The sequence below is a fragment of the Methylobacterium sp. Leaf99 genome, from assembly GCF_001422375.1.
GTDB lineage: Bacteria > Pseudomonadota > Alphaproteobacteria > Rhizobiales > Beijerinckiaceae > Methylobacterium.
Genome location: NZ_LMMU01000009.1, coordinates 221,732 through 265,242 on the forward strand (window position 1 = coordinate 221,732; position 43,511 = coordinate 265,242).

At 71.7% G+C, this 43,511-nt stretch carries 34 protein-coding genes and 2 tRNA genes (1 of these 36 cut by a window edge); 20 read left to right on the forward strand and 16 right to left on the reverse strand.

Annotation, left to right across the window (positions count from 1 at the left end; translation table 11 throughout):
- From ASF28_RS17795 to ASF28_RS17830, 8 genes are all read left to right on the forward strand, one after another.
- Positions 1-640: the 3' portion of a hypothetical protein gene (locus tag ASF28_RS17795; protein WP_056095681.1), read on the forward strand. 524 nt of this gene lie to the left of the window's left edge; only the last 640 of its 1,164 coding nucleotides appear in the window; the start codon falls outside the window, past its left edge; it ends in the stop codon at positions 638-640.
- Positions 641-765: 125 nt separating this feature from the next.
- Positions 766-2,991 (forward strand): phosphoribosylformylglycinamidine synthase subunit PurL, encoded by a 2,226-nt coding sequence (purL, locus tag ASF28_RS17800; RefSeq protein ID WP_056095684.1) that lies wholly within the window; start codon positions 766-768, stop codon positions 2,989-2,991.
- A gap of 46 nt (positions 2,992-3,037) precedes the next feature.
- A complete protein-coding gene (locus tag ASF28_RS17805; protein ID WP_056095688.1) occupies positions 3,038-3,274 on the forward strand; it encodes a BolA family protein in 237 nt (78 codons plus the stop codon).
- A 25-nt stretch (positions 3,275-3,299) separates the two neighbouring features.
- Complete coding sequence (locus tag ASF28_RS17810) at positions 3,300-3,806, forward strand: DUF29 domain-containing protein (RefSeq protein ID WP_056095690.1); 507 nt, start codon at positions 3,300-3,302, stop codon at positions 3,804-3,806.
- A 90-nt stretch (positions 3,807-3,896) separates the two neighbouring features.
- Positions 3,897-4,406: a DUF29 domain-containing protein gene (locus tag ASF28_RS17815; protein WP_056095693.1), complete on the forward strand. Its 510-nt coding sequence runs from the start codon at positions 3,897-3,899 to the stop codon at positions 4,404-4,406.
- 44 nt (positions 4,407-4,450) lie between these two features.
- Entirely contained in the window at positions 4,451-4,795 is a 345-nt protein-coding gene (grxD, locus tag ASF28_RS17820) for a Grx4 family monothiol glutaredoxin (RefSeq protein WP_056095698.1), read from the forward strand.
- Positions 4,796-4,912: 117 nt separating this feature from the next.
- Positions 4,913-5,818 carry an NAD(P)/FAD-dependent oxidoreductase gene (locus tag ASF28_RS17825; protein WP_056095701.1) on the forward strand — a complete coding sequence of 302 codons (906 nt, stop codon included), beginning with the start codon at positions 4,913-4,915 and terminating at the stop codon, positions 5,816-5,818.
- Between the two features lie 311 nt (positions 5,819-6,129).
- The gene (locus tag ASF28_RS17830) at positions 6,130-6,345 is read left to right on the forward strand and encodes a hypothetical protein (protein ID WP_056095704.1); all 216 of its coding nucleotides are present in this window, start codon (positions 6,130-6,132) and stop codon (positions 6,343-6,345) included.
- 127 nt (positions 6,346-6,472) lie between these two features.
- Here ASF28_RS17830 and ASF28_RS17835 read toward each other — a convergent pair whose 3' ends face one another.
- Both ASF28_RS17835 and ASF28_RS17840 read right to left on the reverse strand, forming a co-directional pair.
- Positions 6,473-7,324, reverse strand: coding sequence for a hypothetical protein (locus ASF28_RS17835; RefSeq protein WP_056095707.1), 852 nt, complete (start codon positions 7,322-7,324; stop codon positions 6,473-6,475).
- Positions 7,325-7,441: 117 nt separating this feature from the next.
- Positions 7,442-9,529, reverse strand: a complete 2,088-nt coding sequence (locus ASF28_RS17840; RefSeq protein WP_244475077.1) for a M3 family metallopeptidase — start codon at positions 9,527-9,529, stop codon at positions 7,442-7,444.
- Between the two features lie 168 nt (positions 9,530-9,697).
- Between ASF28_RS17840 and ASF28_RS17845 the strand changes: the two genes are divergently transcribed.
- Positions 9,698-10,591: an extensin-like domain-containing protein gene (locus ASF28_RS17845; protein ID WP_056095710.1), complete on the forward strand. Its 894-nt coding sequence runs from the start codon at positions 9,698-9,700 to the stop codon at positions 10,589-10,591.
- 84 nt (positions 10,592-10,675) lie between these two features.
- Positions 10,676-11,947, forward strand: coding sequence for a L,D-transpeptidase family protein (locus ASF28_RS17850; RefSeq protein WP_082476638.1), 1,272 nt, complete (start codon positions 10,676-10,678; stop codon positions 11,945-11,947).
- On the opposite strand, the gene ASF28_RS17855 is transcribed toward ASF28_RS17850, so the two are convergent.
- From ASF28_RS17855 to ASF28_RS17865, 3 genes are read right to left on the reverse strand one after another with little or no spacing between them, the layout of a single operon-like run.
- On the reverse strand, positions 11,928-12,662 hold the full coding sequence (locus ASF28_RS17855; protein ID WP_056095713.1) for an ABC transporter permease: 735 nt from the start codon (positions 12,660-12,662) through the stop codon (positions 11,928-11,930). The genes ASF28_RS17850 and ASF28_RS17855 overlap by 20 nt on opposite strands.
- Positions 12,659-13,840, reverse strand: coding sequence for an ABC transporter permease (locus ASF28_RS17860; protein WP_244475074.1), 1,182 nt, complete (start codon positions 13,838-13,840; stop codon positions 12,659-12,661). The genes ASF28_RS17855 and ASF28_RS17860 overlap by 4 nt, the downstream gene beginning before the upstream one ends.
- 26 nt (positions 13,841-13,866) lie before the next feature.
- Positions 13,867-14,817, reverse strand: a complete 951-nt coding sequence (locus ASF28_RS17865) for a glycine betaine ABC transporter substrate-binding protein (protein ID WP_056095718.1) — start codon at positions 14,815-14,817, stop codon at positions 13,867-13,869.
- Positions 14,818-15,128: 311 nt separating this feature from the next.
- Between ASF28_RS17865 and ASF28_RS17870 the strand changes: the two genes are divergently transcribed.
- Complete coding sequence (locus tag ASF28_RS17870; RefSeq protein ID WP_056095721.1) at positions 15,129-15,518, forward strand: response regulator; 390 nt, start codon at positions 15,129-15,131, stop codon at positions 15,516-15,518.
- Between the two features lie 3 nt (positions 15,519-15,521).
- Here the strand turns inward: ASF28_RS17870 and ASF28_RS17875 are convergent, their stop codons facing one another.
- On the reverse strand, positions 15,522-15,917 hold the full coding sequence (locus ASF28_RS17875; protein ID WP_056095868.1) for a YraN family protein: 396 nt from the start codon (positions 15,915-15,917) through the stop codon (positions 15,522-15,524).
- On the reverse strand, positions 15,904-16,869 hold the full coding sequence (rsmI, locus tag ASF28_RS17880) for a 16S rRNA (cytidine(1402)-2'-O)-methyltransferase (RefSeq protein WP_056095724.1): 966 nt from the start codon (positions 16,867-16,869) through the stop codon (positions 15,904-15,906). Before rsmI ends, ASF28_RS17875 begins: the two co-directional genes overlap by 14 nt.
- Before the next feature lie 116 nt (positions 16,870-16,985).
- Between rsmI and ASF28_RS17885 the strand changes: the two genes are divergently transcribed.
- Complete coding sequence (locus ASF28_RS17885; RefSeq protein ID WP_056095729.1) at positions 16,986-18,230, forward strand: penicillin-binding protein activator; 1,245 nt, start codon at positions 16,986-16,988, stop codon at positions 18,228-18,230.
- A gap of 1 nt (position 18,231) precedes the next feature.
- Here ASF28_RS17885 and hemW read toward each other — a convergent pair whose 3' ends face one another.
- Positions 18,232-19,410 carry a radical SAM family heme chaperone HemW gene (gene hemW, locus ASF28_RS17890; RefSeq protein ID WP_056095873.1) on the reverse strand — a complete coding sequence of 393 codons (1,179 nt, stop codon included), beginning with the start codon at positions 19,408-19,410 and terminating at the stop codon, positions 18,232-18,234.
- A gap of 284 nt (positions 19,411-19,694) precedes the next feature.
- Here hemW and ASF28_RS17895 point away from each other — a divergent pair, with 284 nt between their 5' ends.
- Entirely contained in the window at positions 19,695-20,828 is a 1,134-nt protein-coding gene (locus tag ASF28_RS17895; RefSeq protein WP_056095732.1) for a DUF2778 domain-containing protein, read from the forward strand.
- A 16-nt stretch (positions 20,829-20,844) separates the two neighbouring features.
- Here the strand turns inward: ASF28_RS17895 and rdgB are convergent, their stop codons facing one another.
- From rdgB to ASF28_RS17910, 3 genes are all read right to left on the reverse strand, one after another.
- Positions 20,845-21,480: an RdgB/HAM1 family non-canonical purine NTP pyrophosphatase gene (gene rdgB, locus ASF28_RS17900; RefSeq protein ID WP_056095734.1), complete on the reverse strand. Its 636-nt coding sequence runs from the start codon at positions 21,478-21,480 to the stop codon at positions 20,845-20,847.
- On the reverse strand, positions 21,477-22,220 hold the full coding sequence (gene rph, locus ASF28_RS17905; protein ID WP_056095736.1) for a ribonuclease PH: 744 nt from the start codon (positions 22,218-22,220) through the stop codon (positions 21,477-21,479). Before rph ends, rdgB begins: the two co-directional genes overlap by 4 nt.
- Positions 22,221-22,331: 111 nt before the next feature.
- The gene (locus ASF28_RS17910; protein WP_056095740.1) at positions 22,332-22,649 is read right to left on the reverse strand and encodes a hypothetical protein; all 318 of its coding nucleotides are present in this window, start codon (positions 22,647-22,649) and stop codon (positions 22,332-22,334) included.
- Between the two features lie 267 nt (positions 22,650-22,916).
- On the opposite strand from ASF28_RS17910, the gene hrcA reads away from it, so the two are divergent.
- On the forward strand, positions 22,917-23,975 hold the full coding sequence (gene hrcA / locus ASF28_RS17915; RefSeq protein ID WP_187273119.1) for a heat-inducible transcriptional repressor HrcA: 1,059 nt from the start codon (positions 22,917-22,919) through the stop codon (positions 23,973-23,975).
- Between the two features lie 58 nt (positions 23,976-24,033).
- On the opposite strand, the gene ASF28_RS17920 is transcribed toward hrcA, so the two are convergent.
- The gene (locus ASF28_RS17920) at positions 24,034-24,939 is read right to left on the reverse strand and encodes a DUF1236 domain-containing protein (RefSeq protein WP_056095746.1); all 906 of its coding nucleotides are present in this window, start codon (positions 24,937-24,939) and stop codon (positions 24,034-24,036) included.
- 346 nt (positions 24,940-25,285) lie between these two features.
- Here ASF28_RS17920 and ASF28_RS17925 point away from each other — a divergent pair, with 346 nt between their 5' ends.
- Positions 25,286-26,623, forward strand: coding sequence for an MFS family transporter (locus ASF28_RS17925; protein ID WP_443189747.1), 1,338 nt, complete (start codon positions 25,286-25,288; stop codon positions 26,621-26,623).
- Positions 26,624-26,639: 16 nt separating this feature from the next.
- On the opposite strand, the gene ASF28_RS17930 is transcribed toward ASF28_RS17925, so the two are convergent.
- On the reverse strand, positions 26,640-28,454 hold the full coding sequence (locus tag ASF28_RS17930; RefSeq protein WP_056095752.1) for a chloride channel protein: 1,815 nt from the start codon (positions 28,452-28,454) through the stop codon (positions 26,640-26,642).
- Between the two features lie 174 nt (positions 28,455-28,628).
- On the opposite strand from ASF28_RS17930, the gene ASF28_RS17935 reads away from it, so the two are divergent.
- Positions 28,629-28,705: transfer RNA gene (locus ASF28_RS17935), tRNA-His, on the forward strand.
- Between the two features lie 212 nt (positions 28,706-28,917).
- On the opposite strand, the gene ASF28_RS17940 is transcribed toward ASF28_RS17935, so the two are convergent.
- From ASF28_RS17940 to ASF28_RS17950, 3 genes are all read right to left on the reverse strand, one after another.
- Positions 28,918-29,712: an ABC transporter permease gene (locus ASF28_RS17940; protein WP_056095755.1), complete on the reverse strand. Its 795-nt coding sequence runs from the start codon at positions 29,710-29,712 to the stop codon at positions 28,918-28,920.
- 82 nt (positions 29,713-29,794) lie between these two features.
- Positions 29,795-30,043, reverse strand: coding sequence for a hypothetical protein (locus ASF28_RS17945; RefSeq protein WP_056095758.1), 249 nt, complete (start codon positions 30,041-30,043; stop codon positions 29,795-29,797).
- Positions 30,044-30,309: 266 nt separating this feature from the next.
- A tRNA-Val gene (locus tag ASF28_RS17950) sits at positions 30,310-30,384 on the reverse strand.
- A gap of 276 nt (positions 30,385-30,660) precedes the next feature.
- On the opposite strand from ASF28_RS17950, the gene ASF28_RS17955 reads away from it, so the two are divergent.
- From ASF28_RS17955 to ASF28_RS17970, 4 genes are all read left to right on the forward strand, one after another.
- Positions 30,661-31,707, forward strand: coding sequence for a hypothetical protein (locus ASF28_RS17955; RefSeq protein WP_056095761.1), 1,047 nt, complete (start codon positions 30,661-30,663; stop codon positions 31,705-31,707).
- A 2-nt stretch (positions 31,708-31,709) separates the two neighbouring features.
- Complete coding sequence (locus ASF28_RS17960) at positions 31,710-33,866, forward strand: glycosyltransferase family 2 protein (RefSeq protein ID WP_056095764.1); 2,157 nt, start codon at positions 31,710-31,712, stop codon at positions 33,864-33,866.
- A gap of 667 nt (positions 33,867-34,533) precedes the next feature.
- A complete protein-coding gene (locus tag ASF28_RS17965; protein ID WP_157085640.1) occupies positions 34,534-41,946 on the forward strand; it encodes a type I polyketide synthase in 7,413 nt (2,470 codons plus the stop codon).
- Positions 41,943-43,319, forward strand: coding sequence for an aminotransferase class I/II-fold pyridoxal phosphate-dependent enzyme (locus ASF28_RS17970; protein WP_056095769.1), 1,377 nt, complete (start codon positions 41,943-41,945; stop codon positions 43,317-43,319). The genes ASF28_RS17965 and ASF28_RS17970 overlap by 4 nt, the downstream gene beginning before the upstream one ends.
- Positions 43,320-43,511: the final 192 nt, after the last annotated feature.

The following is a 43,511-nucleotide window of genomic DNA, read 5'->3' on the forward strand; positions in this document are numbered from 1 at the left end:
CGCCTTCACCCACGACCATGCCGGCGGGACCGATGCGCGGATGCAGGCCCGCCTCGACGCCTTCGCGGACCTGATCCGGGCGGCGGACGGCCGGGCCGGCGAGATCGTGGTCATCGGCCATTCCTCGTCGAGCTTCCTCGGAATCGAAGCCCTCGACCGGGTGCTGACCCGCGATCCCGAATTCGGCCGGCGCGGCACCCCGGTCTCGTTCGTCAGCATTGGCAGCGTGATCCCCTGGATCACCCTCGATCCCCGCGCCGTCGCCGTGCGCGCGGCCCTCGCCCGCGTCGCCGCCTGCGACGCCATCGGCTGGCTCGACGTCCGGGCGAAATGGGACTGGCTCTCCATCCACCGGCGCAATCCCCTGAGCGCGTCGCGGGTCCCGGCGCCGGCGGCGCACCGGCCGGTGGAGATCCAGGTCCGCATCGAGGATCTCATCGAGAAGCGCATCCTCAAGCGGCGCAAGTGGAACCTGTTCCGCATGCACTTCCAGCTGCTCATGTCGAGCCGCGACCCGCACGCCTTCGACTACGTCGCCTTCGTCGCCGGGCCCGAGCCGGTCCACGCCGCGATCCGGCGCTGGCGCGACGGGGCGGAACATCCCAGGGCCCGTGTGACGGCGGAATCCGCCGTTCCGTAGCCCGTACGGAACGGTCGCGGGACGATCGCGTGTTGCCAGGGCGCGCCCTAACCCTCTAGAGCCGTCTCGACCGAGACGGACGCGCAGGTCAGATGACTTTGCAGGATCGTGTCGAGAGGGTTCGCATGTTCCGTAACGATGTTCCGATCACCCCCGAACTCGTGCGCCAGCACGGCCTGACGCCCGACGAGTACGACCGCTTCCGCGGCCTCATCGGGCGCGACCCGACGCTGACCGAACTCGGCATCGTCTCGGCCATGTGGAACGAGCACTGCTCGTACAAGTCCTCGCGAAAACACCTGCGCGGGCTGCCGACCTCGGGCCCGCACGTGATCCAGGGACCGGGCGAGAACGCCGGCGTCATCGACATCGGTGACGGCCTCGCCTGCGTCTTCAAGATGGAGAGCCACAACCACCCGAGCTTCATCGAGCCCTACCAGGGCGCGACCACGGGGGTCGGCGGCATCCTTCGCGACGTGTTCACCATGGGAGCCCGGCCCATCGCGGCGCTCAATGCGCTCCGCTTCGGTTCGCCAGACCATCCGCGCACCCGCCACCTCGTGTCGGGGGTGGTCGCCGGCATCGGCGGCTACGGCAATTCCTTCGGGGTGCCGACGGTGGGCGGCCTCATGGGCTTCCACTCGCGCTACGACAGCAACATCCTCGTCAACGCCATGGCGGTGGGCCTGGCGAAGACCGACGCGATCTTCTACGCGGCGGCCACGGGGGTGGGAAATCCCATCGTCTATCTCGGCTCGAAGACCGGCCGCGACGGCATCCACGGCGCCACCATGGCCTCGGCCGAGTTCGACGACGCCTCGGAGTCGAAGCGCCCCACGGTTCAGGTCGGCGACCCCTTCGCCGAAAAACTGCTGCTGGAGGCCTGCCTCGAGCTCATGGCGTCGGGCGCCGTCATCGCGATCCAGGACATGGGCGCGGCGGGGCTGACCTGCTCGGCCGTCGAGATGGGCGCCAAGGGCGACCTCGGCGTCGAGCTCCACATCGAGAAGGTCCCGGCCCGCGAGGCGGGCATGACCGCCTACGAGATGATGCTGTCGGAGAGCCAGGAGCGCATGCTCATGGTCCTGAAGCCCGGCATGGAGGCGGAAGCGGAGGCGATCTTCGTGAAGTGGGGCCTCGATTTCGCGATCATCGGCCACACCACCGACACGCTGCGCTTCGTGGTCAAGCACGACGGCGTGGTGATGGCCGACCTGCCGATCAAGGAGCTCGGCGACGAGGCGCCCCTCTACGACCGGCCCCACATCGCCAATACCCACCAGCCCGTCATCCTGGCCTCCGACGTGCCCGAGACCCTGGGCAGCGCCGAGGCCCTGAAGAAGCTCGTCGGCTCGCCGGACCTGTCGTCGAAGCGCTGGGTCTACGAGCAGTACGACCACTTCATCGGCAGCAACACCGTGCAGAAGCCCGGCGGGGACGCCGCCATCGTCCGGGTCGAGGACGGCCCCAAGGGCCTCGCCATGACTGCCGACGTGACGCCGCGCTACTGCGAGGCCGATCCCGTCGAGGGCGGGCGGCAGGCCGTGGCGGAAGCCTGGCGCAACATCACGGCGGTGGGGGCGACCCCGCTCGCCATCACCGACAACCTCAACTTCGGCAACCCCGAGAAGCCCGAGGTGATGGGCCAGCTCGTCGGCTGCCTCAAGGGCATCGGCGAGGCCTGCCTGGCCCTGGACTTCCCCGTCGTGTCCGGCAACGTCTCCCTCTACAACGAGACCAACGGCGTCGGAATCCTGCCGACCCCGACCATCGGCGGCGTCGGCGTGCTGGCCGACGTGACCCGCCACGCCACCCTCGCCCTCAAGCGCGAGGGCGACCTCCTGGTGCTCATCGGCGACACCGCCGGCTGGCTCGGCCAGTCCGTCTACCTCGCGGTGATCGCCGGCCGCGAGGAGGGCGCGCCCCCGCCCGTCGATCTCGCCGCCGAGCGCCGCAACGGCGACTTCGTGCGCGGCCTCATCGTCTCCGGTCAGGTCGACACCGTGCACGACCTCTCCGATGGCGGCCTCGCCGTGGCCTTGGCCGAGATGGCCATGGCCGGCGGCATCGGGGCGGCGCTTCCCGAGGTGCCCGCCGGCATGGCGACCCACGCCTACCTGTTCGGTGAGGATCAGGCGCGCTACCTCCTCGCCGTGGACCCCGAGACCGCGCCCGACCTCCTCTACAGCGCCTCGGCGCAGGGCATCGACGCCCTCGTGGTCGGCGTGACCGGGGGCGACACCCTGACCCTGCCCGGCGGCCAGACCATCGCCCTGGCCGAACTGCGCGACGCCCACGAGGGCTGGCTGCCCGCCTACATGGCGAGCCAGCCCGCCGGCGTCCCCGCTTAGAGGCCCGTCCCCGCCCGATCCCGAACACTCACGAGGAACTCACCCCATGCCCATGGACGCGCGCGAGATCGAGGCGATGATCCGGGAGGCCCTGCCCGACGCCCGGATCGAGATCAAGGATCTGGCCGGCGACGGCGACCACTACGCCGCCACCGTCCTGTCCGCCGCCTTCAAGGGCAAGACCCGGGTGGCCCAGCACCAGATGGTCTACGGCGCGCTCCAGGGGCGCATGGGGGGCGTGCTCCACGCCCTTGCGCTCACCACGGGCGTCCCGCAGGATTGAGGGCATCGACTCCCGGGGCGACCCCATGGATCAACCCAGCCTTTACGACGACGACATCGTGATTTGGGCGGAGCGGCAAGCCGCAGCCGTTCGCGACCTCGCGCGCCGGCCCGACCTGTCCAACATGCTCGATTGGGAGAACGTCGCCGAGGAGATCGAGAGTGTGGGCCGGTCGCAGATCAGCGCAGTGGAGCAGAAGCTGCTTCTCGTGCTCATTCACGTCCTGAAGTACATGTCGGCGCCGCGTGCCCAATCCACGCGGTCATGGCGTTCGGAGGTGGTGGCTTTCCATGCCGCAGCCCGGAAGGCCTACACGCCGGCGATGCGGCAGCGGATCGACTGGGCCTGGATGTGGGATGCGGCGCGGACCCAGGCCGATATCTCCCTGCGGATCTACGATGACCGGCTTGTCTCCGGTTTACCGGAACACATGCCGTTCACACCCGACGAGTTGGTCGCCCCGACCTTCACCATGGATTGGGCGCTCGAGCGATTGGCGCAGATCCTCGACACGCCCAAGGATACGCATTAGGCCGATCGACGACGTGTCCTGGCGCCCTCCACGCCCTTGCACTCACGGCGGGCGTCCCTCAGAAACGAGAGACCTCACGGGGCGGACCGCATGGACCAGCCGAGCCTCTACGACGACGACATCGTGACCTGGGCCGAGCAGCAGGCCTCGACCCTTCGCGAACTCGCGCGCCGGCCGGACCTCTCCAACATCCTCGATTGGGAGAACGTCGCCGAGGAGATCGAGAGCGTGGGGCGTTCGCAGATCGGTGCCGTGGAGAGCCTGCTGGCGCAGACTCTGGCGCATTTGCTCAAACGCTTGTCCGCGCCCGATACCCTGTCGGTCGAGCATTGGCGCAAGGAAGCCGGCACCTTCCAGGTCGCCGCGTTCACCCGCTACGAGCGGTCGATGCGCCAACGGCTGGATTGGGACAAGATCTGGGCCGTGGCTCAATCACAGGCGAAACTGGGCCTGACCACCTATGGCGACACTCTGCTTCCCCACCTGCCGGCACGATGCCCCCTGGGGCCGGACGACCTTCTCGTCGCGCCGTTCGATCTGGATGCCGCCCTCCGGGCCATTGCGGACGCGACGGCCTTGAAATCGACGAATCAATCCTGACCTCAACGGTGACGCACGCCGTTCCAAACCAGACGAGGATTTCCATGACCGACGCCAACACCGCCATCCAGACCGAGATCGAATCCCAGGACGTCGTCGTGTTCATGAAGGGCACGCCGCAATTTCCCATGTGCGGCTTCTCGGGTCAGGTCGTGCAGATCCTCAACTACCTCGAAGTGCCGTTCAAGGGCGTGAACGTCCTCGACGACATGGCGATCCGCGACGGCATCAAGGCGTTTTCGAACTGGCCGACGATCCCGCAGATCTACGTGAAGGGCGAGTTCGTCGGCGGCTGCGACATCACCCGCGAGATGTTCCAGTCGGGCGAGCTGCAGCAGTTCCTGTCCGAGAAGGGCATCCCGGTGAAGGCCGCGGCCCCGGCCGCCTGACACGACCCGCCGGATCGCGAACGGAAGAGGGCGCCGCGGGCGCCCTTTTTCGTGCCGCGCAACGGCTGGCCGCTTCGGCCGTTGGTGAGACGGCACCGGGGTGCCGGAGCGGTTCCGATGCATGATGCGATCATCGTCGGCGGCGGACCCGCCGGCCTCAACGCCGCGCTCATCCTCGGGCGCTGCCGCCGTTCGGTCCTCCTCATCGACGCCGGGGAGCCCCGCAACGCCGCGACGCCCCGGACCTGGGGCCTGTTCACCCGCGACGGCACGGCGCCCGCCGACCTGCGGGCCCAGGCCAGGGCCGATCTCGACCGCTATCCGTCGGTGGAATGCCGCACCGCCGAGGTGACGCGGGCCGACCGCGACGGCGACGCCTTCGCGGTGGTCCTCGCCGACGGCGCCACCGCGCGGGGACGCCGGCTGATCCTCGCCACGGGGCTGCGCCAGGACCTGCCCGCCGTCGCGGGCTTCGATACCTACTGGGGACGCGGCGTCCACACCTGTCCGTACTGCGACGGCTACGAGAGCCGCGACCGGCCCCTCGTCGCCTACGGCCATGGCCATGCCGGGGCGGCGCTCGCCCTCGAACTCACCGTCTGGAGCCGCGACGTCACCCTCTGCACCGACGACCGGGCCGACACCCTGTCGGAGCCCGACCGGGCCCGCCTCGCCCGCAACGGCATCGCCGTGGCGGACGGCGCCGTGGTCCGCCTGACGGGGGATGGGACCGCGGCGGAGCGCCTGGTCTTCGCGGACGGGACGGGCCTTCCCTGCCGGGCGCTCTTCCTCACCCCCGGGGGATGCCGCCCGTCGCCCCTCATCGCGCAGCTCGGCTGCGACCTGTCCCCGAAGGGCATCGTGCCGACGGGGGAGTACGAGGCCACCAACGTGCCCGGCCTCTACGTCGCCGGCGACGCCTCGCGGCGGGTCCAGTTCGCCGTAGTCGCGGCGGCCGAAGGGGCGATGGCCGCCTTCGCCATCAACACCGAGCTGCTGAAGGCCGAGTTGGCCCGGCCCTGAGAGCCGGTCCGGCCCGGTGCGACGACGGGGGGCCGGATCGTTCCGACCGAATCAGGCGACTTTTGGGCATCACGGTGGCGCGGTCACGGGGGCGGACCGTGCGTTTCCGTTGCCCGCGGGGCGCGTTTCTCAAGGAAACGATGTATTCAGGTGCGCCGCAGCACGGGAAATAGCGTCGAAACTACGCAGTCGTAAATTAAGCATCAATTATGGCGTGCGCCCGGAACTTTTTCGCGTTATCCCCGGTTTCTGCCAATGACCGGGTCGCGGCTCCCCATGGAGTCCTTAACGGCGCCGGGTCGGTGAACGCCATGCCAGTGTTCGAAGCCAAGAATCTCGATGCGGAGTTCGAGGGCCACGCCTTCCTCGCCGCCATCCTGCACCCCTCGCAGGAGGCCCGGACCCGCGCCCTGACGCATGGCCGCAACCGTGCCGTCCGCGCCTCGATGATGGCCGATCCGATGACCATCGAGCCGCATTACCCCATGCGGCCGGCCGAGGCGGAGATCGAGGCCCAGGCGACCTGAATTCGCTGCGGAGTCGTTTTCGTCCCTCGCAAACGCCCCGGTTTTCCGTTGTCGCGTTGAAGCCGTCCTCCCATGATGGGAAGGCGGCTTTTCGCATGCGCGGACGTGTCAACCGGATCGTGGCGGCCTACCAGGTCTGGGCGGTGATGACGCCCTGCCGGGTCACGACGGCCCAGGACCGACCCCGGCGCTCGATGGTCTCGATGCGGCCGACACCCGGAACCATATCGCCGATCCCGACCTCGACGAGGCGGCGCTTGCGGTCCTCCAGGACAGCGATCCCGTCATAGACCTCGCGAACGGCCCAGTTGTCGCTGGCGGGGGGCTTTGGCGCGGCGTGGGCCTTGTCGGTGATCGCCCCGGTCTCCGTTGGCTCCACCGCCTTGTCCGGCACCGCCTTGGCGGCGACGGGGGCCGGTGCGGGAACGGCGGCGCGCTTCTCGACCTGTGCCGTCAGGGCCGTGAGGCGTGCGGCGTGATCCTTCTCATTCTGTTCGACGCGCTCGCTCAGCGCCGCGAGCTTGGCGGCGAGCGCCTGTTCCGACCGGCCGACACGCTCCATCACGGCGGTGCCGCGGGTGCGGACCTCGCCGCGCACCGCCTCCGTGCCGTCCTGCACCTGCGCCAGGCCCTTGCCGAGCTGGGCCAGGGCCGTGGCGATCCGGTCCGTCTCGGCCCGGGCGGTGCCGAGCTGATGCTGGAGCTGCGCCATGGCGGTGGCGGCGCGGTCCTCGCCCGTGGTACCGAGGCGGGTCGCGCCGGCGCCGAGGCCGGCGCCGACGAGGAGCGCCGCGCCGACGAGGCCGGCGAGACGCGGATCGACGCGGCGCATCCACGGGGTGGGGGTGGCCACGGCCGCGACGACGGGGTTCGGCGCCGCCTTCGTGGCAGACTTCATGGCGGGCTTGGCCCCCGTCACCGCCTGCTTCAGCAGCGCTTCCGGCGAGGTGTCCGCCGCCGTCCCGACCGTGCCCGTCATGACCGATGCTTCCCGAATGATCAGGAAGCATTGGTTAAGCATGCTTGTTTACCAAAGCGTTACCATGGTGGGCGGCCGCTTGTGTCGGCAGCGGCCGCCTGGGCCGCCGGCCCCCGCTCAGGCCGCCAGCCCCCGCTGGCGCAGGAGCGGCTCGATGCTCGGCAGCCGCCCCCGGAAGGCCGTGTAGGCCTCGCCCGGATCGCGCAGGTTGCCGGCGCCGTAGACGAACTTGCGCAGGCGCGCCGCCGTCTCGGGGTGGAAGATGTCGCCGGCCTCGCGGAACGCGTCGAAGGCGTCGGCGTCGAGGACCTCCGACCACAGGTAGCTGTAGTAGCCGGCGGCGTAGCCTTCCCCGGAGAAGATGTGGGCGAAGTGCGGCGAACGGTGCCGCATGGAGATCTCCGCCGGCATGGCGATGCGGGCGAGGGCGTCGGCCTCGAACGCCTGGACGTCGAGGCCGTCCTCGCCGGCGCTCGACAGGTGCAGGGTCATGTCGACGATGGCCGAGGAGGTGTACTCGATGGTGGCGAAGCCCTGGTTGAAGGTGCGGGCCGCGAGCAGACGCTTCAACAGGTCCTCCGGCATCGGCTCGCCCGTGCGGTAATGGCGGGCGTGCCGGCGCAGGACCTCCGGCTGCTCGAGCCAGTGCTCGTAGAGCTGCGAGGGCAGCTCGACGAAGTCGCGGGCCACGGCGGTGCCGGACAGGAGCGGATAGGTCACGTCCGACAGGAGGCCGTGCAGGGCGTGGCCGAACTCGTGGAACAGGGTGCGGGCGTCGTCGAACGACAGCAGAGTCGCCTCGCCGTCCGGCGCTTTGGCGAAGTTCATCACGTTGACGATGACCGGCGTGACGACACCGTTGAGGCGTTCCTGCGAGCGGAAGGCGCTCATCCAGGCGCCGCTGCGCTTCGAGGCGCGGGCGAAGTAATCGCCGAGGAAGACGCCGACCTCGGCGCCGTCGGCGTCGTGGACGGCCCAGGCCCGCACGTCGGGGTGGTAGCGCGGCACGTCGGCGAGTTCCTCGAACCGCAGGCCGAACAGGCGGGTCGCCGTGTCGAAGGCGGCGGCGATGACGCCGTCGAGCGACAGGTACGGCTTGATCTCGCCCTCGTCGAGGTCGTGCTCGGCCCGGCGCAGCTTCTCCGCGTAGTGGCGCCAATCGTGCCGGGCGAGGGCGAACTCGTGCCCCTCGGTTCGGACGATGGCCTGGAGCCGGTCGCGCTCGGCCGCCGCCTGGTGGTGGGCCGGGGTCCAGACGTTGCGCAGCAGGGCCATGGCGTTGTCGGGGGTGCCCGCCATGGTGTCGGAGAGCTTGAGGTGGGCGAAGCTGTCGAAGCCGAGCAGGCGCGCCCGCTCGGCGCGCAGGGCCACGGTCTCGGCGATGAGGCCGCGGTTGTCGGTCTCGCCGCCGTTCTCGCCGCGCTTCGACCAGGCGGCGTAGGCGCGCTCGCGCAGGTCCCGCCGGGTGGAGAACACCAGGAACGGCTCGATCAGCGAGCGCGACAGGGTGATGACGTGGCCGTGCTGGCCGCCCCGCTCCTTGGCGGCGGCGGCGGCGGCGGCGCGCAGGAACGGCGGCAGGCCGGCGAGATCCTCTTCCGCGTCGAGGGGCAGGGCGAAGGCGCCCTCGTCGGCCAGAAGATTCTGGCTGAAGCTGGTGCCGAGTTCGGCGAGCCGCCCGGCGATCTCGGCCATGCGGGCCTTGGCCTCGGGGGGAAGATCGGCGCCCGACAGGCGGAAGCGCGTGCGGTAGCGCTCGAGCACCCGGCGTTCCTCCGGCCCGAGGGCTTCGGCCTCGGCATCCACGGCCGAGATGCGGGCCCACAGGTCGGGGTCGAGATAGATGGCGCTGCCGTGGCGGGCGAGGACGGGCGAGATCGAGCGCTCCACCGCCTGGAGCTCGGGGTTGGTGTGGCTGCCGCTGAGGTTGAAGAACACGCCCGCGACCCGGTCGAGGGCGAGGCCGGCCCGCTCCAGGGCGCCCACGGTGTTGTGGAAGTCCGGGGCCGCCGGGTTTTTCGCGATGGCGGCGATCTCGGCCTTGTGCGCGGCGAGGGTCGCCTCGAAGGCCGGCAGGTAATGGGCGGGTTCGATGCGCTCGAACGGCGGCAGGCCGTGGGGCGTCGCCCAGGCGTGCTCCGCGAACGGCCCGATCGACGCGCCGGTGGGGCTGGAGGCGGGAGCGGGGGTGGTGCCGACGGTCATGGTCATCCTGAGTTCGCGGATCGTGTCCCAGCCGCAAGGTAAGCACCGCTCCGCCCCGGTGCAAAGGCCGTGCCCGACCTTTGCGCCACGGCTGTTGCCCCTTCGCCCTTGCTGCGCGCCCCGGAACCGCGATGCTCCGCGCGACCCCAGGCAGAAAACGGAACCCGGATGCCCCCGCGCTCACTCAACGCCGCATCCCGGCGACTCCATCGCGGGATCGTCGTCTCCGCCCTGTTCGTCCCCCTGCTCGGGGCCGGGCTCGCGGCGCAGGACAGCGCGGTCCCGGTACCGCCGCCGCTGCCGCCGGCTCGGCCCGCGGACCTCGGGGCCGCCCCCGCCCCTCCGGCCGGTCCGACCCTCGACGCGCCGCGTCCGCCCGAGCGGCCGCCGGAGCTGTCCGCGCCGGCGGCGAAACCGGCCGACACCAAGCCCGAGGAGCAAGCGGCCGAGGCGACGCCCCTGCCCCCGGCCCGGCCGCCCGAACTCTCCGGCGAGGCCGCCCTCGCCCTGACGGTGGCGGCGGCCGACGACACCGCCTGCCGGCAGCGCCTGGAGCGCCTCGGCGCCCGGTTCGAACCCCAGCCGGCCCTCGCGGACGGCCAGTGCGGCGCGGCCCGCCCCCTCAAGATCACGTCGCTTTCCGGCGACCTCGCCCTGACGCCCCCCGCCCTCCTGGTCTGCAGGGCCGCCGAGGCCCTGGCGCGCTGGGCCACGGAGGCGCAGGTGCTGGCCGAGCGCGACCTGTCGCAGCCGCTCAAGGGCCTCAGCCTCGGCACCACCTACGTCTGCCGGGGCCAGAACCACGATCCCGATGCCAAGCTGAGCGAGCACGCCTTCGCCAACGGCATCGACGTGATGGGATTCACCTTCGCGAACCGGCCGGCCATCGCCGTGGCGCCCCTGCCCGAGGGGACGCCGGAAGCAGCCTTCCTCGCCCATGCCCGCGCCAGGGCCTGCGGGGTCTTCCGCACGGTGCTCGGGCCCGGCACGGATGCGGCGCACGCCAACCACTTCCACCTCGACGAGCGCGAGCGTCCCGCCGGCCACCGCCTCTGCCAATAATTTTCAAGGCGCGGAACGGCTTAGTCTCCGCCGAGCTTGTTTCCTGTCGAGTGGGCGGCGGCGCCCCGGCCAGGATGCGTGACCATGCTTGGATTGTTGAAGGTGGGCGGCGTGTCCGCGCTGGCCTGGACCTGCCTCGTCGGCGGTGCCCAGGCGGCGCCCGAGAAGGCGGTCCCCGAGAAGGAAACCCCCGGCAAGGAAACCCCCGCCAAGGCGGACGCGGCGCGCCCAGCCGAAGCGCCCGCCCTCACCCGGGACGCCATCGAGGCCGCCACGTTCGTGGATGGCGCGAAGCCGAAGGGCGACGACGGACAGGCCGGCGCGAAGAAGGGTGGCAAGGGGAAGGCCGACGACAAGCGGCCCGACCCCCTCCTCGTGAAGGTGCAGGTGCTTCTCGACCGGGCGCAGTTCTCGCCCGGCGCCATCGATGGACGCGACGGCGAGAACCTGCGCGGCGCCCTCTCGGCCTTCGCCGTCGCCAACGGCCTGCCGGCCGCGACGCGCATGAACGCGAAGCTGTTCGAGACCCTGAAGGCCACGAGCACCGAGCCGGTGGCGGCCGAGTACACCCTGACCGAGGCCGACGTCGCCGGGCCCTACGTCCCGGAAATCCCCGCGAAGATGGAGAAGCAGGCCGATCTGGAGGCCCTGTCCTACACCGATGCACGCGAGATGCTGGCCGAGCGCTTCCACATGACGCCGGCGCTTCTCACCGCCCTCAACCCCGACAAGCCCCTCGACAAGGCCGGCACGGTGATCACCGTGCCGGCGGTGCCGGCCCTGGAGACGGGCAAGCCGAAACCCGAGGACAAGGCGGGCAAGAGCGACAAAGGGGGCAGGACCGGCAAAGCAGCCAAGGAGGACAAGGAGGACAAGGCAGCCAAGGAGGACAAGGCAGCCAAGGAGGACAAGGCGAGCGGGGACGACAAGCCGGCCAAGGACGTCGCCCGCATCACCGTCGACAAGGCGACCCGCCACGTGCGGGCCTTCGACGAGGCCGGCAAGCTCCTGGCGTTCTACCCCGCCTCCATCGGCAGCGCGGAGAAGCCCGCCCCCTCGCGCAAGACCAAGGTCAAGGGCGTCGCCTTCGCGCCGACCTACACCTACAACCCGAAATATGCGTTCAAGGGCGTGAAGACGAAGGAGAAGTTCACGATTCCCCCCGGCCCCAACAACCCCGTGGGCGTGGTGTGGATCGACCTCGCGATCCCCTCCTACGGTATCCACGGCACGCCGGAGCCCGAGAAGGTCGGCAAGACCGAGTCGCACGGCTGCATCCGCCTGACGAACTGGGACGCGCGCAGTCTCGCCCTGCGGGTGGCGCCCGGCACCGAGGTCACGTTCGTGGACGACTGATCCGGGCCAGCGCCGCCAGCCCCAGCATGGCGGCGTCGCCGAGGAAGGCCAGGGCGGCGGTGGCGCAGGCGCCCTGGAGCATCGGCACGGTGTTCTGGTTCTGGAGCCCGGCGACGATGGGCGTGCCGAGCGTGGCGGCGCCGGCCAGGGCCCCGACCGCCGCCGTGGCGATGGACAGCACCAGGGCGGTGCGCAGGGTCTCGACGATCCCGGGCGCGGCCAGGGGCAGTTCGACGGACAGCAGGATCTGCCGGCGGGTCAGGCCCATGGCCTCGGCGGCCTCGCGTGCCTCGCGCGACACCGTCTCCAGGGCGCCGACCGTGCCGCGCAGGACCGGCATCACCCCGTAGGCGACCAGCGCCAGGAGGGTCGGCGGACCGCCGAAGCCCAGCACCGGCAGGGCGAGGGCCACCACCACCACGGGCGGCACCGCCTGGGCGGCGGCGGCGACGCCGTCGATGGCCGGGCGCAGGGCGGCCGCCCCGCGCCGGGTCGCCACGATGCCGAGGCCGATCCCGAGGCCCGCCACCAGGGCGAGGCCGGTGCCGGCGAGGACGAGGTGCTGCAGGGCGAGGGCGAGGAGACGCTCCGCGTCGAGGGCTCGGCGCGGTGCCTCGCCGAGGATTTTTGCGATCCGGGTTGCGACCGCCGGATGGCTCAAGGCCGCCAGGGCGAGGCCGGTGGCGGCGACGGTGACGATGGGGCGGAGGCTCATGCCGGCAGTCCCGCGCGCATCCCATCCTCCACGGCGCTCAAGGTCCGCTCGGCCACGAGCGAGAGGGCGACCACCGGCACGGCGCCGAGCAGGATGAGGTCGGGGGCGAACTGCGCCATGCCGTCGAAGACGATGCGGCCGAGGCCGCCGGCCCCCACGAGGGCGCCGAGGGTGGCGAGCCCGATGCCCTGGACGGCGGCGACCCGCAGGGCCCCGACGAGGAGCGGCGCCCCGAGGGGCAGGCGCAGGCGGGCGAGGATCTGAGCGTCCGTGAGGCCCATGGCTCTGGCCGCGTCGAGGCTGGCGGGGTCGGGCGCGCGGAGCGCCGCCGCCAGCCCCCGCCACAGGGGCAGGAGCAGGTAGGCGGCGACGCCCACCATGGCGGGGGCCGGCCCCAGGGCCGAGAGACCGAGGTCGCGCAACGGGGGCACGGCCCGCAGCAGCCCGCCGGTGAGGGCGACGAGGCCGCCCAGGAGCGCCACCGCCGGCACCACCTGCACCCCGCCGATGGCGATCCCGACCGCGTCCTGGCCGCGCCGCCACAGGGACAGCAGGATCACCGCGGGGACGGCCAGTCCGAGGGCGCCGCCGGCGAGCACGAGGTGCTCGACGAAGGCCGCGTGCACGGCCTCGCGCCGGGCGGCGTACTCGACGGCGAGGGACAGGGCATCGAACAGGCCCGCCCGTCCGGCCGCGACGAGGCCGACGAGGCCGAGCCCCACCACGACGAGGCCGAGGCCCGGCTGGCGGCAGCGCCGGACGGCGAGGCCGAGGGCGGCGCCGAGCAGGGCGGCGGCGAGCCACGCCCCGGCCCCGAGGCCGGCCCGCGCCGCCGGCGGCTGGTCCGCCATCCGCAGGGCGGCGCCGTGGCCGAGCCCCCCGGCGAAGAGGCCGGCGGCGGCGACGGCGAGCGCCAGGGCGGCGGCTCCGGCCCGTCGGCCCGGGGAAACGGCGAGGAGGCCGGCGGCGAGGGCGGAGAGCGCGAGGATCGCCGGCAGGACCGGGCCGAGGGCGGACCCGCCGCTCACCGGCACGCCGGGGACGAGGCGGTTGGCGGCCAGGGTCAGCACGGGCCCGTGGATCAGGGCCGCGGCGAGGGCCGCCAGCCAGGCGAGGGCCGTCAGCCAGGCGAAACTCACGGCCGCCGTCGGGCCTCGCCCTCCCGTATCGGTCCGCATGCCTTCGCCCTCCGCCGCCGGGGCCGTCACAGGAGCCCGCGCTCGGTCAGGTAGGCGCGGGCCACGGTCCCGGCCACGGCGCCCTCCACGGTGATGCGGGCGTTGAGGGCCCGCAGGGTCGCGGCGTCGAGGCCGGCGAAGATGCGGGCCAGCGCCGGCCGGATCTCGGGATGGCGCGTCAGAACCTCGGCCCGAATCACCGGCGCGACCTCGTAGACGATCTGCGCGCCCTTCGGGTCGGCCATCACCACGAGGTCGAGGGCGTCGAGGGCCCCGTCGGTGCCGTAGACCATGCCGGCGTTGACGCCGCTGATGCCCTGCGCCGCCGCCCGCGCCGTCACCGCCGTGTCGCCGCCCGGCAGGCTGATGATCCGGTCGAGGGGCAGCCGGAAGCCGTAGGCCGCCTCGAAGGACGGCAGGGCGGCGGGGCTCTCGACGAATTCCGTCGAGGCGGCGAGGCGGATCTGCCCCCGCCCCACCGCGCCGGCGAAATCCGCCATGGTGGCGAGGTGTTCGCGGCGCGCCAGAGCGCCGTTGACGGCGATGAGCCAGGTGTTGTTGGCCGGCGCCCGATCGAGCCAGACAAGGCCGCGGGCGGCGTCCGCGCGGGCGATGGCGTGGAACGCGCCGTCCGATGTCTTCCAGGCCGGGTCCGTGACCGTATCGGTGAAAAAGGCGCCGTTGCCGGTGTATTCGGGGTAGAGATCGACGGCGCCCGACAGGAGCGCGTCGCGCACGATGAGGGTCGGCCCGAGGCCGAGCTTGCGCACCACCCCGAGCCCCAGGGCCTCCAGGGCGAGGGCGATCATCGCCCCCGTCAGGGCGCCCTCCGTATCGCTCTTCGAGGCGACCACCAGGGGCACGGCCGCCGAGGCGGGAGGGGGACCGGCGAGGCAGGATGCGGCGAGGCCGCCGAGGATGCCGCGCCGGGTTCGGGACGGGATTCGCGCTGCGGGTCGCCCTGCGGATTCGCGCATCAGTTTTCCCACGGGCCGCGATGCGCGCGCGCGCGGACCGCCGCCCGCGGCACGGGAGACGCAAATGTATCACTTCGTAACATCAACGCCCCGTCGGTGGCATCCGGAGGCAGCGAAGCGCTTGACACGCTCGACGGAACGGGCGACGGCTCGCTCAGTCCCGGAACGGTTCCAGCCGTTCCGATATCTCGGCAAGGTTGTCGTGCGCACGGCCAAGGGTGGTCTCCACCTGCACCGAGGTCGATCTCAAGACTCGCCTTTGTAAACGGCGTTCCCGAACCCGGAACGGATCGAAGGGAAGAAGCCCCGGCGTGAGTGCTCAAGTGAACGAAGACCTTCTGAATGGGGCTCGCGTGCTTGTCGTCGAGGACGAGGCGGCGATCTCGATGCTTCTCGAAGACATGCTGCTCGATTTCGGTTGCACGGTGGTCGGGCCCGCAGCCCGCCTCTCGACTGCCCTCGAAATGGCGCAGGCCGAGAATTTCGAGGTGGCCATCCTCGACGTCAACGTCGCGGGCGAGCCGATCTATCCGGTGGCCGAGGCCATCGTGAAGCGCAACCTGCCCATCGTGTTCTCCACGGGGTACGGCGGCGCCGGCATCCGCGAGCCGTTCCGCGATCGCCCGGTGGTGCAGAAGCCGTTCAGCCAGGCCGATCTCAAGCGCACGCTGCTGGCCGCCGTCGCCGCCGCGCGGGCCTGATTCTCACTGCCCGTCCAGGGGAAACGCGTCGGCCACGTGGGCCGGCCAGCGCCCCGGGGCGACCAGCACCGCATCCGCCCGCAGGGTGAGCCCGGCGCAGGCCGGATGGGCCGTGATCCAGGCCCGGACCGCCCGCGAGAACCGGGCGCGCTTGCGCCCGTCGATGGCCGCGAGGGCCGTCGCCAGGGTGGCCCGCGCCTTCACCTCGACGAAGGCGACCGTGCGCCCGCGCCGCATCACCAGGTCGATCTCGCCGCCGGCGGCGCCGTAGCGCCGGGCCAGGGGCCAGTACCCCTTCAGCATCAGCGCCACGAGCGCCCGCGTCTCGCCCGACAGGCCGCGCCCGTGGGTGGCGTGCCGCCGGGCGGCGTCCTTCGGGGGACGCTCAGGCGTCGTCATCGGTCCGCCGGGCAAGCGCCAGGGCGCGGGCATAGACCACCCGGCGCGGCTGGCCGGTCTCGTCGGCCACCAGGGCGGCGGCGTCCTTGATGGAGTGTCGGGCGAGCGCCGCGTTCAGGGCCGCGTCGAGGCCCGCATCGGTCTCGGCCGCGTCGGGCGCGTCGGAGCCGGTGCCGATGATCACCACGATCTCGCCCCTCGGCGCCCCCTCCTCCGCGAAGGTCTCGGCGAGCCAGCCCAAAGTGCCGCGCCGGATGGTCTCGTAGAGCTTGGTCAATTCGCGGGCCACCGCCGCCGGGCGATTTGCGCCCAGGACCTCGGCCGCATCGACGAGCATCTCGGGCAGGCGGTGGGGCGATTCGAACAGCACCAGGGTGCCGGGGACCTGGGCCAGCGCTTCCAGGCGGTTGCGCCGCGCGCCCGCCTTCTGCGGTAGGAAGCCCTCGAAGAAGAACCGGTCGGTGGGCAGGCCGGCGGCGACGATGGCGGTCATCACCGCCGAGGGGCCGGGGATCGGCGTGATCCGGATGCCGGCCTCGATGGCCGCCTGGACGAGCTTGAAGCCGGGGTCCGACACCAGGGGCGTGCCGGCATCCGAGACCAGGGCCAGGGCCTCGCCGGCCTGCATCCGGGCGATCATCCGCTCGCGCACGGCGGCGTTGGAATGCTCGTGATAGGCGACCAGGGGCGTGGTGATCCCGTAATGCATCAGCAGGGTGCGGGTGACGCGGGTGTCCTCGGCCAGCACCGTGTCGGCCGCCGCCAGGGTGGCCAGGGTCCGGAACGACACGTCCTTGAGGTTGCCGATGGGGGTCGCCACCACGTGCAGGCCCGGATCGAGGGGCTCGGCCTCCGCCGCCAGACCGAAGGCCGTGAAGGTGGAGACGGGCTTGAGGCCCGCCACGGGGGCGTCCCGGCGCGGTCGGCCGGGCTTGTCGCTGCGCTGTGTCATGGGGCGACCATGCCATGCCGGCCCCCCGGTGCGGAATGTCCGCGTCCACCGGCACGCACATTTACTTTTCCGGGCCACACTCCCAACCTGGACTTTCGGCGACAGGGGGGCTCGCGATGGCGCGCGCGACGGGGCGACTCACGGGGCTGGTCGGCATGGGCGCCGTCGCCCTGACCCTGGCCGGCTGCATCGGCGGCCCGGATGGCGGTCCGCGCTCGGGCCGCCGGGCACCGCCCGTGGTGGCCGAGGCGCCTCCGGCCGACGGCCTGCCGCCGGGCGAGACCGGCGTTCCGGGGCCGGCCTCGCCCGGCACCCGGATCGGCACCGGCTCCGTCAAGGTCGCCCTGGTGGTGCCGCTGACCGGCCCGGGCGCGACGGTGGGGGCGGCACTCCGCAACGCCGCCGAGCTCGCCATGGAGGATTTCCAGAAGCCAGACCTCCAGATCCTGGTGAAGGACGACCGCGGCACGCCCGACGGCGCCCGCGAGGCGGCGCAGGCGGCCCTGGCCGATGGGGCCGAACTGGTGCTGGGGCCGCTCTTCGCCGCCAACGTCCAGGCGGCCGCCGGGCCGACGCGGGCGGCGGGCAAGCCCGTCATCGCCTTCTCCACGGATGCGGCGGTGGCGGCGCGCGGCGTCTACCTCCTCAGCTTCCTGCCCCAGGCGGAGGTCGACCGCATCGTCGACGAGGCCGTGGCCAAGGGCCGGCGCTCCTTCGCGGCCCTGATCCCGGAGAACAGCTACGGCAACGCCGTCGAGGCGCAGTTCCGCGAGGCGGTGGCGCGAAAGGGCGCCCGCCTCGTCGGCATCGAGCGCTACGCAGCCGGCAATCCCGGCCCGGCGGTGGGGCGGCTCTCCGGCCTGATCACGGGTGGCGGCGCCCAGGCCGATGCCCTGTTCCTGCCCGACACGCCCGACGGCTTGGCCGCCCTCGATCCGGTGCTCGCCAAGGCCGGGTTCTCGCCGACCCGGGTCCGGCCGCTGGGCACCGCCGTGTGGAACGATCCCCGCGCCTTCGCCCTGCCCTCCCTCCAGGGCGGCTGGTTCGCGGCCCCCGACGCGGCGGGTTTTTCGAACTTCTCCCAGCGCTATCAGGCGCGCTTCGGTGCGGTGCCGCCGCGCGTGGCGACGCTCGCCTACGACGCCGTGTCGCTCACGGCGGCGCTCAGCCGGCAGTTCGGCTCGCAGCGCTTCGCCGACACCACGCTCACCAACCCGTCGGGCTTCTCCGGCGTCGACGGCACCTTCCGGTTCCGCCCCGACGGCCCGAGCGACCGGACCCTCGCCGTCTACGAGGTCCGCAGCGGCGCCCCGGCGGTGGTCAGCCCGGCGCCTCGGGTTCTCGGTCCTTCCGGCACCTAGGTCACGCGGCCAGCGCCGCCACGACGGAATTGAGCACCGGCGCCCCGCGCGGGGTCGCGGCGATGCGGCCGTCGGTGCGTCGGGCGAGGAGGCCGTCGGCGACGAGGCCGTCGACGCGGGCGGCGTCGAGGGCGCGGCCCTTGAGCGCCGCGTAGCGGGCCGGGTCGATGCCCTCCGCGAGGCGCAGGCCCATCATCAGGAATTCGTCGCCCTGGTCGGCCGCCGACAGGATCTCCGTCTCAACGATGCCGTGGCCGTCGCGCTCGACCTGCGCGAGCCACGCCTCCGGCGCCCGCTCGGTGACGGTGCCGAGGCGCCCGTCCGGCGCCACGAGGCGGCCATGGGCGCCGGGGCCGATGCCCGCATACTCGCCGTAGCGCCAGTACAGCAGGTTGTGGCGCGACTGCGCGCCGGGGCGGGCGTGGTTGGAGATCTCGTAGGAGGACAATCCGGCCCGGTCGCAGACCTCCTGGGTCACGTCGTAGAGGGCGCGGGCATGGTCGTCGTCCGGCGGCACGAGCCGGCCGGCGGCGGCGAGGCCGAAGAACGGCGTGCCGGGCTCGATGGTGAGCTGGTAGAGCGACAGGTGCTCGGCCGCCCGGGCGATGGCCTCCCCGAGTTCGGCGCGCCAGGCCGCGACGCCCTGGTCCGGCCGGGCGTAGATGAGGTCGAACGAGTACCGCTCGAAATGGGTGGCCGCCACCGCCACCGCCGCCATGGCTTCCCGCGCCGTGTGCATCCGGCCGAGGGCCTTGAGGGAAGCGTCGTCCATGGCCTGGACGCCGAGGGACACCCGGTTGACCCCCGCCGCCCGGTAGCCGCGAAACCGCTCGGCCTCGACGCTGGTCGGATTGGCCTCGAGGGTGATCTCGACGTCGGGCGCCGTGGCCCAGGCGCCCGCTATGGCGTCGAGCAGTCCCGCCACGGTGGCGGGGCGCATGAGGGAGGGCGTGCCGCCGCCGAGGAACACGCTGGAGACCGTGCGGCCCGGTGTCCGCGCGGCCATGTGGGCGATCTCGGCCCGGAAGGCGGCGAGGTAGCGGCCCTCGTCCACGGGCGCGTGGCGCACGTGGCTGTTGAAGTCGCAATACGGGCACTTCGCGGCGCAGAAGGGCCAATGGACGTAGACCCCGAAGCCCGCGTCGCGGGTCGGATGGTCCGGGCCTGTCGGTTCGGTCATGGCCGCGATGTGCGCGCGCGCGGGGCGTTTGGCAATCCCGGCCGCGCCGTCGCCGTGGCGTCCGCCTGTGTCGAACTGAGCCATCGCGGGCTCTTTTTCTGTGCGAAGACGATGATGCGCTTCAGGCAAGATTAACCAAGTCCATGCTTACTCACAGACACTTACGGTAAATCGTTCCCTCCACGGTGATCCCCGATCCGTCGTCAGGCCCGCGCGGTGCGTCCGCGCGGACAGGGCTCGGGCAGGGCTGCCCGAACGGGACCTGCGTAACGAGTCGAGTCCCCATGACCTATGTCGCGCTCCGCTCGCGCCGCTCCCCTCGGCAGGAAACCCGCCGCCGCCGCAACCGCGTGCTGCTGGCCGCCTCGGTGGGGGCCCTCGGCCTCGTCGGCGCCGGGCTGACGGGCTGGGGCGAGACCACCCCGCCGCCCGTGAGCGTCGCGGTCGCACCCGAGGCGGCGCCGGCGCGCGGGCTCCCCGCCGATTACGCCTGGATGCTCGATCCCACGCCCGCCCTCGGCAGCGCCCTCGCCTCCGTGCCCCTGGCATCGGGCTTCCAGCGGGCCGACGCGGCGCCTGCCGTGGAGTCCCGGATCGCCGCCGCCGAACCACCGCCCGCGACCGTCATGCCGGCGGCTCAAACCGCCGCAGTCGCCCGGATCGCCGCGGCGCAGCCGCGCCCGCAGCAACCCGCCGCCGCTCTTCCGCGCGCCGAGCAGGTCGCCGTCTCGATCCCCTTGCCCATCCCCCTGCCGGTGCCGCGGCCGCCGGAGTTCCGGCGCGCGCCCGTCGCCGTCACCGCGCGGCTCACCCGGCGTCCGGCCCTGCCCTCGACCCAGAGCGTGTTCCGGGCGGCGGGCGTCGAGGAACCGTCCCTGTTCGACCGCATCTTCGGCGACGCCCCGGCCCCCACGGCCTACGCGTCCGTGGACGGCGCCTCGGAGGCGATCCCGTCGCGCCAGCGCCTCGTTCCCGCCCCGACCCTGGGTGTCGGCATTGCGGTCTACGACATCACCGCCGGGCGGGTGACCCTGCCCAACGGCGAGGTGCTGGAGGCGCATTCGGGCCTCGGGCCGAGCCAGGACAATCCGCGCAACGTCCACCTCACCATGCGGGGCGCGACGCCGCCCGGCACCTACGACCTGCGCGAGCGCGAGGCCCTGTTCCACGGGGTGCGGGCGATCCGCCTCAACCCCGTGGGCGGCCCCGGCGCGATCCACGGCCGCGTCGGCCTCCTCGCCCACACCTACATGCTGGGACCGAGCGGCGCCTCCAACGGCTGCGTGGTGTTTCGCGATTACAACCGCTTCCTGCAGGCGTATCTCCGCGGCGAGGTCCAGCGCCTCGTGGTGGTGGCCGGCAACGGCCAGGACGGACCGCCCTCGGGCGGGCGCCGCTACGGCCTGGCGAGCCGGTAGGGAGGCTGCCGCCGCCTCAGCCCGGCCGCCGCAGGCAGGCCTGGGCCAGGAGCACGAAGGCGCGGGCCCGGTGCGAGAGGGCGTCGCCCGTGGCCCAGTCGACGCCGTGTTTTTCTTCCGAAGAGATCTCCCCGAAGGTGCGGTCGTGGCCGTCGGGCAGGAACAGCGGGTCGTAGCCGAACCCGCTGGTGCCGCGCGGCGGCACGATCTGGCCGAACACCCGGCCCTCGAAGGTCTCGGTGTGGCCGTCGGGCCAGGCGATGACGAGGGCGGAGACGAAGTGCGCCCGGCGGGTGGTGTCGCCGCGCTTCTCCATCTCGGCCGCGACCCGGGCCATGGCCCCGCCGAAATCCTTGGATTCCCCGGCCCAGCGCGCCGAGAACAGGCCGGGCGCGCCGTCGAGGGCGTTCACGCACAGGCCCGAATCGTCGGCGAAGGCCGGCAGACCCGAGGCGGCGGCGGCCGCGTTCGCCTTGATGGCGGCGTTCTCCGAGAACATCGTGCCGGTCTCGTCGGGCTCGGGCAGGCCGAGTTCCCCGGCCGAGATTGCCTCGACCCCGAACGGGCCCAGCAATTCCCGCATCTCCACGAGCTTGCCGGCATTGTGGGTCGCGATGACGATCCGGCCCGAGAGGATGCGGTGCTGGCTCATGCGGAGACCTTCTTGTCGGGGGCCGGCTGCGCCAGCGCCTGTTTCTGGAGGGCGACGAGGCGCTCGGTGCCGCCCTTGGCGAGACGCAGGAGGGCGAGGAGCTCCTCCTCCGAGAACGGCTTGCCCTCGGCGGTGCCCTGGACCTCGACGAGGCCGCCGGACCCGGTGATCACGAAGTTGGCGTCGGTCTCGGCGCCCGAATCCTCGGCGTAGTCGAGGTCGAGCACGGGCACGCCCTTGACGATGCCGCAGGACACCGCCGCCACGTGCTCGCGCAGGGGGTCGACGGAGATGATCGAGCGGGCGCGCATCCAGGAAAAGCAATCGTGCAGGGCCACCCAGGCGCCCGTGATGGCGGCCGTGCGGGTGCCGCCATCGGCCTGGATCACGTCGCAATCGACGGTGATCTGGCGCTCGCCCATGGCCGGCAGGTTGGTGACGGCCCGCAGGGATCGGCCGATGAGGCGCTGGATCTCCTGGGTCCGGCCCGAGGGCTTGCCGGAATTCACCTCCCGCCGCGTGCGCTCGTGGGTGGCGCGGGGCAGCATGGAATACTCGGCCGTGATCCAGCCCTTGCCAGAGCCGCGCAGCCACGGCGGGCCGCGTTCCTCCAGGGAGGCCGTGCACAGCACCCTGGTCTCGCCGAAGGTGACGAGGCAGGAGCCTTCGGCGTAGCGGGCGACGGCGCGCTCGAGGGTGACGGTGCGCAATTCGTCGTTGGCGCGCTTCGAGGGCCGCATCGCCGCTCTCCCGGTTGAGTGTCAGGACGCGGCTCTTAGGCGCCGGGGCTGTGTCCGGCAACGCCCCCAACGGAAAAGGGCGCCCCATGGGGCGCCCCTCGCGAAAACGTCTTAGTAGAAGTGGCGGCGGCCGTAGCCGTGGTGGTGGCCGCGGTGATGACCGAAGTGACGGCCGTAATGGCGACCCCGGTGGTGGCCGAAATGATGGCCGAAGTGGCGGCGGTGGCCGAAATGACGGTGGTGATGATGGTGGCGGCGCCCATAGCCGTACTGGACCTGCGTGAGGCCGGCGGCCGGGCCGGCGACCTCGGTGGAGACCATGGCGGGGGCCGCCTGGGCGCCCTGGGGGGCGGCGACGAACAGGGCGCCGATCATCGCCAGCACGATGGCCAGCGACCGGAGGGGGCCGGAACGGGAGGTGTTTCGCATGTGTATCTCCTGACGTGGCACCGCCGCGCCGGCCTCGGGCAAGGCCGGACGGGTGAGCGGTATGGAACGCACCATGCGCCGGGACGGCTTCATCGGGCAGCGATTTTTATTTTCGCGGGTCCCGCCGCGTCCGCGGATTAAACCCGGCCCGTCCGCCGGGGCCGCGTCCCGACGGCGCCTTGTGGAAAGGCCCCCGGCCGGACACAATCGGGGCCCAGGGAAACCATCGTGACCGAGCCCGCCCGCCCCTTCTCCTCGCCCCAGCAGATGCAGGTCCTCGCCGCGCTCAACGAGCGCGCCCGCGAGATCTTCCGGCAGATCGTGGAAAGCTACCTCACCACCGGCGAGCCGATGGGATCGCGCAACCTCGCGCGCATCCTGCCCATGGCCCTGTCGCCGGCCTCCATCCGCAACGTGATGGCCGACCTCGAGCATTCCGGGCTGATCTACGCGCCGCACGCCTCCGCCGGCCGGCTGCCGACGGAGCAGGGCCTGCGCTTCTTCGTCGACGCCATGCTCGAACTCGGCGATGTCGGCCGGGACGAGCAGGCGCGGATCGAGGCGCAGATGCGGGCGGCGGCCTCCGGCCACACCTTCGAGAGCGCGCTCGCCGAGGCCTCGACCCTGCTGTCGGGCATCTCGCGCGGGGCCGGCGTGGTACTGACCACGAAGACCAACGTGCACCTCAAGCACATCGAATTCGTGCGCCTCGACCCCGCCCGGGCCCTGGTGGTCCTCGTCTCCGACGACGGCTCGGTGGAGAACCGCCTCCTCGACCTGCCGCCCGGTCTGCCGGCGAGCGCCCTGCAGGAGGCCTCGAACTACCTCAACGCCCGCCTCCAGGGCCGCACCCTCGGTACCCTGCGGGCCGAGATCGAATCCGGCCGCCAGGCGATGAAGCGGGAGCTCGACGTCATCACCGAGCGCCTCGTCGATGCCGGGCTCGCCGTTTCCGTGGGACCGTCCGACGCCCGCCAGCTCATCGTGCGCGGCCAGGCCAACCTCCTCGACGACCTGCGCGCCGTCGAGGACCTGGAGCGCATCCGCCTGCTGTTCAACGACCTCGAGACCCAGAAGGACGTCATCGAGCTCCTGTCCCGGGCCGAGGGCGGCGAGGGGGTGCGCATCTTCATCGGCTCGGAGAACAAGCTGTTTTCGCTCTCCGGCTCCTCGATGATCGCCGCACCGTTTCGCGACGGGGCGCAGAAGATCGTCGGGGTGGTGGGCGTCATCGGGCCGACCCGGCTCAACTACGCGCGGATCGTGCCCATGGTGGACTACACCGCCCGTGTGGTCTCGGGTCTGCTCGACCGCAGCAAGCGCTAGAACGAAGGAAGGGCGCCGCCTCGCGGCCGCGCCCTCCTCGCTTGCTCGACGGTGCGGTTCAGCCCCGGATCACGTCCACGATCTCGTAGGTGTCGGGATCGACGATGACGATGTCGTCGTCGACGAGCACGTAGCGGTAATCCTCGTATTCCGGTGCGATGCGGACGATGTCCGGCGGCAGGTCGTAGAGGGTGTAGCTGCGGGCGATGGCCGTGCCGACGCTGAGCGCGAAGGCGCCGGCGGCGAGACGCGGGATGCCGCGGCGGATCACGCTCTGGCGGAACTCCGTGCGCTGCGGCGCGCCGAGGCGGCCATAGGCGCCCCGGACCGCGCCCCGATCGCCGCGCCCGCCCCGATCACCCCGTGCGCCGCGATCGCCCCTGTCGTCGCGATCCGCCCGTCCGTCCCGGCTTCCGCGCCCGTCGCGGTCGCCGCGATCGGCCTTGCCATCCCGGTCGCCCTTGTTGTCCCGGTCGGCCTTGCCATCCCGATCCGCTTTTCCGTCGCGGTCTGCCTTGCCGTCCCGATCCGGTTTGCCGTCCCGGTCGCCCCGGCCGGCCTTGCCGTCGCGGTCGGTCGGACCGTCCCGGTCCGCCCGGCCCTCGCCCTGCCCGGCGCGGCCCTCGGCGCCCGGACCGGCCCGGCCCTCGTCCGCGCCCCGGCCCGCACCGCCGGCCGGGCCGCCGCGCTCGGCGGCTCCGCCGGCCGCACCCGCGCCGCCCGCGGCCGGGCCGCCCCGTTCGGCGCCGGCCGCTCCGGCTCCGCCGCCAGCTGCGCCCGGGCCGGCCGCACCGCCGCGTCCGCCACCGCCGCCGGCACCACCGCCGCCGCCGGCCCCCATTCCGGCACCGCCGCCGCCAGCGCCACCCGCCGCGCCGCCTCCGGGGCCGCCTTGGCCGAAGGCCGCCGTCGCGCCGATGATCAGGGCCGCGGCCGCGACCGTGCTACGAAAGAGCTTGCTCATGGTGTTCCGTTTCCCGACCCGTTGATCGACGGCGCCGTCCGGCGCCGATGCGCAGCCGCAACGAGGACGCCCGAGAAACCGTTCCGAATTTCTTCGGTCCGACGGGTGCGAGACCTTCCGTTCGCGCTCGCCTGATCCAACGAAAGCTTGAGCGCATATCCGCCACGGCCGCGATGTGGGCGCTCATGGAGCGGCCGGTCCGCCGGAGCCCTTGTGAATTTTTCGCCGATGCTTAACGTCGCCGCAAAGCGTGCCCCGGGCGGGGCCATGCTCAAAAAATAATGAGCCAATCCAACAACATCCCAAACAAAACAGGGGGACGCGCATGTCGGACAGTGCTGGAGTCATGTCGCCGAGGCTCGACGAGGCGGCGGACAATCGCCGACGGATCAAGGCCATCGTCGCGTCGTCGTCGGGCAACCTCGTCGAGTGGTTCGACTTCTACTGCTACGCCTTCTTCGCCCTGTACTTCGCGCCGGTGTTCTTCCCCGAGGGCGACGACACGAGCCAGCTCCTGAAATCGGCGGCCGTCTTCGCGGTGGGCTTCTTCATGCGGCCCATCGGCGGCTGGCTGTTCGGGCGTCTCGCCGACCGGCTCGGCCGCAAGAAATCGATGATGATCTCGGTGCTGATGATGTGCGCCGGCTCGCTCATGATCGCCGTGCTGCCGACCTATGCCAGCGTCGGCCACCTCGCCCCGGCCCTGCTGCTCCTCGCCCGGATGATCCAGGGCCTGTCGGTGGGCGGCGAGTACGGCACCAGCGCCACCTACATGAGCGAGATCGCCATCAAGGGCCGGCGCGGGTTCTTCGCCTCGTTCCAGTACGTCACCCTCATCGGCGGCCAGCTCCTCGCCTCCCTGGTGCTCATCGTCCTGCAGGGCTTCCTTACGGCCCAGCAGCTCACCGCCTGGGGCTGGCGCATCCCGTTCGTGATCGGGGCGCTCGCCGCCGTGGTCGCCCTGTACCTGCGCTCGTCGCTCACCGAGACCGCCACCCAGGCGGACATGAACTCCAAGGAATCCGGCACCTTCGCGGCCCTGTTCAAGCACTGGCGCGCGTTCTGCGTGGTGCTGGCCTACACGGCCGGCGGCTCTTTGAGCTTCTACACCTTCACCACCTACATGCCGAAGTACCTGTTCAACACGGCGCATATCGACAAGATCACCGCCTCGCAGATCTCCACGGCGGCGCTGCTGGTCTACATGATCATCCAGCCGTTCTTCGGCTGGCTGTCGGACAAGATCGGCCGCAAGGCCAACATGCTGCTCTACAGCGGGCTGGGCACCCTCATGGTGGTCCCGCTCATGACCACCATCGGCAGCACCACCAACCCGATCCTGTCCTTCGGCCTCATCATGATCGGCCTGACCGTGATCAGCTTCTACACGGGCATCTCCGGCATCGTGAAGGCGGAGCTGTTCCCGACCCAGGTGCGGGCGCTGGGCGTCGGCCTGTCCTACGCGGTTGCCAACTCCCTGTTCGGCGGCACCGCCGAGGCCGTGGCCCTCTACCTGAAGCAGATCGGCTCGGAGAGCACGTTCTTCTGGTACGTCACCGTGATGCTGGGCATCGCCTTCGTCGCCTCGCTGATCATGCCGAACCCCAAGCGCCACGGCTATCTCGACGGCGACGGCACCGTCGAGGAGGCGCTGGGGGCGAAGGCGCGCGTCGTCCACGCCTGATCCGTGGGGCGACGGGTCAGGCCGTCTCGCCCAGCATCGCCCGACGCTGCCGGTCGAGTTCCTCGGCATAGCGCTTGAGGGTGTGGCTCTCCGTCAGGAGGCCCACCACCCGGCGGGTGTCGAGGCCGTCGACGACGGCCAGCGCCTCGCCCTCCGTGCGGTCGAAGGCGGCGGCCGCCGCCTTGGCGTTCATCCCCGGCGTCAGGACGTCGCCCGCGTGGCGCAGGAGGCCGGCGAGGCTGGGCGCGGCGCCCTCCGCGGCGCGGGCGGCGGCGTGGGCTTCGGGCACGCGGACGATGCCGGCGTAGCGCCCCGCCCCGTCCACCACCACGATCCGCGACGGCGATCCGAGGGGATGGCCGGCGAGGAACGCGTCGAGGCCGGTGTCGAGGGGCACCGTGGCCACCTCGCGCCGCATCAGGGTCTCCACGGTGAGGGTCCGGATCCAGCCGACATCGTGGGCGCTGCGGATGCTCTCGCCGCGCAGGTGGAAGCGCCAGGTGGCGAAGGAGTAGCCGAAGGTCTTCCGCACGGTGAGCGAGGAGGCGATCACCGCGGCGAGGACGAGGCCGGTGATGGGAAAGCTTCCCGTGAGCTCCAGGGCCAGGAAGGTCATGGTCAGCGGTCCGCCGATGACGGAGACGGCGAGCGCACTCATGCCGATCACCGCGTAGGCGAGCGGGGTGGGCGCGAACGCGGTGAGCCCCGGCATCGACCCCGAAAAGACCTCGCCGGCCAGCGCCCCGAGGAACAGGGAGGCGAAGAACAGCCCGCCGCGAAACCCCGAACCGATGGAGATGGCCGAGGCCGTCGCCTTGGCGGCGAACAGCAGGGCGAGGGCCCCGAGTCCCATGCCGGTCCCGGGGTTGTCGAGATGGAGGTGCAGCGCCCCGTGGCCGCCCGAGAGCACCTGCGGCGAGGTCGCCAGCGCCAGGGCGCCGACGCACAGGCCGCCGAGGGCGGGGGCCACCGGGGCGGGCAGCCGGCTCGCGCGGATTCCGGCCTCCACCAGGGTGACGCCGCGCATGATGAGGATGCCGAGGCCGGCGCAGATGAGGCCGAGGCCGAGCACCGGCAGGGTGTCGGCCCCGGTGATCGCCGTGGTCGTGAGGGCGTCGAGGCCCTCGACGGTGACGAGGGCGGGCTGGTTCATCAGGGCACGGGCGACGACGCTGCCGCACAGCGCCGCCACCACCACGGGCGTCAGGGTGGCGATGGAATACGTGCCGATGATGAGCTCGAAGGCGTAGAACGCCCCCGTGAGCGGCGCCCCGAAGGCGGCCGCGATGGCGGCGGCGGCCCCGCAGCCCACCAAGGTGCGCTGGTCGCTCCGCCGCAGCTCGAACGACAGTCCCAGGCGCGAGGCGAGGCCGGCGCAGAGCTGGGTGTAGCCGGCCTCGAGACCGACGGAGGCGCCGCACCCGTTCGAGATCACGTTCTGGAGGGCGACGAGTCCCGAGCCGCGCACGGACATCCGTCCCCCGTGCAGGGCGTTGGCCTCGATGGGGTCGATGACCGCCTGCGGGCGCCGTCCACGCCGCCGGGCGAGGGCGAGGACGCCCAGCAGCACGCCGCCCGCCGCCGGGGCGAGGAGCAGGGTGAGGGCCGGCAGGTCGTGGCTGGCGCTGAGGCGGGCGCCGTGTGGCAGGCCGTAGAGCCCTTCGCGCAGGGCCTGCGTCACCCAGGCCATGGCCGCCACCAGGACGCCCGCGCCGCAGCCGGCGAGGCCCGCCAGGGCGACGAGGCCGATCTCGCCGCCGCGCACCAGGGCGCGGGCCCGCGCCGGAGCCTGGGCGAACACGCGGGTGAGGAGGGGGCGGGGCGCGTTCATCGGGGCCGGTCGTGAGGAAAGCGGGCAGGCGGACCGGTTCGGTTTAGGGGGGCCGTTCCGGGGCGTCGATCCGTTTCCCGCGCGTCCGCCGCCGGCCCGTCCGCACATTCTCCCGGCTCCGATGCGCAGCCGGCGCTTGAAAAGCGCTCCGGCTCGCGATACAGCCCCCTCAGTGCCGCCGTAGCTCAGTTGGTTAGAGCACCAGATTGTGGATCTGGGGGTCCCCCGTTCGAGCCGGGGCGGTGGTACCATCAATTTTCTTGAGGGTCCGGAAGGGGTTGGCGCTGCGCCAGCCCCTTTTTCCGTTCCAGCCGGTCCCTGTCGGGATGGGCCGCTTCCGCTCGGGACGCTGTCCCGATCACCGGTGGGATCGGACATGCGGACGGCGTTCGCGCCGGTGCCTTGGCGGCCGGGCGGACCCGCATGGGGCGCCCGGTCCATCGCCGACCGGCCCGGCCGGCCCTTACGACAGGCGGCGGACCAGCGTCCGCTCCATGATCAGTCCGATGGTCAGGGACCCGAACCCCACACCGAGCACGTAGAGATAGTCGACCTCCACGCCGAGCGACGGATAGTATCCGAGCCGGACCCATTCGATGATCTGAACCATCGGATTCCACTTCATGATGGAATAGATTTCGGGTCCGAAAAAGTGCGGTAGAAAATACACGCCGGAGGTCAGGTAGAAAGAGATCGTGACGAGGATGTAGCCGATCTGCCATCCGGGAAAGAACGACAGAATTCCGACGTTGATGGCGCCGACGCCGAGGCCCAGGAGCAGCGCGGCGCAATAACCTCCGATGGCCATGATCGGCGTATCCGGGATCGGGTCGACGCCGACACAGATCAGAATGAAGAAGATGACGATGAGTCCCGTGAAGCCCTTGACGGTTTCCACGATGAATCGTGCGACGATGAGATCGAAGAGCTTGACTTGGGGATAATACGTCAGGGGCTTGCTGGAGACGATCGCCTTCATCGCCTCGCGGGACGTATATTGAAACACCAGGGCCGGGACCGCCCCGGTGGAAATGAACAGGACGATGCTGTCCCCCAGAGGGGACGGCATGCCCCGGAACGCCATGATCGCGACGATCAGAAAGATGTGGGCGACCGGCCACATGACGACGACGAAGTAGCCCCAGTACGAGGCGCCGAACCGGGTCCGCATGTCGCGCAGCATCAGCGCGTGAACGACGTTCACGTAGACGTCCCAGTCGCTCCGCTGCGGATGGTCTTTGGCTTGAAACTCGGACATGCGGGATCTCGGGTCGCCTCGGCGTTTCCGGGTGATTAAGCCGAGAACTGGTCGAAAATACGCGTTGCCGGGGACCGGACCGTCAGCACCAGCCGCGCGCGATGGCATAGAGCACCCAGAGGTCGCGCTGCGTCGGTCTGCCGAGCCCCACCCCGCTCTCCTTCAGCCGTCGCGCCTCCCGCTGGAGGCGCAGCTCATGACGCATCGCCCTGACGTGGCGCAGCACGGCGAGTTGGAGCGGCCACGGCGCGGCGGGTGGGAGCCGCCAGCCGTTGCGCGCCCCGTCCCGTCGCCAGGCGGCATCGCAGTCGGCCCGGGTTCGCGTCTCCATCCCGGACCTCACACCCGGGGACCGCCGCACACCCGTTTCTGCGCGACCACGACGATCGACGGCCGGACGCCCGGATGCTTTTCAATTCTGGAGATTTCGAGGCCTCGACGGCGACGCGACAGCATCGACCGAGGTCGCGATGCGCGCGTGGGCTCAAGGGAGTCAGAACGATGTCCGAACGATCCCGCCATGGGTTCGCCGAACCCGTGAGACCTGATTGAGGAAGCCATGAACCCGTCCAAGCGATCCGCGCTCGTCGGAGTTGATGGTGGGCACTACAGGGTTCGAACCTGTGACCCCTACCATGTCAAGGTAGTGCTCTACCGCTGAGCTAAGCGCCCTCACCGGCGGCGTTCCCCGCCGGTGAGGGGGGCTATAGCTTCTGGTTTTGGGGTGCGCAAGCGCAAAGGCGGCTTCGCATCGCGCGGCGCGATCCATTTTTCTGCGCCGATCCGGAAAGTAGGCTAAGGGCCGGGGCCGGCAGCCCAGGGGGCGGTCTCCCGTCGGGGCCTCAATCCCTGGGGGCCTGAATCCTCGGGGAGCAGAGATCCTTGGGGAGCAAAGATCCTCGGGGCCCGAAATCCCCGGGGGGCCGGGCACGCGAGCAACGGTGAGGAATGCGGTTCTACGTCGATCACGACCTGGGCGATGAGATCCGATGCTGGGTGGTCCCGGACAACCCCCTGGCGATCAGTCGCGTCTTCGTCTCCGTGGAGGGGCGCCGGGTCGCCGAAGTGCCGGCCACCATCACGGATGACGGCATCCGGGCCAACGGCTGGCACTCCACCGGGCAATGCGTCTTCCGGCTGACCCCGGAGGAGGTGCCGGGGCTCGCGGAGGCGCGGCGGGTCGAGGTCTACGACACCGACACCAACGTTCTCATTTACCGGCGCATCCGCCAGGACGGGATCCGGACGGGCAAGGTGCTGCTCGTCGACACCAGCATCGTGCCGGAGACCCGCATCCCCTCGGCCCTGTTCGACCGGTTCCAGCAGAGCTACCTCGGCATCGGGCGCCTGTCCGACGAGGTGCTGCGGGTGCTGTTCGAGAGCCCGTGGCTGGCCTCGTCCTTCCTGTCCGGCGCCATCGTCGTGCCGCGCTACGAGGGATTCTTTGCGAGCGAGGGCTTCCTCACGACGGCCCTGGTCCACGACCCCTACACCGAGATGGCGACCCGCCTGCTCTGGCTGAAGGCCCGCACCGCCGTGGCCGCCGACCCCGGGCAGGCCTGGCGCCTCGGCCGCCTCGCCGAAGCGGCGGATTTCGCCGGCGACTACGATTACGACGACCCGAAGAGCCTCAAGCGCTTCTTCCGGATGATGCCGGAGCCGGCCTACCGCCTGCTCTACAATCCCCTGGCCCGCCAGTTCGGCACCAAGCTGCCCGACGACCGCATGACCCCCGGCAATTCCATCGTCGCCATCGAGATCCTGGCCCGCGTCGGCGTCGTCGGCCACCGCGACTTCTACGAGGCCTTCGCCACCACCCTGTTCGACCGCCTCGGGATCGAGGCCGTCGTGCCCGAGCCCGAGCCGATTTCCGAGACGGTCCTGGCCCTCGCCGCGCGCCTGCGCGGCCTGCGGGTGGCCCAGGACATGCTGGTGTTCGACGTCGCCATGGCGGACGCCGTGCGCGATGCCGTCGCCAAGGGCTGGACCGTCTGAGCATGGCGCAGGACACGGTCGCGACGCCGTCGGCCCGCCTGCCCGGCGGCACGCGGGCCTTCGCCGCCGAGGGGAGCGCCCTGCGCCTCGATCTCACCGGGGCTGGCCTCGGCGGCGCCTGGGTGACGATCCGGTTCTCGGACACGGGCAGCGGCGGGATCGCCCGCCTCCTGATCACCCAGCTCTGCGCGGACCGGCAGGGCGCGGTCCTGTCGGAAGAGGCGTTGGGCGGCGACGGGTTCGCCTGGACCGGGCGCCTGCCCGAGGGCGTCAGCGCCCTGGTCCTCTCGCCCCTGGCGCCGGGCCGGCCCTTCGCCCTCGCGGAGTTCTCGATCCGCCGGCGCGGCCGCCTCGCCCTCACGGCCCGCGCGGCCCTGCGGCACCCGACTTCGACCGCCCGCGCCGTGTACTGGCGCTGCCTCGGCCTGAAGGTGCGCGGGCGCGGCCTGCTCACGGCTGCGCTCGGCCATCGCCGGGGCACCGGGTATCCCGCCTGGATCCGGCGTTTCGACACCCTCGACGGCGCCGAACGGGCCCGCCTGCGCGCCGAGGCCGCCGCGTGGCCGGACCCGCCCCTCATCTCGATCCTGATGCCGGTCCACGACCCCGCCCCGGCGGTACTGGAGGCGGCCCTGCGCTCGGTCCGGGCGCAGCTCTCTCCGCACTGGGAACTCTGCGTCGTCGACGACGCCTCCACCGACCCCGCCGTGGCTGGGCGTCTCGCGGCCCATGCGGCGGCGGACCCGCGCATCCGGGTGATGCGGCGCGCCGTCAATGGCCATATCGCGCGGGCCACCAACGATGCCCTCGCCATGGCGCGGGGGGGCTACGTCGCCTTCCTCGACCATGACGACGTCCTCTCCGAGACCGCCCTGTTCCACGTCGGCACCACCGTGCGCGCCGATCCCGGCCTCGTCCTGATCTACAGCGACGAGGACAAGATCGACGGGCGCGGGCGCCGCTTCGAGCCCCACTTCAAGTCGGGCTTCGACCGCGAACTCCTGTACGGGCAGAACTACATCAACCACCTCACGGTGGTGCGGACGGCCGACTTGCGGGCCCTCGGCGGCCTGCGCCCCGGCTTCGAGGGCAGCCAGGACCACGACCTGCTCCTGCGCCTCACCCGCGGCCTCGCGCCGGAGCGCGTGCGCCACATCCCGAAGGTGCTCTATCACTGGCGTGCCGCCGGGGGCTCCGGCACCTTCTCCGACCGGGCGCTGGCGCAGGCCGAAGCCGCGCGCCTGCGCGCCCTCGCGGAGGTGGCGGCGGCTTTCGGCGCCCGGGCCGAACGGGGACCGCTGGGTTTCAACCGCCTCGTGCGGCCCCTGCCCGATCCGGCCCCGCGCGTCTCCGTCATCATACCGACCCGCGACCGGGCCGAACTCCTGGGGACGGTCCTCGATGGCCTGTTCGCCGCGACGGACTACCCGGACCTCGAGGTCGTCGTGGTGGACAACGACAGCCGCGAGGCCGCCACCCGTGCCCTGTTCGCGCGGTATGCCGGGGAGAGGCGCCTGCGGGTCCTGCCCGTGCCGGGACCGTTCAATTTCTCGGATCTGTCGAACCGGGGGGCGGCCGCCGCCACGGGCGCGGTGCTGCTGTTCCTCAACAACGACGTCGAGATCGTCGAGCCCGGCTGGCTCACCGAGATGGTCTCCATCGTCCTCGACCCCGGCGTCGGGGCGGTGGGCGCCAAGCTGCTCTATCCCGACGGAACCCTCCAGCACGGCGGCATCGTCCTCGGCATCGGCGGGGTCGCGGGCCACAGCCACCTCGGCCTGCCGGGCGCCGAGCCGGGCTACTTCGCCCGGATGGTGCTGACGCAGGAGGTCTCCGCCATCACCGGGGCGTGCCTCGCCGTGCAGGCCGATGTCTTCGCGGAGGTCGGCGGGTTCGATGCCGAGCACCTCGCCGTCGCCTTCAACGACGTCGACCTGTGCCTGCGCCTGCGCGGGGCCGGCTACCGCAACGTCTGGACGCCGCATGCCCGCCTCGTCCACCACGAGTCGAAGAGCCGCGGCCCCGAGGATACGCCGGAGAAGCGGGCCCGGTTCGAGGCCGAGACCCGGGTGATGCAGGCCCGCTGGGAGCCCCAGCTCCGGGCCGACCCGTACTACAATCCCAATCTCGCGCGCGGGTCGGCACATTTTCGCCTGTGATCCGCCCCGGCCCGCTCTCCGACGCGGTGGAGACCGGTTCGTTGCAGGAAGGGATCACGCGACGCGGCTCCGGCCGATCGGGACCCGCGGCCGCGTGCCCGTGAGAGTTGATGTTGCAGTGCGGTGACACTTCGACGCATTCGGTCCGGTCACGCCCTGCAGGCCGACGACGATCCCGCGCCCTGTGTGTCTTGGACGTGACAGGCCTGCCTTGGAATTGCTTAAAGTCGGGATGATAAACCGGCCCGAGGCCGTGGAAGCGGCGCCGCCCGCGGGTCGTGGGCGACGGGGTCTGCCCCCGATCCGATCCACGAGGGCCACCGGGAAGCACATGGCATCTTTTCGCAAGTCGAGTCCGGATTCCAAGTCGATGTCCCAAGACGCGGCCGCCGTGCCGTCCCGGTCGCGTCCGCCCTCGGTCGTTCGCGACGCCTGATCTGTTCCGGGGCCGGTTTCGTATCCGGTCCCCGCGGCCGTTCCCGACCGGAACCGGGCCGTTCCTCGATGAAGACGCGCAGCGGGATCGTCAGTCCTTGCGCGAGCCTCGCCCGCCCCCTCCCCCGTGTGTTGGACACCGTCGTGGTGCCATACTAAGGGTCGGGCGGATTGCCCGGCCCCTTCCCGGGGCCGGTCTCGTTCCCCGTTCAAGAGCGTGTGCGAATCGAACGTGACTCAACGTACAGACATCGCGATCATCGGTCGTGCCTGCCGCCTCCCGGGTGCCTCGAACGTCGAGGGTCTGTGGCAGCTCCTGACGGAAGCCCGCTGCGCGGTCGGCCAGATTCCGGAAGATCGCTGGTCCCTGAGCCGGTTCGGGCATCCCCGCGCCCAGGAGCGCGGCAAGAGCTACACCTGGTCGGCGGGCATCCTCGACGAGATCTGGTCGTTCGATCCGGGCGTGTTCGGCATCTCGCCCCGCGAGGCCGAGCAGATGGACCCGCAGCAGCGCCTGCTGCTCGAACTCACCTGGGAAGCCCTGGAGGATGCCGGCCTGCGTCCCTCGGCCGTGGCCGGCACCCAGATCGGCGTGTTCGTCGGCGCGTCGTCCCTCGATTACGGCAACCTGCGCATCCTCGACACCGCCTCGGGTGACGCCTACGCCGCCACCGGCAACACCCTCTCGATCCTGTCGAACCGCATCTCCTACATCTACGACCTGAAGGGCCCGAGCTTCACCGTCGACACGGCGTGCTCGTCCTCCCTCGTCGCCCTGGATTCGGCGGTGGCCGCCATCGCCAGCGGCCGGATCGACACCGCCGTCGTGGCCGGCGTCAACCTGCTGGCGAGCCCGTTCAACTTCATCTGCTTCTCCAACGCGCAGATGCTGTCGCGGCGCGGCCTGTGCAGCGCGTTCTCGGCCCAGGCCGACGGCTACGTCCGCTCCGAGGGCGGCGTCGTCCTCGTGCTGCAATCGGCCAAAGCCGCGGCCCGCGACGGCAACACCGTGCGGGGCGTCATCGCGGCGAGCGGCGTCAATTCCGACGGCCGCACCACCGGTATCTCGCTCCCCTCGGGCTACGCGCAAGGGGCGCTCCTGGAGCAGGTCTACCGCGACGCCGAGATCGACCTCGACAAGGTCGTGTTCGTCGAGGCGCACGGCACCGGCACCCCCGTGGGCGACCCCATCGAGGCCGGCGCCATCGGCGGCAAGCTCGGAAAACCCCGCCGCGAGCCCCTGCCCATCGGCTCCATCAAGAGCAACATCGGCCACACCGAGCCGGTCTCCGGCCTCGCCGGCCTGCTCAAGGCGAGCCTCGCCCTGGAACACGATTTCGTGCCGGCCTCCCTGCACGCCGCCGAGCTCAACCCCGACATTCCCTTCACCGACCTCAACCTGTCGGTGCTGAACAAGCCGCTGGCCATTCCGCGCGGCAGCGCCGAGCGCTTCGCCGGCGTCAACTCCTTCGGTTTCGGCGGCACCAACGCGCACATCGTCCTCACCGACGGCGCCCGCGTCGCCGCCAAGGCCGAGACCACCCGTGCGCCCGAGATCCTGCTGCTGTCGGCCCAGAGCCGCGCCGCCCTCAACGAACTCGCCCTCGACTACGCCGAGCGCTTCGACGGCGCCAAGCCGGCCGAGATCGCCCGCATCGCCGCCGCCGCCGCCCATCGCCGCGAGCGCCTGTCGTCGCGCCTGGCGATATCCCTCGACGCCGACCTGCCGATGGCCCTGCGCGCCGTCGGCGAGGCCGAGGACACCGACGCCGCCCTCATCGGCACCGCCATCGACCGGTCGGCCGAGGTCGCCTTCGTCTATTCGGGCAACGGCAGCCAATGGGCCGGCATGGGCCGCGAGGCCTACGAGGAGAACGCGGTCTTCCGCGCCGCCTTCGATCGTATCGACACCCTGTTCCTCAAGCTTTCGGACTGGTCCCTCAAGGAGGCCCTGTTCGCCGAGGACCTCGACGAGCGCCTCGTCCTCACCCGCGTCTCCCAGCCCCTGATCTTCGCCATCTCCAGCGCCTCGACCACGGCCCTGCGGGCCCGTGGCCTCCACCCGAAATACGTGCTCGGCCACAGCGTCGGCGAGATCGCGGCGGCGGAAGCTGCCGGCATCCTCAGCCTCGAGCAGGCCGTGAAGGTCATCTTCTTCCGCAGCCAGCACCAGGAATCGACGCGCGGCCTCGGCACCATGGCGGTGCTGCTGGCACCCGCCGACGAGATCGAGCTGTTTCTGCAGGACTACCCGACCCTCGACATCGCCGCCTACAACAGCCCCAAGGCCATCACGGTCGCGGGTCCGGTGAAGGACATCGACGCCGCCATGAAGGCGCTCGCGCGCAAGCGTCGGCGCGGGCGCAAGCTCGACCTCGAATACCCGTTCCACGGCCGGCTCATGAACCCGACCGAGAAGCCGCTCCTGCGCGACCTCGCCGGCCTCAAGCCCCATGCCGCCACCACCGCCATGGTCTCCACCGTGACTGGCACGGTGCTGTCCGGTTCGGAATTCGGCGCCAGCTACTGGTGGCGCAACATCCGCGAGCCCGTGCGCTTCGCCCAGGCCGTGCAGGAAGCCACCCGCCAGGGTGCCCGCGTCTTCGTCGAGGTCGGTCCCCGCGCCACCCTGCTGTCGCATATCGGCGACGCCATCGAGCCCCTCGGCATCGAGAACGCCACCATCGGCGTCCTCCACCGCAAGCAGGCCGGTGGCGATCCCATCGCCCGCACCGTGGCCGCCGCCCTCGTCCAGGGCGCGGCCGTCGACGAGACCACGGTGTTCGGCCAGAACCCGAAGGGCGACGTGTCCCTGCCGCTCTATCCCTGGCAGCGCCGCTCCTTCCGCCTGGCCGAGACCTCCGAGGGCGTCGGCGCCACAACGCCGCGCACCTATCACCCCCTCTACGGCGCGCGCGTCACCGTGGACGGCCTTGAATGGCATGGCCACGTCGACATCGCCACGGTGCCGGAACTCGACGATCACCGCATTGACGGGCAAGCGATCCTGCCGGGCGCGGCCTTCATCGAGATGGCGCTCGGCGTCGCCCGCGAGGTCATGCGCAGCGACACCGTCGTGCTCGCCGAGTTCGAGATCCAGTCGCCGATGGTGTTCGGCGAGGAATCCCTGCGCGAGGTCATGGTCCGGGTCTCGGGCTCCGGCAACGGCATCCAGATCCTGAGCCGGCCGCGCCTGACCCAGGCCGCCTGGCAGCTCCACGCCGCGGCCAAGATCGTGGACGGCACCTTCCAGCCGCCCGCGCGCCAGGACATCCCCGAGCCGGGCGAGCAGGCGGTGGACGGCGAGGCCCTCTACCGCATCGCCGCCGCCTCCGGCCTCGGCTTCGGCCCGAGCTTCCGTCAGGTCGCCCTGTCGGCGCGCATCGACGAGACCACCATCGTCTCCGACCTCGTCCCGGCCGAGGCCGACGCGCGCTTCGGCCTCGTGCCGGCGCGCCTCGACTCGTGCTTCCACGGCCTGATCCTGCTGTTCGCCGGTCTCATGGGCGAGGGCTCGACCAAGGCCTACGTCCCCGTGCGCTTCGGCGAGATCCGCCTCGTCCGACCCGGCGCCGTCATCGCCCGGGCGATGATCCGGACCCGCCGCGCCAACGAGCGCAGCATCCTGGCCGACTTCACCCTGGTGGATGAAGAGGGCGAGGTCATCGCCACCCTGCGCGAGGGCCGGTTCCAGGCCCTGCGCACCAAGAACGCCAACGAGCTGGCTGCCTACGCCATCGCCCAGCGGGCCGAGCTCGCCACCGAACCCACGGCGATCCCCCTCGATCGCCGCCAGCGCATCGCCGATGCCGTCCGGCCCCAGGCCAAGGCGGCCTTCGCCGCCGCCGAGGCCCCCCTCGCCCCCGGCCACCTGCTGCTGGAAGGCTGGGCCACCTCCATGGCCTACCGTCTGGCGGAGGGCCTGCAGCGCTCCGGCACCGTCGCCATCGACGAGCGCGTGCCCGAGGCCATGCGGCCCTGGCTCCTGAACGCCCTCCTGGCCCTGGAGAGTAGCGGCCTCGCCACCCTCGACGGCGAGCGCTGGACCCTGCGCAAGGACGTGACCCTGCCGGCGCCCGACGAGATCATGCGCTGGATCGCCGCCGATCACCCCGACCTCTCGGCCGAGCTCGTGCTCACCGCCGATATCGGCGCCGTGGTCGGTCGCCTGCTCGCCGGCGACCTCGTCCACGCCCCGACCCTGTCGCAGAACGCGCTGGACGCCTTCACCCTGCGCAGCGCCACGGCCCGCGCCTCGGCCGACGTCATCGCCCGGATCGTCGAGTCGGGCAGCGCCGCACTCCCCCGCGACCGCGCCCTGCGGGTGCTCCAGGTCGGCTTCGGCCCCCTGTCGGCCCAGGCCGCCGCCTTCGCCGACGGCATCGAGGCGCAGCTCTCGGTGTTCGAGGCCGACCGGCGCCTGGCCGAGCGCGCCCGTCTCGCCCTGCCCCGCGGCGTCACCGTCATCGAGGACGCGGCCGAGCTCACCCCCGGCGGCTTCGACGCGATCCTCGCCAGCGACGTGCTCCACCGCGCCGAGCCCGGAATCCTGCAGCAGGTGGCCGATGCCCTGGCCACCGGCGGCTTCCTCATCGCCGTCGAGCCCGGCGCCTCCCTGTTCCGCGACCTCGTCTTCGGCCTGACGCCCGACTGGTTCGACGTCACCGGCGACATGCCCATGGGGCGGCTCGACGACATCACCGGCTGGCAGCGGTCCCTCAGCGACACCGGCCTCGTCCGGGTCGCCGTCGATCGCGCGGTCTCCGACAACGGCGACGACCTCCTGTTCATCGCCGAGGCGCCCGTGCGGGCCCGGCCCGCCGCCGGACAGACTTTTGCGTTCGTCATCGGCTCGCACGATGCCTACGCGGCCGAGACCGCGTCGTCCCTCGCGACCCTGCTGGTCGCGGGCGGCGTCCACGTCTCGATCATCCTCGATTCCGAGCAGTCCCTGCTCGAGCTCGAGCGCGAAACCCCCGACACGGTGGTGTTCCTGGCCGGGGCCTTCAACACCGAGGGTCCGGCCGCGGACCGCCTGCGCGACCGCTGCCTCAGCCTGAAGCGCTGCGTCGAGCACCTCGGCAGCCGCCAGACCCGGCTCTGGGTGGTCTGCCCCGGCGCCACCCGCGACGACGGCGACGCCAACGGCTCCGTCGAGGCCGGCGTCTGGGCCTTCACCCGGACCCTCGCCAACGAGGTCGCCAACCTCGACGTGCGCCGCATCGACCTGACCGACACCCTCACCACCAAGCTCGCCGCCGAGCGCCTGCGCGACCTCATCCTGTCGGGCACCGCCGAAACCGAGATCATCCTCGATCCCGACCAGACCCGGGTCATCCGGTTCTCGCCGGGCCAAGCCGCGCGGCGGCCCGCCGCCGACGCGGTGCCGGCCCCCGCCGCCCGCCTGGAGCGCAGCAACACCGGCGGCCTCAACGAGATGGCCTGGGGCCCGGCCGAGCGCCGCGTCCCCGGACGCGGCGAGGTCGAGATCGCCGTCGAGGCCACCGGCCTCAATTTTCGCGACGTGCTCTGGGCCCTGTCGATGCTGCCCGAGGAGATCCTGGAGGACGGCTTCGCCGGTCCGCGCCTGGGCCTCGAAGTCGCCGGCCGCGTCCTGTCCATCGGCAAGGGGGTCAGCGCCTTCAAGGTCGGTGATCGCGTCGTCGCCTTCGCGCAGTCGGGCTTCTCGACCCACATCGTCGTGCCCGAGCTCGTGGTGGCGCCGAGCCCCCCCGGCCTCGATGCGCAGGCCGCCGCCACCGTGCCCGTCGCCTTCCTCACGGCCTATTACGGCCTCGTGAGCTGCGCCCGCCTGCGCCGCGGCGAGTGGGTCCTCGTCCATGGCGGCGCCGGCGGTGTCGGCCTCGCCGCCCTGCAGATCGCCAAGCTCAAGGGCGCCCGCGTCATCGCCACGGCCGGGTCGCGCGAGAAGCGCGCCCTGGTCAAGGCCCTCGGCGCCGAGCACGTCCTCGACTCGCGCTCGCTCGCCTTCGTCGACGATGTCCGCCGCATCACCGGCGACGGCGTCGGCGTGGTCCTGAACAGCCTGTTCGGCGAGGCGATGGAGCGCAGCCTCAACTGCCTCAAGCCGTTCGGCCGCTTCATCGAACTGGGCAAGCGCGACTACGTCGCCAACACCCATATCGGCCTGCGCCCGTTCCGCCGGAACCTGTCCTATTTCGGCGTCGATCTCGATCAGGTGCTGCAGCACCAGGGCGAGGACGGGGCGCGCCTGTTCCGCGAGGTCATGGCCCTGTTCAACGAGGGCGGCCTAAAGCCGCTCCCGTACCAGCCCTTCACCTCCGACGAGGTCTCGGACGCGTTCCGGCTCATGCAGCAATCGGGACACGTCGGTAAGATCGTCATCGCGCCGCCGAAGGCCGGCAGCGTGATGATGGCGCAGAGCTCGACCTTCGCCATCGCGCCGGACGGCGTCCACCTCGTCACCGGCGGCCTCGGCGGCTTCGGACTGGAGGCCGCGCGCTGGCTCGCCGACCGGGGCGCCAGGCGCATCGTCCTCGTCGGCCGCAAGGGCGCCGAGGGCGACGAGGCCAAGGCCGTCGTGGCCGAGCTGACGGCCCGCGGCATCGACGTCCAGGCCAAGGCCTGCGATATCACCAGCCGCAAGGCGGTGGATGCCCTGCTGGCGGACGTGGAGCGCGGCGGGCAAAAGCTCGCCGGCGTGATCCACGGCGCCATGGTGCTGCAGGACGGCCTCATCGCCAACATCGACGCGGCGGCCCTCGACACGGTCATCCGCCCGAAGGTCATCGGCGCCGAGCACCTCGACGCGGCGACGCGCTCGCGAAAACTCGACTACTTCGTGCTGTTCTCCTCGGCCACGACCTTCATCGGCAATCCCGGCCAGGGCTCCTACGTCGCCGCCAACGGCTTCATGGAGGGGCTGGCCCGCCGCCGGCGTAAGCTCGGCCTGCCGGCGCTCGCCGTCGCCTGGGGCGCCATCGGCGATGTCGGCGTCCTCGCCCGCAACCGCGCCGTCATGGAGACCCTGGCCGGCCGCGTCGGCGTCACGCCCATGGACGCCCGCCACTGCCTCGACCTCATGGCCGATGCCCTGGAGGGCCAGGGCAGCAGCACCGACGACGCCGTCGTCGCCATCGCCTCCATGCACTGGGGCAAGGCCCGCGAGCGCCTCGCCACCATGAAGAGCCCGAGCTACGCCGACCTCGGCTCGGACCAGCAGATGGAAGCCGGCACGGTGGCGGCCATCAACATCGGGACGCTGCTCAAGACCCAGGACATCGACACGGTGCGCAAGACCGTGGCCGACGCCATCGTCGAGGACATCGCCCGCATCCTGCGCCTGCCGAAGGACGACATCAGCCGCGTCCGCCACCTCTCGGAGATCGGCCTCGATTCGCTCATGGGCGTCGAGCTCGGGGCCAGCCTGCAGGAGCGCTTCGCCCTGGAGGCGCCGCCCTCCGGCATCTCGTCGGGGCTCACGGTCAACGAGCTCACCGAGACCCTGATCCAGTCGATCTCGGCCCCCGTGGACGAGGCGGCGGCCGCCGTGATGAGCCTCGCCCAGCGCCACGCCAGCGAGGGCGTGGATGTCAGGACCCTCGAACCGTTCCACGCGCTGGTCGAAGAGAACAGCCTCGTCATCAAGGAAATCCTGCCGTGACCAAGCCCGCGAGACCGGACGGCGGGCGCGCGGCGCTCGCAGGATTCGTCACCAACCGCCTCGGCCGCAACGCCAACCGGCCGGCCCCGGCGCGCGCACCCGCGCGCCCGGCCGGCGACCCGTCGGTGCAGAACTTCGAGACCCTGCCGGGCTACCGCGAGCTGCGCCTGCAGCGCTCGGCCGCCGACCTCATCGGGCTGGGCAACCCGTTCTTCCGGGTCCACGAGACCCGGGCCGGCGCCAACACCCGCATCGCCGGCAAGAGCTTCATCAACTTCTCGTCCTACGACTACCTCGGCCTCAACGGGCACCCGGACGTGAACGCCGCCGCCGCCAAGGCCATCGAGGATTTCGGGACCTCGGCCTCGGCGAGCCGCATCGTGGCGGGTGAGCGCCCGGGCCATCTCTCCCTGGAGAAGGCCCTGGCCGACCATTACGACACGGAGGCCTGCGTGGTGATGGTGAGCGGGCACGCCACCAACGTCACCACCCTCGGCGCCCTGATGGAGCCGGGCGACGTGATCTTCCACGATTCCCTCAGCCACAACAGCATCGTCACCGGGGCGCAGCTCTCGGGGGCGCAGCGCCGCTCCTTCGCCCACAACGATCTCGACGCCCTCGAGACCCTGCTCGGCGCCACCCGCCACGAGCACCGCCGGGCCCTCATCGTGGTCGAGGGCCTCTACAGCATGGACGGCGACGCGCCGGACCTCGCCGCCCTCGTCGCCCTGAAGCAGCGCTACGACGCCTGGCTCATGGTCGACGACGCCCACGGCCTCGGGGTGCTCGGCCGCACCGGCATCGGCCTCGCCGAGCATTGCGACGTCGACCCGCACGGGGTCGACATCTGGATGGGGACCCTGTCGAAGACGCTGTCGACCTGCGGCGGCTACATCGCCGGCCCGGCGGCGCTCATCGAGTACCTGAAGTGCACGGCCGGCGGCTTCATCTACAGCGTCGGCCTGTCCCCGCCGCTGGCCGCCGCCGCCGAGGCGGCCCTGGCGATCATGCATGCCGAGCCCCACCGGGTGGAGCGCCTGCGCCAGAACGGCAACCTGTTCCTCGCCTGCGCCAAGAAGCACGGCCTCGACACCGGCACGAGCCTCGGCCTCGCGGTGATTCCCGTCATCGTCGGCGACTCGCTGAAATCCGTGACCCTGTCGGACCGCCTGTTCAAGCGCGGCATCAACGTGCAGCCGATCATCCACCCGGCCGTGCCCGAGCGGGCCTCGCGCCTGCGCTTCTTCATCACCTCCGAGCACACGCCCGAGCAGATCCGCGAGACCGTGGACGCGGTGGCCGAGGAACTGCACGAGATCGAGAAGGGCGGCTCGCTCATCGAGCAGCTCATGTCGAAGCGCGGCAAGCCGTAGGCCGCACAGGCTCCTCCGCAGACATGGAAACGGGCCCGCGAGGGCCCGTTTTTCGTTGGCGATCCCGGTCCCCGTTCTACCGGCCGACGGCGTAGATCGACGCGCCTGCGGCGACGGGTGCGGTGACGGTTGAGAAGACCGAGAGCACCTTCTGGACCTCGGTGAAGGGGGCGTTGGAGACGTAGACGAGGG

Excerpts from the sequence above, each read along its gene's own strand:
- ASF28_RS17930 (WP_056095752.1), bottom strand. The coding sequence starts at position 28,454 with ATGAACGCGCCCCGCCCCCTCCTCACCCGCGTGTTCGCCCAGGCTCCG.
- ASF28_RS17920 (WP_056095746.1), bottom strand. The coding sequence starts at position 24,939 with ATGAGCAAGCTCTTTCGTAGCACGGTCGCGGCCGCGGCCCTGATCATC.
- ASF28_RS17830 (WP_056095704.1), top strand. The coding sequence starts at position 6,130 with ATGCCAGTGTTCGAAGCCAAGAATCTCGATGCGGAGTTCGAGGGCCAC.
- hrcA (WP_187273119.1), top strand. The coding sequence starts at position 22,917 with ATGCAGGTCCTCGCCGCGCTCAACGAGCGCGCCCGCGAGATCTTCCGG.
- rph (WP_056095736.1), bottom strand. The coding sequence starts at position 22,220 with ATGCGGCCCTCGAAGCGCGCCAACGACGAATTGCGCACCGTCACCCTC.
- ASF28_RS17945 (WP_056095758.1), bottom strand. The coding sequence starts at position 30,043 with ATGGAGACGCGAACCCGGGCCGACTGCGATGCCGCCTGGCGACGGGAC.
- ASF28_RS17860 (WP_244475074.1), bottom strand. The coding sequence starts at position 13,840 with ATGCGGACCGATACGGGAGGGCGAGGCCCGACGGCGGCCGTGAGTTTC.
- ASF28_RS17835 (WP_056095707.1), bottom strand. The coding sequence starts at position 7,324 with ATGACGGGCACGGTCGGGACGGCGGCGGACACCTCGCCGGAAGCGCTG.
- hemW (WP_056095873.1), bottom strand. The coding sequence starts at position 19,410 with ATGACCGAACCGACAGGCCCGGACCATCCGACCCGCGACGCGGGCTTC.
- rsmI (WP_056095724.1), bottom strand. The coding sequence starts at position 16,869 with ATGACACAGCGCAGCGACAAGCCCGGCCGACCGCGCCGGGACGCCCCC.
- ASF28_RS17825 (WP_056095701.1), top strand. The coding sequence starts at position 4,913 with ATGCATGATGCGATCATCGTCGGCGGCGGACCCGCCGGCCTCAACGCC.
- rdgB (WP_056095734.1), bottom strand. The coding sequence starts at position 21,480 with ATGAGCCAGCACCGCATCCTCTCGGGCCGGATCGTCATCGCGACCCAC.
- ASF28_RS17865 (WP_056095718.1), bottom strand. The coding sequence starts at position 14,817 with ATGCGCGAATCCGCAGGGCGACCCGCAGCGCGAATCCCGTCCCGAACC.
- ASF28_RS17925 (WP_443189747.1), top strand. The coding sequence starts at position 25,286 with ATGTCGCCGAGGCTCGACGAGGCGGCGGACAATCGCCGACGGATCAAG.
- ASF28_RS17895 (WP_056095732.1), top strand. The coding sequence starts at position 19,695 with ATGACCTATGTCGCGCTCCGCTCGCGCCGCTCCCCTCGGCAGGAAACC.
- ASF28_RS17845 (WP_056095710.1), top strand. The coding sequence starts at position 9,698 with ATGCCCCCGCGCTCACTCAACGCCGCATCCCGGCGACTCCATCGCGGG.
- ASF28_RS17840 (WP_244475077.1), bottom strand. The coding sequence starts at position 9,529 with ATGACCGTCGGCACCACCCCCGCTCCCGCCTCCAGCCCCACCGGCGCG.
- ASF28_RS17885 (WP_056095729.1), top strand. The coding sequence starts at position 16,986 with ATGGCGCGCGCGACGGGGCGACTCACGGGGCTGGTCGGCATGGGCGCC.
- ASF28_RS17815 (WP_056095693.1), top strand. The coding sequence starts at position 3,897 with ATGGACCAGCCGAGCCTCTACGACGACGACATCGTGACCTGGGCCGAG.
- grxD (WP_056095698.1), top strand. The coding sequence starts at position 4,451 with ATGACCGACGCCAACACCGCCATCCAGACCGAGATCGAATCCCAGGAC.
- ASF28_RS17850 (WP_082476638.1), top strand. The coding sequence starts at position 10,676 with ATGCTTGGATTGTTGAAGGTGGGCGGCGTGTCCGCGCTGGCCTGGACC.
- purL (WP_056095684.1), top strand. The coding sequence starts at position 766 with ATGTTCCGTAACGATGTTCCGATCACCCCCGAACTCGTGCGCCAGCAC.
- ASF28_RS17940 (WP_056095755.1), bottom strand. The coding sequence starts at position 29,712 with ATGTCCGAGTTTCAAGCCAAAGACCATCCGCAGCGGAGCGACTGGGAC.
- ASF28_RS17810 (WP_056095690.1), top strand. The coding sequence starts at position 3,300 with ATGGATCAACCCAGCCTTTACGACGACGACATCGTGATTTGGGCGGAG.
- ASF28_RS17960 (WP_056095764.1), top strand. The coding sequence starts at position 31,710 with ATGGCGCAGGACACGGTCGCGACGCCGTCGGCCCGCCTGCCCGGCGGC.
- ASF28_RS17910 (WP_056095740.1), bottom strand. The coding sequence starts at position 22,649 with ATGCGAAACACCTCCCGTTCCGGCCCCCTCCGGTCGCTGGCCATCGTG.
- ASF28_RS17805 (WP_056095688.1), top strand. The coding sequence starts at position 3,038 with ATGCCCATGGACGCGCGCGAGATCGAGGCGATGATCCGGGAGGCCCTG.
- ASF28_RS17955 (WP_056095761.1), top strand. The coding sequence starts at position 30,661 with ATGCGGTTCTACGTCGATCACGACCTGGGCGATGAGATCCGATGCTGG.
- ASF28_RS17855 (WP_056095713.1), bottom strand. The coding sequence starts at position 12,662 with ATGAGCCTCCGCCCCATCGTCACCGTCGCCGCCACCGGCCTCGCCCTG.
- ASF28_RS17875 (WP_056095868.1), bottom strand. The coding sequence starts at position 15,917 with ATGACGACGCCTGAGCGTCCCCCGAAGGACGCCGCCCGGCGGCACGCC.